Annotated in this window: 55 protein-coding genes and 1 riboswitch (2 of these 56 only partly in view); of the genes, 30 read left to right on the top strand and 25 right to left on the bottom strand. The window is 66.8% G+C overall.

The features are described from left to right. The 3 genes in view from DWA33_RS04965 to DWA33_RS04955 are tightly spaced (at most 7 nt apart) and all read left to right on the top strand, a layout consistent with a single transcriptional unit that may run on beyond the window. Nucleotides 1-474, top strand: the final stretch of a protein-coding gene (locus tag DWA33_RS04965; RefSeq protein ID WP_114356980.1) for a HoxN/HupN/NixA family nickel/cobalt transporter. The gene continues 585 nt to the left of window position 1, outside the view; only the last 474 of its 1059 coding nucleotides appear in the window; the start codon falls outside the window, past its left edge; its stop codon occupies nt 472-474. Nucleotides 475-481: 7 nt separating this feature from the next. Next, nucleotides 482-1507 (top strand): FecCD family ABC transporter permease, encoded by a 1026-nt coding sequence (locus tag DWA33_RS04960; RefSeq protein WP_114356979.1) that lies wholly within the window; start codon nt 482-484, stop codon nt 1505-1507. Further along, nucleotides 1504-2283, top strand: coding sequence for an ABC transporter ATP-binding protein (locus DWA33_RS04955; RefSeq protein ID WP_114356978.1), 780 nt, complete (start codon nt 1504-1506; stop codon nt 2281-2283). Before DWA33_RS04960 ends, DWA33_RS04955 begins: the two co-directional genes overlap by 4 nt. 11 nt (nt 2284-2294) lie before the next feature. On the opposite strand, the gene cobD is transcribed toward DWA33_RS04955, so the two are convergent. Continuing rightward, nucleotides 2295-3284: a threonine-phosphate decarboxylase CobD gene (cobD, locus tag DWA33_RS04950; protein ID WP_114356977.1), complete on the bottom strand. Its 990-nt coding sequence runs from the start codon at nt 3282-3284 to the stop codon at nt 2295-2297. A gap of 63 nt (nt 3285-3347) precedes the next feature. On the opposite strand from cobD, the gene DWA33_RS04945 reads away from it, so the two are divergent. Together DWA33_RS04945 and cbiB are read left to right on the top strand one after the other, a co-directional pair. Next, the gene (locus DWA33_RS04945; RefSeq protein ID WP_114356976.1) at nt 3348-4160 is read left to right on the top strand and encodes an ABC transporter substrate-binding protein; all 813 of its coding nucleotides are present in this window, start codon (nt 3348-3350) and stop codon (nt 4158-4160) included. Between the two features lies 1 nt (nt 4161). Then, a complete protein-coding gene (gene cbiB, locus DWA33_RS04940; RefSeq protein WP_114356975.1) occupies nt 4162-5133 on the top strand; it encodes an adenosylcobinamide-phosphate synthase CbiB in 972 nt (323 codons plus the stop codon). Here the strand turns inward: cbiB and DWA33_RS04935 are convergent. The 6 genes from DWA33_RS04935 to DWA33_RS04910 form a co-directional block, all read right to left on the bottom strand. Further along, complete coding sequence (locus DWA33_RS04935) at nt 5106-6590, bottom strand: cobyric acid synthase (RefSeq protein ID WP_114356974.1); 1485 nt, start codon at nt 6588-6590, stop codon at nt 5106-5108. The two genes, cbiB and DWA33_RS04935, sit on opposite strands and share 28 nt — an antisense overlap. Nucleotides 6591-6734: 144 nt before the next feature. Then, the gene (gene cobO, locus DWA33_RS04930; RefSeq protein WP_114356973.1) at nt 6735-7361 is read right to left on the bottom strand and encodes a cob(I)yrinic acid a,c-diamide adenosyltransferase; all 627 of its coding nucleotides are present in this window, start codon (nt 7359-7361) and stop codon (nt 6735-6737) included. Next, a complete protein-coding gene (cobN, locus tag DWA33_RS04925; protein ID WP_114356972.1) occupies nt 7358-11071 on the bottom strand; it encodes a cobaltochelatase subunit CobN in 3714 nt (1237 codons plus the stop codon). Before cobN ends, cobO begins: the two co-directional genes overlap by 4 nt. 128 nt (nt 11072-11199) lie before the next feature. After that, entirely contained in the window at nt 11200-12204 is a 1005-nt protein-coding gene (cobW, locus tag DWA33_RS04920) for a cobalamin biosynthesis protein CobW (protein WP_114356971.1), read from the bottom strand. Nucleotides 12205-12207: 3 nt separating this feature from the next. After that, a complete protein-coding gene (gene cobU / locus DWA33_RS04915) occupies nt 12208-12738 on the bottom strand; it encodes a bifunctional adenosylcobinamide kinase/adenosylcobinamide-phosphate guanylyltransferase (RefSeq protein ID WP_114356970.1) in 531 nt (176 codons plus the stop codon). Next, nucleotides 12735-13166: a DUF1636 domain-containing protein gene (locus DWA33_RS04910; RefSeq protein WP_114356969.1), complete on the bottom strand. Its 432-nt coding sequence runs from the start codon at nt 13164-13166 to the stop codon at nt 12735-12737. Before DWA33_RS04910 ends, cobU begins: the two co-directional genes overlap by 4 nt. A gap of 107 nt (nt 13167-13273) precedes the next feature. Further along, nucleotides 13274-13471, bottom strand: a riboswitch (cobalamin riboswitch). A gap of 96 nt (nt 13472-13567) precedes the next feature. Between DWA33_RS04910 and cobT the strand changes: the two genes are divergently transcribed. Continuing rightward, nucleotides 13568-14623, top strand: a complete 1056-nt coding sequence (gene cobT, locus DWA33_RS04905; protein WP_114356968.1) for a nicotinate-nucleotide--dimethylbenzimidazole phosphoribosyltransferase — start codon at nt 13568-13570, stop codon at nt 14621-14623. A 26-nt stretch (nt 14624-14649) separates the two neighbouring features. After that, entirely contained in the window at nt 14650-15321 is a 672-nt protein-coding gene (gene bluB / locus DWA33_RS04900; protein WP_430707861.1) for a 5,6-dimethylbenzimidazole synthase, read from the top strand. 515 nt (nt 15322-15836) lie between these two features. Here bluB and DWA33_RS04895 read toward each other — a convergent pair. The 3 genes from DWA33_RS04895 to DWA33_RS04885 all read right to left on the bottom strand — a co-directional run bounded on the left by DWA33_RS04895 (nt 15837) and on the right by DWA33_RS04885 (nt 17317). Then, entirely contained in the window at nt 15837-16325 is a 489-nt protein-coding gene (locus DWA33_RS04895; RefSeq protein ID WP_114357072.1) for a YbhB/YbcL family Raf kinase inhibitor-like protein, read from the bottom strand. A gap of 170 nt (nt 16326-16495) precedes the next feature. After that, nucleotides 16496-16996 carry a hypothetical protein gene (locus DWA33_RS04890; protein WP_114356966.1) on the bottom strand — a complete coding sequence of 167 codons (501 nt, stop codon included), beginning with the start codon at nt 16994-16996 and terminating at the stop codon, nt 16496-16498. Nucleotides 16997-17101: 105 nt separating this feature from the next. Beyond that, a complete protein-coding gene (locus tag DWA33_RS04885) occupies nt 17102-17317 on the bottom strand; it encodes an FmdB family zinc ribbon protein (protein ID WP_114356965.1) in 216 nt (71 codons plus the stop codon). A gap of 98 nt (nt 17318-17415) precedes the next feature. On the opposite strand from DWA33_RS04885, the gene cutA reads away from it, so the two are divergent. Then, a complete protein-coding gene (gene cutA, locus DWA33_RS04880) occupies nt 17416-17745 on the top strand; it encodes a divalent-cation tolerance protein CutA (protein ID WP_114356964.1) in 330 nt (109 codons plus the stop codon). Here the strand turns inward: cutA and DWA33_RS04875 are convergent. Both DWA33_RS04875 and DWA33_RS04870 read right to left on the bottom strand, forming a co-directional pair. After that, on the bottom strand, nt 17717-18190 hold the full coding sequence (locus DWA33_RS04875; RefSeq protein ID WP_114356963.1) for a GIY-YIG nuclease family protein: 474 nt from the start codon (nt 18188-18190) through the stop codon (nt 17717-17719). The genes cutA and DWA33_RS04875 overlap by 29 nt on opposite strands. A 58-nt stretch (nt 18191-18248) precedes the next feature. Then, nucleotides 18249-18443 (bottom strand): hypothetical protein, encoded by a 195-nt coding sequence (locus tag DWA33_RS04870; RefSeq protein ID WP_114356962.1) that lies wholly within the window; start codon nt 18441-18443, stop codon nt 18249-18251. 247 nt (nt 18444-18690) lie between these two features. Here DWA33_RS04870 and DWA33_RS04865 point away from each other — a divergent pair, with 247 nt between their 5' ends. Beyond that, the gene (locus tag DWA33_RS04865; RefSeq protein WP_114356961.1) at nt 18691-19671 is read left to right on the top strand and encodes a YheT family hydrolase; all 981 of its coding nucleotides are present in this window, start codon (nt 18691-18693) and stop codon (nt 19669-19671) included. Here DWA33_RS04865 and DWA33_RS04860 read toward each other — a convergent pair. Genes DWA33_RS04860 through DWA33_RS04850 form a run of 3 tightly spaced genes read right to left on the bottom strand, consistent with a single transcriptional unit; the run spans nt 19668 to nt 22265 of the window. Beyond that, nucleotides 19668-20372: a DUF1045 domain-containing protein gene (locus DWA33_RS04860; RefSeq protein WP_114356960.1), complete on the bottom strand. Its 705-nt coding sequence runs from the start codon at nt 20370-20372 to the stop codon at nt 19668-19670. The two genes, DWA33_RS04865 and DWA33_RS04860, sit on opposite strands and share 4 nt — an antisense overlap. A gap of 22 nt (nt 20373-20394) precedes the next feature. Continuing rightward, nucleotides 20395-21588 carry an alpha-D-ribose 1-methylphosphonate 5-triphosphate diphosphatase gene (locus DWA33_RS04855; RefSeq protein WP_114356959.1) on the bottom strand — a complete coding sequence of 398 codons (1194 nt, stop codon included), beginning with the start codon at nt 21586-21588 and terminating at the stop codon, nt 20395-20397. Next, nucleotides 21585-22265 carry a transferase hexapeptide repeat family protein gene (locus DWA33_RS04850; protein WP_114356958.1) on the bottom strand — a complete coding sequence of 227 codons (681 nt, stop codon included), beginning with the start codon at nt 22263-22265 and terminating at the stop codon, nt 21585-21587. Before DWA33_RS04850 ends, DWA33_RS04855 begins: the two co-directional genes overlap by 4 nt. Nucleotides 22266-22444: 179 nt before the next feature. Between DWA33_RS04850 and phnC the strand changes: the two genes are divergently transcribed. From phnC to phnE (DWA33_RS04830), 4 genes are all read left to right on the top strand, one after another. Next, nucleotides 22445-23257 (top strand): phosphonate ABC transporter ATP-binding protein, encoded by an 813-nt coding sequence (gene phnC / locus DWA33_RS04845; RefSeq protein ID WP_114356957.1) that lies wholly within the window; start codon nt 22445-22447, stop codon nt 23255-23257. 109 nt (nt 23258-23366) lie between these two features. Then, nucleotides 23367-24275 (top strand): phosphonate ABC transporter substrate-binding protein, encoded by a 909-nt coding sequence (gene phnD / locus DWA33_RS04840; RefSeq protein ID WP_114357071.1) that lies wholly within the window; start codon nt 23367-23369, stop codon nt 24273-24275. A 68-nt stretch (nt 24276-24343) separates the two neighbouring features. Then, nucleotides 24344-25225: a phosphonate ABC transporter, permease protein PhnE gene (phnE, locus tag DWA33_RS04835; RefSeq protein ID WP_114357070.1), complete on the top strand. Its 882-nt coding sequence runs from the start codon at nt 24344-24346 to the stop codon at nt 25223-25225. Next, nucleotides 25222-26088 carry a phosphonate ABC transporter, permease protein PhnE gene (phnE, locus tag DWA33_RS04830; RefSeq protein WP_114356956.1) on the top strand — a complete coding sequence of 289 codons (867 nt, stop codon included), beginning with the start codon at nt 25222-25224 and terminating at the stop codon, nt 26086-26088. The genes phnE (DWA33_RS04835) and phnE (DWA33_RS04830) overlap by 4 nt, the downstream gene beginning before the upstream one ends. Nucleotides 26089-26257: 169 nt before the next feature. On the opposite strand, the gene phnF is transcribed toward phnE (DWA33_RS04830), so the two are convergent. Then, nucleotides 26258-26986 (bottom strand): phosphonate metabolism transcriptional regulator PhnF, encoded by a 729-nt coding sequence (gene phnF, locus DWA33_RS04825; protein WP_114356955.1) that lies wholly within the window; start codon nt 26984-26986, stop codon nt 26258-26260. Nucleotides 26987-27101: 115 nt separating this feature from the next. On the opposite strand from phnF, the gene phnG reads away from it, so the two are divergent. From phnG to DWA33_RS04780, 9 genes are read left to right on the top strand one after another with little or no spacing between them, the layout of a single operon-like run. Further along, nucleotides 27102-27575: a phosphonate C-P lyase system protein PhnG gene (gene phnG / locus DWA33_RS04820; RefSeq protein ID WP_114357069.1), complete on the top strand. Its 474-nt coding sequence runs from the start codon at nt 27102-27104 to the stop codon at nt 27573-27575. Between the two features lie 2 nt (nt 27576-27577). After that, the gene (phnH, locus tag DWA33_RS04815; protein WP_114356954.1) at nt 27578-28180 is read left to right on the top strand and encodes a phosphonate C-P lyase system protein PhnH; all 603 of its coding nucleotides are present in this window, start codon (nt 27578-27580) and stop codon (nt 28178-28180) included. Between the two features lie 3 nt (nt 28181-28183). Next, nucleotides 28184-29281: a carbon-phosphorus lyase complex subunit gene (locus DWA33_RS04810; protein ID WP_114356953.1), complete on the top strand. Its 1098-nt coding sequence runs from the start codon at nt 28184-28186 to the stop codon at nt 29279-29281. Further along, nucleotides 29278-30156, top strand: coding sequence for an alpha-D-ribose 1-methylphosphonate 5-phosphate C-P-lyase PhnJ (locus tag DWA33_RS04805; protein WP_114356952.1), 879 nt, complete (start codon nt 29278-29280; stop codon nt 30154-30156). The genes DWA33_RS04810 and DWA33_RS04805 overlap by 4 nt, the downstream gene beginning before the upstream one ends. Further along, nucleotides 30149-30967 carry a phosphonate C-P lyase system protein PhnK gene (phnK, locus tag DWA33_RS04800; RefSeq protein WP_114356951.1) on the top strand — a complete coding sequence of 273 codons (819 nt, stop codon included), beginning with the start codon at nt 30149-30151 and terminating at the stop codon, nt 30965-30967. Before DWA33_RS04805 ends, phnK begins: the two co-directional genes overlap by 8 nt. After that, entirely contained in the window at nt 30967-31677 is a 711-nt protein-coding gene (gene phnL, locus DWA33_RS04795) for a phosphonate C-P lyase system protein PhnL (RefSeq protein WP_114356950.1), read from the top strand. The genes phnK and phnL overlap by 1 nt, the downstream gene beginning before the upstream one ends. Before the next feature lie 8 nt (nt 31678-31685). Then, nucleotides 31686-32852: an alpha-D-ribose 1-methylphosphonate 5-triphosphate diphosphatase gene (locus DWA33_RS04790; RefSeq protein ID WP_430707860.1), complete on the top strand. Its 1167-nt coding sequence runs from the start codon at nt 31686-31688 to the stop codon at nt 32850-32852. Then, nucleotides 32849-33433 (top strand): phosphonate metabolism protein/1,5-bisphosphokinase (PRPP-forming) PhnN, encoded by a 585-nt coding sequence (phnN, locus tag DWA33_RS04785; protein WP_114356949.1) that lies wholly within the window; start codon nt 32849-32851, stop codon nt 33431-33433. The genes DWA33_RS04790 and phnN overlap by 4 nt, the downstream gene beginning before the upstream one ends. Next, entirely contained in the window at nt 33414-34061 is a 648-nt protein-coding gene (locus DWA33_RS04780; protein ID WP_114356948.1) for a pyridoxamine 5'-phosphate oxidase family protein, read from the top strand. Before phnN ends, DWA33_RS04780 begins: the two co-directional genes overlap by 20 nt. Nucleotides 34062-34214: 153 nt before the next feature. Here the strand turns inward: DWA33_RS04780 and DWA33_RS04775 are convergent, their stop codons facing one another. From DWA33_RS04775 to DWA33_RS04765, 3 genes are all read right to left on the bottom strand, one after another. Then, nucleotides 34215-35435 (bottom strand): ABC transporter substrate-binding protein, encoded by a 1221-nt coding sequence (locus tag DWA33_RS04775; RefSeq protein ID WP_167443121.1) that lies wholly within the window; start codon nt 35433-35435, stop codon nt 34215-34217. 55 nt (nt 35436-35490) lie between these two features. Continuing rightward, on the bottom strand, nt 35491-36465 hold the full coding sequence (locus tag DWA33_RS04770; protein WP_114356946.1) for a Bug family tripartite tricarboxylate transporter substrate binding protein: 975 nt from the start codon (nt 36463-36465) through the stop codon (nt 35491-35493). Nucleotides 36466-36622: 157 nt separating this feature from the next. Beyond that, nucleotides 36623-37498 (bottom strand): IclR family transcriptional regulator, encoded by an 876-nt coding sequence (locus tag DWA33_RS04765; protein WP_114356945.1) that lies wholly within the window; start codon nt 37496-37498, stop codon nt 36623-36625. A gap of 149 nt (nt 37499-37647) precedes the next feature. Here DWA33_RS04765 and DWA33_RS04760 point away from each other — a divergent pair, with 149 nt between their 5' ends. After that, the gene (locus DWA33_RS04760) at nt 37648-37830 is read left to right on the top strand and encodes a hypothetical protein (RefSeq protein ID WP_114357067.1); all 183 of its coding nucleotides are present in this window, start codon (nt 37648-37650) and stop codon (nt 37828-37830) included. Between the two features lie 174 nt (nt 37831-38004). Beyond that, nucleotides 38005-39294 carry a PepSY-associated TM helix domain-containing protein gene (locus tag DWA33_RS04755; RefSeq protein ID WP_114356944.1) on the top strand — a complete coding sequence of 430 codons (1290 nt, stop codon included), beginning with the start codon at nt 38005-38007 and terminating at the stop codon, nt 39292-39294. A 6-nt stretch (nt 39295-39300) separates the two neighbouring features. On the opposite strand, the gene DWA33_RS04750 is transcribed toward DWA33_RS04755, so the two are convergent. The 3 genes from DWA33_RS04750 to DWA33_RS04740 are packed head-to-tail and all read right to left on the bottom strand — an operon-like array spanning nt 39301 to nt 44176. Then, nucleotides 39301-40431: an ABC transporter permease gene (locus tag DWA33_RS04750; RefSeq protein ID WP_114356943.1), complete on the bottom strand. Its 1131-nt coding sequence runs from the start codon at nt 40429-40431 to the stop codon at nt 39301-39303. A 2-nt stretch (nt 40432-40433) separates the two neighbouring features. Then, nucleotides 40434-43148: a ribosome-associated ATPase/putative transporter RbbA gene (gene rbbA / locus DWA33_RS04745; RefSeq protein WP_114356942.1), complete on the bottom strand. Its 2715-nt coding sequence runs from the start codon at nt 43146-43148 to the stop codon at nt 40434-40436. Continuing rightward, nucleotides 43145-44176 carry an HlyD family secretion protein gene (locus DWA33_RS04740; protein WP_114357066.1) on the bottom strand — a complete coding sequence of 344 codons (1032 nt, stop codon included), beginning with the start codon at nt 44174-44176 and terminating at the stop codon, nt 43145-43147. The genes rbbA and DWA33_RS04740 overlap by 4 nt, the downstream gene beginning before the upstream one ends. 159 nt (nt 44177-44335) lie before the next feature. Here DWA33_RS04740 and DWA33_RS04735 point away from each other — a divergent pair, with 159 nt between their 5' ends. Beyond that, a complete protein-coding gene (locus DWA33_RS04735) occupies nt 44336-44938 on the top strand; it encodes a TetR/AcrR family transcriptional regulator (RefSeq protein ID WP_244601200.1) in 603 nt (200 codons plus the stop codon). A gap of 66 nt (nt 44939-45004) precedes the next feature. Further along, complete coding sequence (locus DWA33_RS04730; protein WP_114356941.1) at nt 45005-47038, top strand: YgiQ family radical SAM protein; 2034 nt, start codon at nt 45005-45007, stop codon at nt 47036-47038. 23 nt (nt 47039-47061) lie between these two features. Here the strand turns inward: DWA33_RS04730 and gltA are convergent, their stop codons facing one another. Both gltA and DWA33_RS04720 read right to left on the bottom strand, forming a co-directional pair. Beyond that, on the bottom strand, nt 47062-50046 hold the full coding sequence (gene gltA / locus DWA33_RS04725) for an NADPH-dependent glutamate synthase (protein ID WP_114356940.1): 2985 nt from the start codon (nt 50044-50046) through the stop codon (nt 47062-47064). Nucleotides 50047-50363: 317 nt separating this feature from the next. Beyond that, nucleotides 50364-50834, bottom strand: coding sequence for a PaaI family thioesterase (locus DWA33_RS04720; protein ID WP_114356939.1), 471 nt, complete (start codon nt 50832-50834; stop codon nt 50364-50366). A 213-nt stretch (nt 50835-51047) separates the two neighbouring features. Between DWA33_RS04720 and DWA33_RS04715 the strand changes: the two genes are divergently transcribed. From DWA33_RS04715 to DWA33_RS04705, 3 genes are read left to right on the top strand one after another with little or no spacing between them, the layout of a single operon-like run. Continuing rightward, a complete protein-coding gene (locus DWA33_RS04715) occupies nt 51048-51641 on the top strand; it encodes a LysE family translocator (RefSeq protein ID WP_114356938.1) in 594 nt (197 codons plus the stop codon). Beyond that, on the top strand, nt 51638-52030 hold the full coding sequence (locus tag DWA33_RS04710; RefSeq protein ID WP_114356937.1) for a nuclear transport factor 2 family protein: 393 nt from the start codon (nt 51638-51640) through the stop codon (nt 52028-52030). Before DWA33_RS04715 ends, DWA33_RS04710 begins: the two co-directional genes overlap by 4 nt. A gap of 52 nt (nt 52031-52082) precedes the next feature. Next, entirely contained in the window at nt 52083-52373 is a 291-nt protein-coding gene (locus tag DWA33_RS04705; protein ID WP_114357064.1) for a DUF1330 domain-containing protein, read from the top strand. A gap of 31 nt (nt 52374-52404) precedes the next feature. Here the strand turns inward: DWA33_RS04705 and DWA33_RS04700 are convergent, their stop codons facing one another. Beyond that, nucleotides 52405-53319, bottom strand: coding sequence for a LysR family transcriptional regulator (locus DWA33_RS04700; protein ID WP_114357063.1), 915 nt, complete (start codon nt 53317-53319; stop codon nt 52405-52407). Nucleotides 53320-53625: 306 nt separating this feature from the next. On the opposite strand from DWA33_RS04700, the gene DWA33_RS04695 reads away from it, so the two are divergent. Beyond that, nucleotides 53626-54751: the 5' portion of an aminotransferase-like domain-containing protein gene (locus tag DWA33_RS04695; protein WP_114356936.1), read on the top strand. The gene runs 248 nt beyond the window's last position; the window shows 1126 of its 1374 coding nt (coding positions 1-1126); the start codon lies at nt 53626-53628; the stop codon falls past the right edge of the window.

Raw genomic sequence — 54751 nt, 5'->3', positions numbered from 1 at the left:
CCGATCGGGCTGCTGTTCGCGCTCGGCTTCGAGACCGCGAGCGAGATCAGCCTGTTTGGACTCGCCGCCAACGCTTCCGGCAGCATTTCGCACTGGACGATCCTGGTTTTTCCGGCGCTGTTCGCCGCCGGCATGACCCTGGTCGACACCCTCGATGGCGTCTTGATGCTCGGCGCCTATGGCTGGGCGTATCGCAACCCGGTCCGCAAGCTGTATTACAACATGACCATCACCACGGTGTCGGTGCTGGTGGCGCTGCTGATCGGCGGCATCGAGACGCTCGGGCTGCTCGCCGGACGCTTCCATCTCGAAGGCGCGTTCTGGGAATGGATCGCCGAGCTCAACTCCAATTTCGGCGCGCTCGGCTACGGCATCGTGGCGCTGTTCGTGGCGAGCTGGATCGTCTCCACCATCATCTATCGCCTCAACGGCTATCACCGGCTCGACCAGGCCGCCGCGGCCGTGCAGAAATGAGCGCGGCATGACCCGACGTTCCGGACCGAATGCGCTCGCGGCGACCGTGACCGCTGCGCTCGCGGTGCTTGTGGCCCTGCTGGCGATCGGATCGCTCGCCGTAGGACCGGTCAAGCTGTCGCCGCTCACCGTGGTGCAAGCGCTGGCCGGGTTCGGCGGCGAGGTGCAGCAGATCATCGTGCAGCAGATCCGGCTGCCGCGCACCATTCTGGCGCTGGCGATCGGCGGCATTCTGGGGCTGTCCGGCGCGGCGCTGCAGGGCCTGCTGCGCAACCCGCTGGCGTCGCCGTCGCTGTTCGGCGCGCCGCAATCGGCCGCGTTCGGCGCGGTGCTGATCATCGCACTCGGGCTCGCCGACGTGCGCTCGTTCGCGCTGCCGGCCGCGGCGATCACGATGGCGTTCGTCTCGGTGTTCGTGCTGCTCGCGGTGGCCGGCCGCAACGCCAGCCTGCTGCTGCTGATCCTCGCCGGCCTCGCGATCTCCGCCCTCGCCGGCGCCGCCACCGCGCTGGTGATGAACCTGTCGGCCAATCCGTTCGCGAGCCTCGAGATCGCGTTCTGGCTGCTCGGCTCGCTGGAGGACCGCAGCTTCCGTCACGTGATGCTGGCACTGCCGTTCATCGTCGCCGGCGGCGTGCTGCTGTTCAGCCAGCGTGCCGCGTTCCGCGCCCTCAGCCTCGGCGAAGAAACCGCGCAGAGCCTCGGCATCGATGTCGGCCGGCTGCGGCTGATCGTGATCGCCGGCACCGCGCTCGGCGTCGGCGGCGCCGTCTCGGTGTCGGGCACGATCGGATTCATCGGCCTGGTCGCGCCGCATCTGGTGCGGCCTCTGATCGGCCACGATCCCGCCCGTGTGCTGCTGCCGAGCGCGCTCGCCGGCGCGGCGCTGCTGCTCGCCGCAGACATCGCGGTGCGGCTGATCCCGGCCAACACCGACATCAAGGTCGGGGTACTGACCTCGATCATCGGCGTGCCGTTCTTCCTGTATCTGATCGTGCGCGAACGCCGCGCGCTCGGCGGAGGCATCGCATGAGTGCCGCCTTCCTCACCGCGCGCGATCTCGCCGTCTCGCTGTCGGGGCGCGAGGTGCTGCGCGGGGTGTCGCTGTCGCTGACCCGCGGGCATCTGGTGGCGCTGGTCGGCCCGAACGGCGCCGGCAAGACCACGCTGCTGCGCGCCCTCGCCGGGCTGGTCGAGGCGCAAGGCGAGATCACCATCGGCGGCGAGGCGCTGGCGACGCTGCCGCTGCGCGAGCGCGCCAAACGGTTCGGCTATCTGCCGCAGGGCCATCTGGTGCATTGGCCGCTGCCGGTGCGCGACGTCGTCGCGCTCGGCCGGTTTCCGCACGGCGCCACCGATCCGGCCTGGCTGTCGCCGCATGACGCCGAGGCGGTCGCACGGGCGATGGCAGTCACCGACGTCGCGCAGTTCGCGGACCGCACCGTCACCGAACTGTCTGGCGGCGAACGCAGCCGCGTCGCGCTCGCCCGCGTGCTGGCGGTCGAGGCGCCGGTGGTGCTCGCCGACGAGCCGACCGCCTCGCTCGACCCGCGCTATCAGCTCGACGTGATGCAGACCTTGCGCACCACCGCCGACGCCGGCACGCTGGTGATCGTCGTCACCCACGACCTCGGCCTCGCTGCGCGCTTTGCCGATACCGTGCTGGTGATGCAGCATGGCGGGCTGGCCGCCCATGGCGCGCCCGCCGAGGCGCTGTCGGACGAGATCATGCAGCAGGTGTTTCGCGTCAGCGCCTACCGAGCGCAGTATCAGGACAGCGGCGTGATCCTGCCGTGGTCTGGAACCTGACGGTGCCGCCGCTACAGCGGCGCGGCCAGTGCGGCGGCGAGCCGATCGAGCCCGGCGGCTTCGCCGGGCAGGCCGAACCTGAGCAGATCGTCCGCCCAGTCGAACCTGCGACACCAAATCCGCTGCCTCGCCAGCATCTCGTGCAACCGATACGCCTCGGGATGACGCGCGAGCCGGAACAGCGGCGTCCCGCCGACGATGTCGAGCCCGCCGCCGCACAGCACCTCGTCGAGCCGCGTGGCCTGTTCGCGCAATTCGTCGCGGGTTTCCACTGCCCAGGCCCGATCGCGCAGCGCCGCAGCGCCGATCCGCAGCGCCGGCCCGGAGCAACTCCACGGCCCGAGCGCCAGCGCGATCCGCCTCGCAATCACCTCACCTGCGATAGCAAACCCGAGACGGACGCCGGCCAAGCCATAGAACTTGCCGAACGAGCGCAGCACGACGATCGGCAGCTCGGGTGTCAGCACGGCCGCAGTAAAAGACGGATCGACATCGGCAAAGGCTTCGTCGATCACCAGCCAACCGCCACGCCGGCGCAGCTGCGCGGCGGCACGGCGCAAGGTCTCGGGTTCGACGATGCGGCCGTCTGGATTGTTCGGACTCACCACCAACGCGTGGCGGGCCTGCTCGGGAATGTCGTCGAGCGAAGCGATACCGACCAGCTCGCGGCCGGCGTTACGCCAGGCCAGCGCGTGCTCCGCATAAGTTGGCCCGACGATCGCAACGCCGCCAGGTGCGGCGAGATGCGGCAGCCATTGGATCAGCGCCTGGGTGCCGGCGGCGGCGACGATGCCGGACTCATCGGGCACCTCGTAGGCTTGGCGGGCTGCGTCGTACAGCGCAGTCTCGTCCGCCTGCGACGGCAGACGCTGCCAAGCAGCCGGGGCGATGTCCGGAATCGGCCAAGGCCGCGGATTGATGCCAGTGGAAAGATCGAGCCAGTCGGCGGCATCGCCGCCGTGCCGTGCCATCGCCGCCGTAAGATCGCCGCCGTGCTTCATCACCGTGTCTTGCCACCATCGCGACCAAAGCGCGAGAGGCTCGGCGGTGTTTTAGCCGGATTGATGATGCTGTTAGTTGCGACTCTCGCAACTGACGCGAGCGCAGCCGCGGCGCCCAAGGTGGTATCGATCAATGCCTGCACCGATCAGTTGCTGCTGACGCTCGCCGATCCCGATCAGATTCTCGGGCTCAGCCCCTATGCACGCGATGCCGATCGATCGTTCCTTGCCGCACAGGCGGCACGATTTCCGCAATTGTCCGGCGAAGCCGAAGACGTACTCATGCTGAAGCCGGACTTCGTGGTCGGCGGCCGTTACACCAAACGCGCGACGCGCGAGCTCCTGAAGCAGATGGGCCAACGCATCGTCGAGTTCGAATCGGTGAAGACGATCGACGAGTCCAAAGCGCAGATCCGGCAGATGGCCGATCTTCTGGGCCATCCTGAGCGAGCCGACGCGTCGATCGCCCGCATTGACGCTGTGATGGCGCGCGCCAAGCAGGCCGCGTCGCGAACGCAGCTCACCGTGCTGCCGCTGGCGCGGCGCGGTTGGGTGTCGGGCCGCGACAGCCTGATCAGTACGCTGCTCGACACCGTCGGACTGCACAATGCTGCGAGCAGCCTTGGCCTGCAACGCGGCGGCTTCGCCTCGCTGGAGGCCGTGGTGGCGCTACGGCCGGACTTCCTGCTGATCTCGGAAGACAGCGATTTCGCCGAGGACGAAGGCCGCGCCTTTGTGTTGCATCCGGCGCTGCAGCGCTTCTATCCGCCGTCGAAGCGGATTACGGTGCCGGAACGGCTGACGGTGTGCGGCGGGCCGATGCTCGCCGATGCGCTCGACCGGCTGACCGAAGAACTCGCCCGCGTGGAGCGATGACATGCTGTTGGATTCCCACGCGCTGCTGATCGTCGTGGTCGCGCTCGTGCTCGATGCACTGATCGGCGATCCCGATTGGCTGTGGAAGCGGCTGGCGCATCCGGTCGTCCTGATCGGCACGATGATCGGCTGGCTCGACCGCACGCTCAACCGCGACGACTGGTCGGAGCGGATCAAGAAGATCGCCGGCATCGTCGCAGCGCTGTTCCTGATCGCGGTCGCCGGGCTGGTCGGCCTGTTGCTCGAGGCGCCGCTGCGGCAATTGCCCGGCGGCTGGATCATCGCGGCCGTGCTGGCCGCGACGCTGATCGCGCAGCGCAGCCTGTACGATCACGTCGCGCAGGTGCGCGACGCTTTCGCGACCGGCGGCCTCACGGAAGCACGCGAGAAAGTGTCGCTGATCGTCGGCCGTGATCCGCAGACGCTGGATGAAGCCGGTGTCTGCCGCGCGGCGATCGAATCCAGTGCCGAGAATTTTTCCGACGGTGTGGTCGCGCCGGTGTTCTGGCTGGCGCTGCTCGGGCTGCCGGGCCTTTTGATCTACAAGACGATCAACACCGCGGATTCGATGATCGGTCATCTGACGCCGCTGCATCGCTCGTTCGGCTGGGCCGCGGCGCGGCTCGACGACGTCCTGAACCTCGTTCCGGCACGGCTGTCGGGTCTGCTGATCGCGCTGGCGGCACCGATCGTCCGCGGCTCGGTCAAGACCGCCATCACGGTGATGCGGCGCGATGCCGGCAAGCACCGCTCGCCCAATGCCGGCTGGCCGGAATCGGCGATGGCGGCGGCGATCGGCGTCGCGCTCGCAGGCCCGCGCAGCTACAGCGGCAAGATCACCGACGATCCTTATCTCAACGCCGAGGCGCGCAGCGAGGCGACCCCGGCCGACATCGGCCGCGCACTGCGGGTGATGATTGCGGCTTGCGCGCTGCAGGCCGCAATCTACGCGGCGCTGGCGTTGGTGCTCTGACGACTGCGCGCGATCGCAATCATCCGCTCGACGTCGAGATGCGCTTCGAGGTGATCGGCCAGCGCATCGAGCGCGGTTTCAACTTGCGCCTCGTAGGCGAGCTGCGACGCGATGCCGAGCCCGGCGAGCCAGGCACGGCGGAAGTCGTCGTTGGTAAACAGGCCGTGCAGATAGGTGCCCTGCACCCGGCCGCCTCGTGAGATCGCGCCGTCGGGCCGACCGTCGATCGTCACCACCGGCCGAGCGCAATCGGGGCCCTCGGTGCGGCCGAGATGGATCTCATAGCCTTCGACCGGCGCTCCGGTCGCCACATGGGTGCCGTGGACCAGCGTGGTCGACTTGTCGCCCTGCATGATCGTGACCGTGTCGAGCAGGCCGAGCCCATCGACCGTGCCGGGCGCGCCATCGACACCGTCCGGATCGGCGATGCTGCGCCCGAGCATCTGATAGCCGCCGCACAGCCCGAGCAGGTGTCCGCCGCGGCGGACATGGGCGGCGATGTCGATGTCCCAACCCTGCGCGCGCATAAACGCGAGATCGCCGAGCGTCGACTTGCTGCCGGGAATGATCACCACATCGGCCTCGGCCGGAATCGGCGTGCCGGGCGGCACGAACACCAGCTTGACGCCGGGCTCCATGCCGAGCGGATCGAGATCGTCGAAATTCGCGATCCGCGCCAGCATCGGCACGGCGATGATGCGCTTGGCGGTCGATGCCTGCGCCCGATCGAGATCGACCGCGTCCTCGGCAGGAAGCAATGCGGCAGACGGCAGCCACGGCACCACGCCGAGCGACGGCCAGCCGGTCAGCTCGGTAATCGACGTCAGTCCATGATCGAACAGCCGCACGTCGCCGCGGAATTTGTTGATCAGATACCCCTTCACCAGCGCCCGCTCGGCCTCGTCGAGGACGAGATGCGTGCCGGCGAGGCTCGCGATCACGCCGCCGCGCTCGATATCGCCGGCGATCACCACCGGCACGTTCGCGGCCTGCGCGAAGCCCATATTGGCGATGTCGCCGGCACGTAGATTGATCTCGGCCGGCGAGCCGGCGCCTTCGACCAGCACGATGTCGGCCTCGCGTGCGAGGCGCGCGAAGCTGTCGAGCACATGCGGCAGCAGCGCCGCTTTCTTGTCGAGGAAGTGCTGCGCGCCGAGCCGGCCGAAGCGTTTGCCCTGCACGATCACCTGCGCGCCGGTGTCGGTCTCCGGCTTCAGCAGCACCGGGTTCATATGCACGGTCGGCGGCAGTTTCGCGGCGCGCGCCTGCACCGCCTGCGCCCGGCCGATCTCCCCGCCGTCCACCGTCACCGCAGCATTGTTCGACATGTTCTGCGGCTTGAACGGCGCCACCTTGAGTCCCCGCCGCACCAGCGCCCGGCACAGCCCCGCCACCAGCGTCGATTTGCCGGCATTGGAGCAGGTGCCCTGGATCATGAGGGCGGGGGTGATAGTCATCGCAGCTTTCTCATCACGTGGCCGTCATTCCGGGGCGCGCCGACAGGCGCGGACCCGGAATCTTGAGGAGTTCTGCACTTCTGGATTCCGGGTTCGCCGCTACGCGGCGCCCCGGAATGACATATTTGGGGCTCTGCCGCCCGCTCAAAACTCCACGCCCTTCTGCGCCTTCACGCCGGCGCGGAACGGGTGCTTCACCAGGGTCATGTCGGTCACCAGGTCAGCGATCTCGATCAGCGCCGGGTGGGCGTTGCGGCCGGTGATCACCACGTGCTTGTCGGCCGGCTTCTCGTCGAGCAGCACCGCGACGATCTCCTCGATCGGCAGGTAGTCGTAGCGCAGCACGATGTTGAGTTCGTCGAGCAGCACCATGCGATGACGGTCGTCGCGGATCAACTCCCTGGCGCGGTCCCAGCCGGCGCGTGCCGCGGCGATGTCGCGTTCGCGGTCCTGAGTCTCCCAGGTGAAGCCTTCGCCCATGATGTGCAGCGTCGCGAGCTCGGGAAATTGCGCCAGCAGCTTGGCCTCGCCGGTATTCCACTTCTCCGATTTGGTGAAATGCACCACGCCGACCGGCATGCCGTGGCCGATGTGACGGAACACCATGCCGAGCGCCGCCGAGGTCTTGCCCTTGCCGGTGCCGGTGTGAACGATAATCAGGCCCTTGCTATCTGTCATGCCTGACAGCTTCTTGTCGTGCGCGGCCTTCCGCTTCTTCGCCTTCTCGGCGTGGCGGGCGTTGTCGTCGCGATCGGGCAACGGGTCGGTCATGCAGCTTCCTTCGGAGTGAGAAATTCGGCGAGCAGGTCGGCGGCGCGGTTGGAGCGCGGCGTCCACAGCCCGCGCCGGATCGCCTCGTCGAACCGCGCCACGATGTCGCGCAGCGCCGCCGGATTGGCATCCTGCAGAAACTGGCGCACGGCATCGTCTTCGAGATAGGCGGCGAACAGCAAATCGAAATGGCGGTTGCCGACGGCGTCGGTCGAGGCCGCGAAGCCGAACAGATAGTCCACCGTGGCGGCAATCTCGGAGGCGCCCTTGTAGCCGTGGCGCATCACGCCCTGAATCCACTTGGGATTAGCGGCGCGGCCCCGCACCACGCGCGAAATCTCGTGCGCCAGCGTCCGCGGCAGCGGCGCTTCGGGCCGCGACGTGTCGACATGAGCGATCCGCGGCGCCTGTCCACGCAGACTTTCAACCGCTGCGGCGAGGCCGCCGATGAACTGGTAGTAATCGTCGGAGTCGAGAATATCGTGCTCTCGATTATCCTGCGCCTGCGCGACCAGATCGACCGCCTGCAGCCGCGTTGCGAACGCATCGGCCGCCTCGGCTCCGTCCTGCCCTGCCCCATAGGCATAGCCGCCCCAGGCGAGGTAAGCGCCAGCGAGATCATTGCGGCTGTCCCAGCCGCCGTCGTCGATCATCGCCTGCAGCCCGGCTCCGTAACTGCCGGGCCTCGCGCCGAACACCCGCGCGCCGGCTTGTCTTTTCGCCAAATCGGGATCGACGCCGCTCTGAACTAATTGCTCGCTGCGGAGGCGGACCTGGGCGGCGATCGGATTGGCGTCATCCGGTTCGTCGAGCGCCGCGACTGCCGCGACCGCGCTGGCGATCAGATCCATCTGCACCGGGAAGGCGTCGCGGAACAGCCCTGAGACGCGGAACGTGACGTCGACGCGCGGCCGCCGCAGCTCCGACAGCGGCACAATCGCAAAACCGGTGACGCGGCCGGTGGCGTCCTCCCAGGTCGGCCTCGCGCCGATCAGCGCCAGCGCCTGCGCCACGTCGTCGCCGCCGGTGCGCATATTGGCGGTGCCCCACGCCGACAGCGCGATCGAACGCGGCCACTCGCCGGCTTCCTGCCAATAGGATTCGATCAGCCGCTCGGCGGCGAGCTGCCCGATCCGCCACGCCGACGGCGTCGGCACCGCGCGGACATCGACTGCGAAGAAATTGCGTCCCGTGGGTAGCACGTCGGGACGGCCGCGGGTCGGCGCGCCGGACGGCCCCGGCCGAATGAACCGTCCGTCGAGCCCGCGGAGCAGCGCCTCGCGCTCGGCACCGCCGGACACCTCGATCGCCGGGCGGAGTGACGTCGCGATCCATTCGAGCACCGGGCCCGCTTGGGGCCATTCGGGGGACGCAGAGGCGCCCGCCACCAGCCGCAACGCGAGCGCTTCGAGGCGCTCGATAGTGTCGCCACTCGTCCGCCACGGCCGATCGCTCAGCGCCGCGAGAATCGGTGGGCGCGGGCCGGTGTAGGGCGTCACCAGATCGCGGGTCAGCGGATCGAACGCAGCACCGTCCGCATCCGTCAGGCCGAGGTCGCGGGCCATCGCACGATGCAGCGAGGCATCCTGCAGCTTCAGCTCCGAGCGCGGCAGCCGTGCGATCGACACCAACAGCTCGTCGCACTGCGATGCCTGCGGCGTACGGCCGAATACGTGCAGCCCGTCGCGGATCTGCATCTCTTTCAGATCGCACAGATGCGCGTCGATCGCCCGCAGCGCATCCAGCGTCGCGGTATCGCGATCGATCGCGACATCTTCGTCGAGACGTGTCGCCCGCGCCAGCGAGATGATGTCCTCGGCGATCGCGTCCGCGCGCGTCGGATCGAGATCGGCCGCCATCGCATATTCGTCGACCAGCGCTTCCAGCTGCGCCATCTCGTCGTGCAGCTCGGCGCGGGTCATCGGCGGCGTCAGGTGATCGACGATCACCGCGGCGGTCCGCCGCTTGGCCTGGATGCCCTCGCCGGGGTCGTTGACGATGAACGGGTAGAGATGCGGCAGCGGCCCAAGCAGCGCGGTCGGAAAACAGTCGCGCGACAATCCGGCACTCTTGCCCGGCAGCCACTCGAGATTGCCGTGCTTGCCGAGATGGATCACCGCATCGGCACCGAACGCCTGTCGCAGCCACAGATAGAACGCCACATAGTGATGCGGCGGCGGCAGTTCCGGATCGTGAAAGCTCGATTTCGGATCGATCGCGTAGCCGCGGGCCGGCTGCACGCCGACCAGGATGTTGCCGAAGCGGTGCAGGCCGAGACGGAAGTCGCCGCCCGCGACATGCGGATCGTGCTCCGGCGCGCCCCACCGTGTCGTCACCGCCTCGCGCACCGCCTGCGGCAGCTCCGCGAACGCCGCCGCGTAGTCCGCCATCGGCCAGCTCACGCCGCCGTCCCGATCGGATCGACCCTGCAGTTCGTTGGTTGGGCCGCGCTGCAGCTGCTCCATCAGCGCCGCTGTGTCGGCCGGCAGCTCGCGGGTGAGATAGCCTTCCGTCCGCAGCGTGAACAGCAGGTCGTGCAGCGATTGTGGGGTGTCGAGGCCGACGCCGTTGCCGAGCCGGCCGTCGCGATTCGGATAGTTGGCAAGCACGATGGCGACGCGGCGTTGGTCGCGCGGCTGATGCCGCAGCCGCACCCAGGCCTGCGCCAGATCCGCCACTGCGTCGATCCGGTCCTGCAGCGGCTGATACACGGTCGGCGCGAATTCGGCATCGCCGCCGCGCTGCTTGAAGGCCACGGCTCCGGCGAAGACACGGCCGTCGACCTCCGGCAGCACGACATGCATGGCGAGGTCGCGCGGATTGAGACCCCGACCGGATTGCTCCCAATGCTCGCGCGTCACCCCGGCCTGCGCCACCTGCAGGATCGGGCAATCCGCCGACGCCAGCACGCCGGAGTCGTCCGTGGCGGTGGCGGTCGCAAACGCGGTGGCGTTGATGATGACGTCCGGCGGCGTCGCGGCAAGCACGCTGCGCAGGAACGCGATCGAACGCGCATCCTTCAAGCTGGTCACGAAGATGCAGGTTGGATCGAAATCACGCGCGGCCAGGGCGTCACGCAGCGCCGCGATCGCCGCGGTATCGCCGCTCGCCGCCAGGGCACGATAGAAGATCACCAGCGCGCGCCTTCCTTGCGAGGACCGCGGCTCGGCCGGCCAAAATCCGGCAGCCGGCATCGGCCGTGGCGGCGGCGGGCAATCGTCGCGCAGGATCATCCAAGCGGCATAGCGCAGCGCCAGGCTGATGTTGTCGGCACCACCCTCGCTGCAGTAGCGCCACAGCGCACGAGCATCGTCGAGATCGGCCGTGCCACGCGCGGCAAGCTCCGCGTTCCACTCCATTTCGCCCGGAATGCAAACGAACTGCGCGCCGCGCGCCAGCGCATCGCGCCGCAGACTGTCGACGCCGTGCGGCCAATAGGCCTCACCGCCGAGCATCCGCAGTATCACCAGCTTGGCTTTTGACAGCGTGCGTTCGACATACAGATCGACCGAGGCCGGATGGCCGAGCGCGAGAAAATTGGTGAGCTGAAGGGTCGGATAGTCGTCCGGCATCCCGGCCCGCGCCGCGCCGAACGCTGCGAGATCGCTATCGGCCGCCGACAGCACCACGATGTCGGCCGTCGCCTGACCAAGATCGCGCGCGACATCGCCGTCGTCGATACTAACGCTGGTATCGAGCTTCAGGTGCATGCGAGGGGCCTTGGTGGCACGAGCACCGCGCTCACCCCGTCATTGCGAGCGAAGCGAAGCAATCCAGCTCCGAACCCGAAGCTCCTGGATTGCTTCGCTTCGCTCGCAATGACGGAGGGCGACATGGGCTACCCCGCGAGTGCGCGCCGGGCGGCGTCGGCGTCGAAGCCCTTGAGGCCTATCACCACCAGATGATCGGGACGCTCTGCGTCGGGACGGGCGAACGCCAGATCGATGCGCGAGCCGACCGCCTGCACCACCACCGGCGCCGGCTTGCCGGCGACACGGGCGTGGCCCTTGACGCGGAGCACGCCGTCGATCCCCAGCGCATCGCCGACACGCGCCTTCATCGCATCGAGCGTTTCCGCCGGCTGCGGAGTGATCACCAGCGAATCGAAATCATCGTGATCGTGCTCCTCGCCTTCGGCGTGATGGCCGGCGCGGGACGCGAGATCGTTCTCGGCTTCGGCATCGAGCCCGATCAGCACCGAGGGCGCCAAGGTGCCGTGCGAGCGCACGATGCGCACGTTCGGCCGTATCCGGCTCGCCAGCTTGGTTTCGAGCGCGGCAAGTTGATCGGGCGCGACCAGATCGCTCTTCGACAACACCACCAGATCGGCGCAGGCGAGCTGGTCCTCGAACACTTCCTCGATCGGATCGTCGTGCGTGGCGTCGCGCTGCGCCTTCACCGCATCGTCGTCGAGCGGCACCCGCCCCTCGCTCAGCGCCAGCGCGTCGACCACCGTGACAACGCCGTCGGCGGTGGCGCGGGTCTTCACCGCCGGCCAGGCGAACGCCTTCAGCAGCGGCTGCGGCAACGCCAGCCCGGAGGTCTCGATCACGATCGCGTCGAGCGGGGTGTCGCGATTCAACAGCTTCTCCATCGTCGGGATGAAGTCGTCGGCGACGGTGCAACAGATACAGCCGTTGGTGAGTTCGACGATGTCGCCGGGCGCGCAGACCGACGCGCCGCAATCCTCGACCAGCGCGCCGTCGAAACCGGCATCGCCGAATTCGTTGACGATCACCGCGATGCGGCGGCCGCTCGACTGATTGAGCAGCGCGCGTAGCAGCGTCGTCTTGCCGGCACCGAGAAAGCCGGTGAGCACCGTGACGGGAACGCGTGCGGTCATGAACTACTCCCCTGTTTGGCGTTTCAGCCACAGCGGCAGGCCGGCGGCGATGAAGGCGACGTCGGGCACGGCGGCGGCGACGGTCTGATTGAGGCGGCCTTGGGCGTCACGGAACGCACGCCCGAGTGGCGTCTCCGGCACCAGGCCGAGGCCGACTTCATTGGAGACGAGAACGATCGGACCCGCGGCGACGCCGAGATAGCGCGCCAGCCGCTTGGCCTCGACCTCGGGATCGCGGCCGGCTTCCATCAGGTTGAACAACCACAGCGTCAGGCAATCGACCAGCACCGCGCGGCCACGGCCGGCGTGCTGGGTCAGCGCATCGACCAGCCCGAGCGGCTCCTCGATCGTGGTCCAGCCATCGCCGCGGCGGGCGCGGTGATGCGCGATACGATCGGACATTTCGTCGTCGCTGGCGGTCGCGGTGGCGAGATAGATCTTGGCGAGACCGCTGCCTGTGACCAGCCGTTCGCCGAACACCGATTTGCCGGAGCGCGCGCCGCCGAGCACGAGGGTGGAGATCAGCGCACTCATGCCGGCGCCCGTCCATCGTCCGGGGACCATTGCGGCGGCGGCAGGCGGACGACGGTGCCCTTGCGCAGGACTTCAGGTCGCTGCCGCCACGGCACCAAACCGTAGTGACTGTCCTGATAGGAGGCGACGAACGCCGCAACCGCATCGGCACCGCTGGCGCCGTCGAGATCGCTGAACACGAAGGTGTAGCCGCCTTCGCTCGACACTGCGACGGTGGCGGCGCGCTTGCATGCGGACAGGCACTGCACGGCGCGCACCTGCACCGCGCCGGCGCCGGCCAGCGCGGCGCGGACGGCTTCCAGCATCGGCGCACCGACGGCGACGCCGTCGATCGTCTTGCAGGTGGTGCAGACGCTGACCATCACCGGCGCGCCAGGCAGCACGCGCGGCGGGTCGGCGCTCACATCGGCAGGGGGCTCGGAATCCATCGGGCTCGAATCATCGCGTCAGCTATCGAGCTTTGTCGGAACGCGCGGGAGAGGCCTTTGCCGTCCGCACTGCTTCCGTCCGGTGCACCCCGCCCCGACGACCCTTCAAAGCACAATACGCGATGGCAGGTCTCCTGGCTCGCGAGTCGCCGCCATTCGCCGCCTTCCCAGGAATTCCCAGTGGCCTCGGCGATGGCTCGTCGCTTACAGTTGCGGGGGCAGCTCCGGGATCGAGACGCACCGCGTCTCCCACCGGCTTCCCTTTTCACCTTCCTTGCGGAAGGACCATCGTCCTGCACGCTAGCTGCGACGCTGTTGCGGGTCAACAACGCGAAGGTGGTGTTGACCGGGCTTGCGCGGTTACGTCAGTTGCGCGCCTTGCCGAACCAAAGGACCATCCGATGCCGACCGAAACCCTCGTCACCTGGCAGCCGCAGTCGATCACCCCGGTCGACCCGTCGCTGAAAGCAACCTTGCGGGCGCGGGTGGACGGCAAGGCGAAGCCGCTCGGCTCGCTCGGGCGGATCGAAGACCTCGCGATCGAGCTCGCCTTGATGCGGCATCCGCAGCCGCCGCGTGCCGACAACGCGGTGCTGATGGTGTTCGCCGGCGATCACGGCCTCACCGCAGAAGGCGTGTCGCAATATCCGTCCGCCGTGACGGTGGCGATGGTGATGACCTATCTGGCCGGCAAGGCCACCGCCAATGCATTCGCCGCAGCCAATCATGTCGATGTCCGGGTGATCGACGCCGGCGTCGCCGCCGAGCTGCCGAAGCATCCCGATCTGATCGACGCCAAAGTGCGGATGGGAACCGCCAACGCGGCGCGCCAGCCGGCGATGAGCATCGCGGAGTCCTGCCAGGCGCTCGATCGCGGCGCCGAACTGGCGCGCGCCGAGATCGCCGCGGGGGCGGACGTGATCGCGCTCGGCGAAATGGGGATCGGCAACACCGCGTCGTCGTCGCTGCTGCTGCACCGCCTCGGCCCGGCGCCGCTCGACCAGAGCATCGGGATCGGCGCCGGCCAGGATGCCGACGGCATGGTCAAGAAGAAGGCCGCGATCGAAAAGGCGGCGATGCGCAGCGCCGCCACCGCACCGCTCGAGGTGCTGGCCGAATTCGGCGGGCTGGAGATCGCCATGATGGCCGGCGCGGTGCTGGGCGCCGCCGCGCAGCGCCGTCCGGTGATCGTCGACGGCTTCATCGCCACCGCCGCGGCGCTGGTCGCGGTGCGGCTGGCGCCGGAAGCCCGTGACTATTGCGTATTCGCCCACCGCTCCGCCGAGCGCGGCCACGATCTCGCGCTGCAGGCGATGGATGCCGCGCCGCTGCTCGATCTGCGGCTGCGGCTCGGCGAAGGCACCGGCGCGATCCTTGCGGTGCCGCTGCTGCGCGCCGCTTCGCGGCTGCTCACCGACGTCGCCGATCTCTCCGACGTGCTCGCAGGCAAACTATGAGCTCGACGCTGAACAGACTGGTGGCGATGACCGATCCGGCCGAGATCGCCGCCGCCAACGCCAATCCGCCGGTGTTCGATGAAGCGTTTCGCGACAAATTCGCCGAACTGATCGCGTGGCGCCGCGACGTCCGCCGCTTCAAGACCGATTCCGTGGCGCCGGAGCTGATCGAACAACTGCTCGATCTGGCCCAGCTTGCCCCCTCGGTCGGCAACAGCCAGCCGTGGCGCTGGATCAGCGTCGACTCGGCCGAGACGCGGGCGCGGATCCGCGCCAACTTCCTGCGCTGCAACGAGGTGGCAGCGAGCGCGTATCAGGGCGACCGCGCGGCGCTGTACGCTAAACTCAAACTCGAAGGCATCGACGTCGCGCCGCGGCAGTTCGCGCTGTTCTGCGATCGCGCGACCGCACAGGGCCTCGGCGTCGGCCGCCAGACCATGCCGGAAGCGCTGGATTATTCCGTTGTGGCGATGATCGAGACCTTCTGGCTCGCCGCGCGGACGCTCGGGCTCGGGGTGGGCTGGGTGTCGATCCTCGATCCGCAGTCGATCTGCACCGATCTCGAAGTTCCATCGGACTGGAAGTTCATCGCCTATCTGTGCGTCGGCTGGCCGGTCGAGCAACACGTCGATCCGGAACTGGTTCGGCATCACTGGCAGGACCGCACCGCAGCGGGCCGGATCGTGTTGTCGCGCTGAAATCCTGCATCAATGTGCGTGAGCGTACTCACGATGACGCCGTTTGCGGATCGTTGAGGCAAGATCGCGGCAACAGCCACAATTTGCAAGAAATCGTCACATTCGCCCGTCAGGACTCCGTCCGCGTTTCCGAAAATGGAGGACCGGACATGCGAATGACCAACTCTTTGACGACTGCTGTGGTTGCCGGTGCGTTGATCGCGTCGAGCTTCGCTGCCGCACCGGCACTGGCTCGCGGCCAGCAGGACCAGCGTAACGCCAGCCAAACCGCAGCCAGCTCGGGATGCACGTCGTATGAGCGCGCGCCCGATGGCTCGTGGCGCCCGATCCCTTGCGTCTCGGCGGGCGCTGCATCAATGCCGGCGCGGCGTGCGCCGCAGAGCGCCGAAGCCAGCAACTAATCACAACGTCAGCGCCGCCGGGTACGATCCCCGACCACGTCCGCCGCGACAGATGGCAGACCGAATCGGCCATCTTCGCGACGGGGGCGAGATCCCGGGCTGAACGTCCGGGACTCAGCGTCCGAACAGACCGGTGATCGTCGCCTTTGCCAAGGTGTGGAAATTGAGATCGAAACCGACCAGCGCCGGCATCGCGGTCGCGCCTGCGTTCGGCAGCTTTTCGACGTCGACCGCAAACACGGTGATCTGATAGCGATGCGGCTTGTCGCCCGGCGGCGGGCATGGACCACCGTAACCGGGCACGCCGAAATCCGTCAGCCCCTGGATCGCGCCTTCGGGCATCAACCCCTTCGCGACATCGCCCGCGCCTTTCGGCAGCGACGTCGTCGTGGCCGGAATATTGAAAACCACCCAGTGCCACCAGCCGCTGCCGGTCGGTGCATCGGGATCGTACATCGTCACCGCGAAGCTCTTGGTGCCGGCGGGCGCGTCGCTCCAGCTCAGGGCCGGCGACACGTTGGCGCCGGTGCAGCCGAAGCTGTTGAACAATTGCTCGTGCGCAATGATGGCGCCTTCGGCGATCTCGGGACTGGTGAGCTTCATGGCCTGCACTCCTGCCGCATGCGCGCGCCGCACGCCGGCTGGCGCGCAGGGCACGTCATCGGGTCGCTGATGTCGTGGTCCCCCGCCGGTCGGCGAGGCGACGCGATGCTAGCAAGCCGGACGGATCGACGAAAGCGTCCGCGCCGCCGCATGCGGTGACACGTCCGCCGTCACTCGGACTTCGCGGCCGGCGCCTTTCGGGACGGCCGCAGCAGCAGCGGGAAACCGGAAAAGTAGGTATTGGAATCGATCAGCACCGGGATGCCGAGCCATTCCGACAGTGTGCTCGGGCCGCTGCGCAGCTCCTGCCGCCGCTCTTGTGGCGCCGCGGTGCGTGGCGCAGCGGTCTTCGCCGGCGAAGGGGCCTGCTTGGCTCCGCCAGACAGCGGCTGAGTATCCGCCTTTGCCGGCTGCTGCAGCGGCGAGGCTGCCGGCTCCGGATTCGCTGCACCAGGCGCCGATTCCTTGCCGCCATGGCGGTCCAGAATCGCCGTGGCGGCAAGCGCTGATCCGAACGGCGGCTCGACCCGGACAACCGCACCGCCGCCGTTCGGGCCGCGGCGGTCTGGTAACTCGATCAGCTCGACCTGATGGAAGCCGCGCTGCTTCAGTTCAGCGAGTGCGGTCTTGGCCTGTGCGGCACTGTCGAAAGTGCGGGTAATCTGGGTCATGTCTCGCCTGCCTCGGAGGAATGCTCGTCGGCGTGCAAACGACGCGAAACGCGCGATCGTTCCGTTCGGGACGGTCGCAGTAACCGGGTAAGGCCGTTCGGACTGCTAGGCGCAGACGTCCGGCATGCAGCAGCCGCCGCAGCCGCCCTTGCCGTCGCACATCGGCGCCTCCGGCCCGCCTTTGGCTGGCTTGGCGATCAGCGACAATTGTTGCTCGAGGCTGGTGCTTTCGCAGGACGGGCACACCGCAGTGTCACCCGAGAACAGCAGGGTTTCGAACTGGTGACCGCATTTGTTGCAGACGAAGCCGTAAATCGGCATGACGGATCTTCCGAAGCTGACTGGGAACGGCTTGCCGCTAGCAAACAACCGGCGCGGCCCGCAACGCGGCGGATCAAATCCGCCGGAGGAACCAAGCGATGGATGAGGGCGAAGCCTGCGTGGTGATGGTGACGGCGCCGAGCAAGGAGGAGGCAGAACGATTGGCAGTCGCAACGCTCGAGGCCCGGCTCGCCGCCTGCGTCCAGATCCAGGCGATCACCAGCCATTATTGGTGGGACGGCAAGATCACCAGCGACGCCGAGCAGTTGCTGCTGTTCAAGACCCTGCCGATGAAATTCGCTGCCTTGCGCGACCTGATCACCTCGCTGCACTCCTACGATACCCCGGAGATCATCCAGCTTCCGGTGACCGCGGGTGCCGAGAAATACCTCGGCTGGATCAGGCGCGAGACCGGGGCGTCGCGCTGACCCGCAGCCACACCGGCGGTTCGTCGTCTCCGGCGAGCGCCGCGCGGACTGTACGGGCCGCGACGCGCGATGGCCAGCGCAACAGATGGCTGCGGCAGTGGGCGCAATCAGTGGCGCCGAAGCCTTCGATCGGCACCGGCAGAAATCCGAGGCGTTCCACCAGAACGCATTCGTTGCCACGCGCGATCGCCCAGGCGCCTTTGACCTCGCCGGCAGTGGTCAATTGATCGACATGCCAGCGGATCGATTTGTCCTTACGAAAATGCCGCGCGAGCCGGGCCTGCAGTCCGCCCGGACCATAGGCCGAACCGCAATACAGATAGCGCCCAGGCCGAAGCCGCGCCGACAGGCCGCCGAGCCGGACCGTAAGCGGCGCCGCGATTGCGATCGCCACCACATAGGCGCCGGGACCTGACGGGCAGGCAGGATGCGGTGCGGAGGTCATCACGACCGGTGTGCGTCCGCCGTCTCCAGATGGTCAAGCCCGCAGACGACGGCGACGGCTAATGCTTGGTCGGGACCTGGCTGAGGAGGATGCGTTTGAGCTTGGCGCGCGCATGCATCTCGGTGGCGGACTGCATCACGAGACCCTTTGGCGCATCGCTGAGGGATTCGGCCTGCGCCCATTCGGCGGCGGCGAGCCATTCCAGCTCGTCGGGCGACAGGTGGCGGAAGGGAGCTGGGTCGGCGACCTTCATGGCGATTTCCTCATAGGGGCGATCCCGGCTGCTTCGGCACCGATCGCTTGTCACTATGAAGATCAGCTTAGGGCGGTGCCGGCCCGACAACAACAGCGACCTGTGCGGCCATCGCAAAACGTTAGTTGCAAATGCAAAGCTAATGCGATGTTGACGCAGTCGGTTGCAGTGACCCACCATCCGGGTGGATAGCTGCATCTCGCTCGCCCCTCTTTTTGTGTTTGTCCCTCCTTCGCTTCTGCTCGACATGACTGACCTGCGATCCTATCGCGCGCCGTGGTGGTTGCCCGGCGCCCATCTGCAAACCATCTGGCCGACGCTGTTCGCGCAGCCGCGGGCCTCGCAAGCCATCAAGCTCATCCGCGAACGCTGGCGGGCGCCGGACGGCGATTTCATCGACATCGATCATCTGCCCGGGCGGGACCATGCGCCGTGGCTGGTGCTGTTTCACGGACTCGAAGGATCGTCGGCGAGCCGCTACGCGATCGCGTTTGCGCAGGGCGCGCTGGCGCGCGGCTGGCGGCTGTCGATCCCGCATTTCCGCGGCTGCTCGGGCGAACTCAATCTGGCGCCGCGCTCCTATCACTCCGGCGACTTCCAGGAGGTCGGCTGGCTGCTGGCGCGAATTCGCGACCGTGCCGATGCGCCGGTGCTGGCCGCCGGCGTCTCGCTCGGCGGCAACGCGCTGTTGCGCTGGGCGGAGGAGGCCGGAAGTGGCGCCGCGGAGATTGCGCGCGCAGTGGCGGCGGTCTCCGCCCCGCTCGATCTGGTCGCCGCCGGCGCCGCGATCGACAGCGGGATCAACCGCCCGCTCTACACTCGGCATTTCCTGCGTACGATGATTCCGAACGCGCTCGCCAAATGGCAGCAGCATCCGGGGTTGTTCGACCGCGAGCGCGTTCAGCGTGCGACGACCTTGCGCGACTTCGACGACGCCTTCACGGCGCCGCTGCACGGCTTTGCGGGTGTCGACGACTACTGGACCCGAGCATCGTCCAAACCGCATCTGCGCAAGATCAAGATCCCCGCTTTGGTCGTGAACGCGCGCAACGATCCGTTCGTGCCGGCCGCCTCGCTGCCGACACCGGACGAGGCCGGCGCGATGGTGACGCTCTGGCAACCCGAGCAAGGCGGCCATGTCGGCTTCGCCACCGGTCCGTGGCCGGGCCGGGTCACCGCCATGCCCGAGGCGGTCAGCGACTGGCTCGGCTCGATTCTCGACCGCTAATAGTCGGCGCTGCGCAGTTCGAATTGCGCGATGCTCTTGAAGCGTTCGCCACGCGCGTCCTGGCGCAGCACCGCGATCCGATCGATTGCTACCCGATCGATGCCGGTCGCCGCGAACGTTCCGCGCAGCAGCGCCAACAGTTCGTCATGGCGGGCGGTGTCGAGCGAGCCGGTCAGTGTCATATGAAACCGGAACTCGTCCATCACATAGGGATAGCCCCAGCGGTCGAGATGCTCGATCTGCTGCGGCGTCAGCTGCTCCGGCCTGCGACGGGCCCGATCCTCTGCCGACAGCTGGGCGCGAAACCCATCGAAGTCGCGGACGCAGTCGGCGGCGAGCTGCTGCAGCGGCTCCGAGGGAACATCGGGCACCAGCGCAATGAACCTGCCGATCGGCCGGATCACCGGCACGATCCGCGGAATCGCCCGGGGCGTTTCGGCAAAGGTTGCGCAGGCCCACAACAGCTCGCTATCGCGGCGGCCGTCGGCCAATGTGAACGGCGCCTTCAGCGTGGCGTGAAAGCCGTAACCACGCGGATCGGCGGTGATCTCGCGCCAATCCGCCACCGCCGCAGTCGGCGGTGCAAACGCCACATCAGCGCCGGTCACGACATCGTAACCGAGCATCACCGCGCCGAACTGCGCCAGAGCGCTTCCGACGGCGGGTAGATAGTAAATCGCGTAACGCGGAAAATTCGACATCACTGACAATGATAGCGTCAGATCAGGCGGCAACGCCAGCCGGGTGCGGCAGTCTGCGCGTGATCACGAAGCGCTCCGGATCGTCGACATGCACCAGCCGGCCGCCCGCGATCACCGCCACAATCCGCGGCCGCAGCGCGACGCGGTCGTCGACCAGCAGCACGTCGGCACGCTGGCCGGTCGCGAGCCTGCCGCGCTCGCCGAGCCCGGCAGCGCGTGCCGGATTCTCCGAGATCAGCTTCCAGGCCTGTTCCAGCGGCAGGATGCCGTCGTGCACCAGGCGGAACGCGGCGAGCAGCGGCGCCGGATAGTAGTAGTCGGAGGCCAGCACCGAACACAGCCCCTTGGCGATCATATCGGCTGCCCTGGTCCATCCGGTGTGGCTGCCGCCGCGCACCACGTTCGGCGCGCCGAACACGATGAAGTCGCCGTGCAGCGCCGCGTCACGCGCGGTCTCTTCGGTGGTCGGGAATTCGGCGATGCCGACGCCGAGATCGCGGAAGCCCTGCCGCATCGCCGGAGTGTCGTCGTCATGCGACAGCATCGGCATCGACACCTCGCGCGCGATCGCCGCGAGCCGGCGGTTCGCCTGTGGCACTTCGTCGCCACGCGCCGCGATGCGCTCGACCAGCCGGTCGAATGAATCGTCGCTGAGGCCGGTGCGCTCGACCATCCGGTTGCGCTTGTGCGGCTTGTCGAGGTTCGCCAGCGTCGAGTCCATGTGATCGTTGAACGCGAACAGATCGACGCGACGGTCGCCGATCCATTGCGCGATCTCGTCGACCGCATCGAGATTGAAGGTTTCGTGGCGGAGATGGATGCGGGTGTCGGCCGACAGCCGCGGCTTGGTCAGGTCGATCGCGTCGAGCATCCGGCGGGCATTGTCGGCGCTACGCAGGCCGGGCTCCCACGACCAGGTGACGGCGTGGAACACCGTGGTCAGGCCGTTGGCGATCGCCTGACGGTCGCTGTCGATCAGCGCGACGTCGATCGGGAAGTCGACGCCCGGCCGCGGCATCATCTGCCGCTCGAACGCATCGCCGTGCAGATCGACGATGCCGGGCAGCACCAGCAGGCCGCGCGCATCGATCCGGATCGCGGCGTTGCCGCTGGTGGAGCCGACCGCCGCGATGGCGCCGCCGGCGATCTGCAGCGAGGCCTCGGCGATCTCGTCACCGATCAGCGTCCGGCCGCCTTCGATCGCGATCTCGCTCATCCCGTCACCTGCTGTTCCGTTGCAGGCTCCCGGCCCGCCGCCTGCCGGGTCATGGCCGCAGCTTCGTGTCTGTCGAGGAATTCCTCGACTGACAGTTTCCGGAAGTCCGGCAGCGCCTTGCGCAGCGCCTCGTGGCTCCAGTCCCACCACGCCAGCGCGACCAGCCGCTCGGCCACCACCTCGGAGAAGCGGCGGCGGACCGGCCGCGCCGGATTGCCGGCCACGATCGTGTAGGCCGGCACGTCACGTGTGACGATGGCGCCCGCCGCCACCACAGCCCCGGTGCCGATGTTACGGCCGGGCAGCACGATGGCGCCGTGACCGATCCAGACGTCGTGGCCGATCTCGACGTGATGCGATCGCCGCCAGGCGAAAAATTCGGCGTCGTCGCTCTCGCCCTCGAAATACGTGCTGGCACGATAGGTGAAATGCGCCTGGGTGGCGCGCTGCATCGGGTGATTGCCGGGGTTGATCCGGGTCATCGCCGCGATCGAGCAGAATTTGCCGATACCGGTGTAGGTGATCTGCGAGTCGTTGACGACGTAGGAATAGTCACCCATCGCCACTTCATTCAGGATGGTGCGGGCGCCGACTTCGCAATAGGCGCCGAGCGTAACGTCGTGCAGCTTGGCGGTCGGATCGACGGTCGGCGCGACCGATAGCAGTTTCGCGGCCATGGACTTCTCGTGCGCGATGATTGGGGTTGAGACCTGTCATCGACGCCGTTCATGACATCGTCGTGACGCATCGATGACGGAGCGAACACCTTGATGTGGCGGCAGAACTACACGCTCTGTCACACGGCTGCAAAACAACGGCGGTAGCGATTCCCCCGAACCTGTTTCGGGAGCAGCGCATGCTGGTAGTCGAGGGTCTGACCTGCCGCTTCGGCAGCAAAGCCGCCGTGGATGGCGCATCGTTTTCGGTGGAGCGCGGCAGCTTCGTCGGGGTGATCGGCCGATCCGGGGCAGGTAAGTCGACCCTGCTGCGCATGCTGAACCGGCTGGCGGAGCCGTCCGAAGGACGCATCCTGTTCGAAGGCGTCGACGTCACCGCGCTGCAGGGCCGCGAACTGCGGCAGTGGCGCGCGCGCTCCGCGATGATCTTTCAGCAGTTCAACCTGATCGGCAGGCTCGACGTGCTGACCAACGTCCTGATGGGGCGGCTGTCGGAAGTCCCGTCGTGGCGCTCGCTGGTGCAGATGTGGCCCGAGCAGGACCGCGCCCTGGCGATCTCGGCGCTCGATCAGTTCGATATGGCGTCCTATGCGGCGCAGCGCGCAGATCAGCTTTCGGGCGGTCAGCAGCAACGCGTCGCGATCGCCCGGGCGCTGGTGCAGCAGCCCGACATCGTGCTCGCCGACGAACCGATCGCCTCGCTCGATCCGCGCAACACCAAGATCGTGATGGATGCGCTGCTGCGCATCAACAAGCACTTCGGCATCACCGTGCTGTGCAATCTGCACTCGCTCGATCTTGCCCGCAGCTATTGCGATCGGCTGATCGGCATGGCTTCGGGGCGCGTGGTGTTCGACGGCGCCCCGGCGATGCTCACCGACCAGATCGCGCGCGAACTCTACGATCTCGAAGCCGACGAGGTGCTGGGCGCTGCGTCGCACGTTCCGCACGGCCTTCCCGCCCCCGCATTGGCCGGCGTCGCCGTGGCCTGATCCCGGCGGCGATCGGTTCGCCGTCCCCCCATCCGGCACCGCCGCGGCGCGCCCGCGTGCGGTTGCCGTGTTTCGACCGTTCATCGAACTCGAAGAGACAGGAATCGTGATGATCAAGCTCCGTACTCTCGTCGCCGCCGCTGCGGCGCTGGCGTTCACCGCGCAGGCCGCGCCGGCGCAGGACTGGAAGGCGAAATATCCCGAGCTGGTGTTCGGCAAGATTCCGGACGAGAACGCTTCGGGCACCACCACGCGCTGGACGCCGCTGACCGACTACCTCACCAAGCAGCTCGGCGTGCCGGTGAAGCTCCGCATCGCCAACGACTACGCCGCGGTGATCGAAGGCCAGCGCGCCGGCAACATCCACATCGGCATGTATGGACCGGCCTCCTACGCCCGCGCCTATCTGGTCGGCGCCAAGGTCGAGCCGTTCGCGATCGAGGTCAATGGTGACGGCTCCAAGGGCTATCACTCGGTGCTGTATGTGAAGAAGGATTCGCCCTACCAGAAGATCCAGGACCTGCAGGGTAAGAATCTGTGCCTGGTCGATCCGAATTCGACGTCCGGCAACAACGTGCCGCGCTTCATGATGAACAAGATGTCGATCGATCCCGACAAGTTCTTCGCCAAGGTGATCTACGCCGGCAGCCACGAGAACGCGGTGATCGGCGTCGCCCAGGGCACCTGCGATGCGGCGTTCAACTGGTGGAATACCGAGGACGAATCCAACCTGCTGCGGATGGACCGCAAGGGCATGGCCAAGGCTGCTGACTTCCGCATCATTCTGAAGTCGGACCTGATCGTGAACTCGCCGATGGCCTATCTGTCGGACATGCCGGAAGACCTCAAGGCGGCGATCCGCAAGGCAGTGCTCGACCTCGCCACCAACGATCCGGAAACCTTCAACAAGATCTATGAAGGCAAGGCCAAGCCCTATGCGGCGACCAGCCACAAGGACTACGAGCCGGTGGTCGAGCTGATCAAGTTCGTCGACAGCCTGCGCAAGTCGAAGTCCTGACGAATCCCCGCACCTCATCGGACGTGGGCGGCCCACCAGCCGCCCACGTCGTCATGTCGGACAACCGAATGCAGGCCGCCGTTACAGAACTTCCCGAGCCCCAGCTTCGCGCCCTGGCCGATCAATACGACGCGGCCGTGGCGGCGAAGCGGCGGCGGCTGGCGCTCGGCGGCGCGATCCTGATCGTCGCGATCGCCGCGGCGGCCTGGATGGGTGAAGTCGATCTGGTCAAGCTCGCCGAAAACTTCTGGCGGTTTCCGTCGTATTTCATCTCGATCGCGCCGAAGCTGGCGCTCGCCACGCTGTGGACCGACCTGAACGAGTGGTTTTGGGGCATCAAACGCTGGACCGGTCTGCTGCTCGACACCATCCTGATCGCCTATGTGGGCACGCTGCTCGGGGCGCTCACCGGCTTCGCGCTGTGCTTTCTCGCCTCGGCCAATCTGGTGCGGTCGCGGACGCTGGTGTTCGTCACCCGCCGCTTCCTCGAATTCTGCCGCACCGTGCCGGAGATCGTATTCGCGCTGCTGTTCGTGCTGGCGTTCGGTCTCGGCCCGCTGCCTGGCGTGCTGGCGATCGCGATCCACACCACCGGCGCGCTCGGCAAGCTGTTCGCCGAAGTGGTCGAAAACATCGACGACAAGCCGCTGGAAGGCGTGGTGTCGTCCGGCGGCGACTGGTTCGAGATGGTGCGGTTCGCCGTAGTGCCGCAGGTGTTGTCGAATTTCGTCAGTTACGCACTGCTGCGGTTCGAGATTAACGTCCGCGGCGCCGCGGTGATGGGCTTCGTCGGTGCCGGCGGCATCGGCCAGGACCTGATCGAGGCGGTGCGCAAGTTCTATTACAGCGATGTCAGCGCCATCCTGCTGCTGATCATCGTCACCGTGATGGTCATCGACTATTTCACCGAAGGCGTGCGCCGCCGCCTGATCGGTCAGGAGCGACGATGAACACCGCCCGCCGCACCCTCAGCTTCGGCGACGAAGCCGGCATCGCCGCGCGGTTTCCTGAACAGTTCCGGCCCGACTGGATCAAGCGCGCCAAACTCGTCGGTGGCTTGACGTTGGCCGCAGCCGTGTTCGTGTTCGGCTTGATCCGGCTCGAAATCCCGTTCGATCGGCTGTTCAGCGGCACTGGCCGACTGATCGAGTTTCTCGGTCTGATGCTGCCGCCCGATCCCGGTTCGTGGCAGCTCGCGCAAGTCTATCTGCAAGCGATGGGTGAGACGCTGGCGATCGCGCTTCTCGGTACCCTCGGCGGGGCACTGCTGGCGTTCCCGATTTCGTTCCTGGCGGCGCGCAACGTGCTGCGCATCCGTCCGCTGCAATTGCTGACCCGTCGGCTGCTCGACATGGTGCGTGGCGTCGACACGCTGATCTGGGCGCTGATCTGGGTCGGCGTCGTCGGACTCGGCCCATTCGCCGGTATCCTCGCGGTGATGTGCTCGGACCTCGGCAATTTCGGCAAGCTGTTCTCCGAAGCCTTCGAGGCCGCCGACGACAAGCCGAGCGAAGGCGTCAAGGCGACCGGCGGCTCGCATCTGCACAGCGTCCGCTTCGGCATGTTGCCGCAGGTGGTCCCAATCCTGGCCAGCCAGGTGCTGTACTTCTTCGAGTCCAACACTCGCTCCGCTACCATCATCGGCATCGTCGGTGCCGGCGGCATCGGATTGCAGCTCGCCGAGCAGATCCGCGTGCTGGAGTGGCAGAAGGTGTCGTTCCTGATCCTGATGATCCTTGTCACCGTGGCGGCGATCGACTGGATCTCCAGCAAGCTGCGCTTCGCGATCATCGGCCGGAAGGCGGTCGCTTAAAAGCGACGCAACGCGTCGCTCACCGTTACCGCCACCGTCCAACTCCCAGCCGTCATCCTCCGCGTATGCGGAGGATCCAGTATCCCAGAGCTCCCGTGCTCTGCCGCGAACTCTCTGCAATACTGGTTCGCCCGCCTGCGCGGGCGATGACATGAGCGCAGGGCGCGCGCTAATCCGGCTCGATCACGAACTCGACCCGCTCTGCCGCAAAGCGGGCGCGGGAGGTGAGCAGCGGGGTGCCATCGGCGGCGACGTCGATACTCTCGACCACCAGCACCGGCCGCCCGGCCGCCAGATCGAGCCGCGCCGCATCGGCGGCATCGACCACCGAGGCGGTGATCCGGGTCGACAGCCGGCGATAATCGCTGATGCCGTAATGCGCCAGCACCTTGGTCATCGAGCGTTTCGCCGCGAACACCTTGGGAGCGTCGGGAAATCGCACCGCCGACAGCCAGGTGGTGCCGCGGCTGATCGGCACGCCGTCCGCCGATCGCAGAGCCTCGATCCGGAACAGCGGAGCGCCGATCGCGAGATCGAGCTGCCCAGCCAGAGCGCCGCTTGCCGGCTCGCGCTCCGCGGCAATCAACTGTCCGCGCGGTTCGCGGCCGCCCGCATTGATGATCTCGGAAAACCGCGTCCGGGTGCGCAGCGGGTAGGCGATCCGGCGGCTGCGGACGAAGGTGCCGCTGCCACGTTCGGCGCGCACCAGCCCACGCTCCGCCAGCGCCGCGAGCGCGCGGCGCACGGTATGGCGGTTGACCCCATAATTCTCGGCGATCTCGGTCTCGCCCGGCAGCTTGCCGCCCGGCAGATAGCGGCCGTCGGCGATCGCCTGTTCGATGCCGTCGGCGACCTGGCGCCACAACGCCACGCCGGCTGACAGCGCCTCGGCACTCATGACAGGAACGCTTTCGTGATCATGGCCCACCACGGAATTCGGCGTCATCGAGTTTTCACATTGTGCCTCTATCAAGTTGTCTATTAACATAGACAACTTCATCTGGGCAATGGCGATGACGGCCGAAACCACGAACTTCTCCGAACCAGCCGCGATCCCGGTCCGCCGCGCCGCCATGGCGGTGCTGGCCGCCTCGCCGACCGCCGCGATCGACACCCGCCTCGGCGCGCTGGCGCCGCCCGCATTCACGCTGCTCCGCGAGCCGGAACAGGGGCTGGTGATGCTGCGCGGACGGATCGGCGGCGACGGCGCCGCCTTCAATCTCGGCGAGGCGACGGTGTCGCGCGCCGCGGTGCGGCTCGCCAGCGGCGAGGTCGGGTTCGGCTACACGCTGGGCCGCGACCGCAGCAAAGCGAAGCTGATCGCGCTGTGCGACGCCCTGCTGCAATCGCCGGACTATGCGGACGCAGTCGAAGCCGAGGTAATCGCGCCGCTGCGGACTCAAATGGAAGCCGCACGCGCCGAAAAGGCCGCCCAGACCGCGGCCACCAAGGTCGATTTCTACACACTGGTGCGCGGAGAGGGCTGACCATGACCACCACCGAACTCGCCACCGGCTTTGCCGACAAGGTGCTCGGCGCGCAATCGACCTTCCGCGCCGTGATGGAAGCGATGGCAAGGCCCGGCCGCATCCAACGCATCTCAACCTCCGCCGGCACGCCGGCGCCGCTGATGCACGCCAGCGCCGCCCTGGCGCTGACGCTGCTCGACCACGACACCCCGATCTGGCTTGACGATGCGATCGTGGCGGACGGCACGGTCGCGCGCTGGCTGAAGTTTCACACCGGCGCGCCGCTGACCGACGATCCTTCGGCCGCGGCGTTCGCGCTGATCGGGAACGGCGCCGCGCTCCTTCCGCTCGAGCGGTTCGCGCTCGGCACGCCCGAATATCCGGACCGGTCGACGACACTCATTGTTCAAGTGCAGGCGCTCGGCACCGGCGACAGCTTCCGGCTGCATGGTCCGGGTATCGACGGCGAGACGCTGCTGCAGGCAGTGCTGCAGCCGGCCGATCTGTTTGGTCGCCTGAATATCAACGCGGCGCTGTTTCCGCGCGGCATCGATGTGGTGCTGGTGAGCGGCGATCAGATGGTGGCGATCCCGCGCACCACGCGCCTCAGCCAAGGGAGCTGACCGATGTATGTCGCAGTCAAAGGCGGTGAACGCGCCATCGACAATGCCCACCGGCTGCTCGCCGACGCCCGCCGCGGCGACCGCGCGGTGCCGGAGCTGACGCTCGACCAGATCTCCGGTCAGCTCGCGCTCGGCGTCGACCGGGTGATGAGCGAAGGCTCGCTGTACGATCGCGAGCTCGCGGCGCTGGCGATCAAGCAGGCACGCGGCGATCTGATCGAAGCGATCTTCCTGGTGCGGGCATTCCGCGCCACGCTGCCGCGGTTCGGCTCGTCCGAGCCGGTCGACACCGGCGCAATGGCGGTGCGGCGGCGGATTTCTTCGACCTTCAAGGACATTCCCGGCGGCCAGATCCTCGGCCCGACCTTCGACTACACCCATCGGCTGCTCGATCCGCAGCTCGCCGAAGGCGGTGATCCGACCGAGCCGGCAACGGCGGAAGCCAGTGACGCGCCGACGCCGCGGGTCACCGACATCCTGCGCCAGGACGGCTTGATCGAAGAGTCGCCGGTTGCCGAGGACGACAGCGCGGTCGGCGATCTCACCCGCGAACCGCTGAACTTTCCAGCCGGACGCGATCTGCGGCTGCAGAACCTCGCCCGCGCCGACGAGGGTTTTCTGCTGGCGCTCGGCTATTCCACTCAGCGCGGCTATGGCCGCAACCATCCGTTCGCCGGCGAAATCCGGTTCGGCGAAGTCGAAGTGTTCTTCGAGGCCGAGGACACCGGCTTCGCGGTGCCGCTCGGCAGCGTGGCGCTGACCGAGTGCCAGATGGTCAATCAGTTCAAAGGCTCGGCGACCGAAGCACCGCGCTTCACCCGAGGCTATGGACTCGCCTTCGGCCAGAGCGAGCGCAAGGCGATGTCGATGGCGCTGGTCGATCGCGCGCTGCGCGCGCAAGAACTCGGCGAGGACGTCAAGGCGCCGGCGCAGGACGAGGAGTTCGTGCTGTCGCATTCCGACAACGTCCAGGCGACCGGCTTCGTCGAACATCTGAAGCTGCCGCACTACGTCGATTTCCAGTCCGAGCTCGGCCTGCTGCGCAAGCTGCGCGCCGAATTCAACCAGGACCAACCCGAGCTGCGCGAGGCTGCGGAATGACCGAGGCGACTTACAATTTCGCTTATCTCGACGAGCAGACCAAGCGGATGATCCGCCGCGCGATCCTGAAAGCGATCGCGATCCCCGGCTATCAGGTGCCGTTCGCCAGCCGCGAGATGCCGATGCCGTATGGCTGGGGCACCGGCGGCGTGCAGGTGACCGCGTCGATCCTCGGTCCCGACGATACGCTGAAGGTGATCGACCAGGGCAGCGACGACACCACCAACGCGATCTCGATCCGTCAGTTCTTCGCCAAGACCGCCGGCGTCGCCACCACCACGTCGACGCCGGACGCGAGCGTGATCCAGACCCGGCACCGGATTCCCGAGACGCCGCTGCATGAAGGCCAGGTGCTGGTGTATCAGGTGCCGATTCCCGAGCCGCTGCGCTATCTCGAACCGCGCGAGACCGAGACCCGGCGCATGCATGCGCTCGCCGAATACGGGCTGATGCACGTCAAGCTGTACGAGGACATCGCCAAGTTCGGCCACATCGCCACCGCCTATGCCTATCCGGTGAAGGTCGCCGGCCGCTACGTAATGGATCCGTCGCCGACGCCGAAATTCGACAATCCGAAGATGGACAGCTGCCCGGCGCTGCAACTGTTCGGTGCCGGCCGCGAGAAGCGGATCTACGCGATCCCGCCCTACACCCAGGTTGTGTCGCTGGATTTCGAAGACCATCCGTTCACGCGCTATCGCCAGAACGGCTGCTGTGCGCTGTGCGGTGCCGACGATTCCTATCTCGACGAGATCGTCACCGATAACGCGGGCACGCGGATGTTCGTGTGCTCCGACACCGATTATTGCGAAGGCCGCCGCGCGCAAGGGCACACCGGCAGCGAAACGGCACCGATGGAGAGCGCCCATGCTTGATCGCGTCTCATCCGCAGCACCGGGCGCCTTCACCGCGGCCGATCAGCCGCTGCTGATCGCCGATGGCCTGTCGAAACGCTACGGCCGGATCGATGCCTGCCGCGGTGTGTCGTTCGAGCTCTTCCCCGGCGAAGTGCTGGCGATCGTCGGCGAATCCGGTTCCGGCAAATCGACCCTGCTGCAGATGCTGTCGGGACAGATGACGCCGAGCGCCGGCCGCGTGTCCTATCGGATGCGCGACGGCATCTTGCGCGATCTCGCCGAACTCGGCGAAGCCGAACGTCGGCTGCTGCTGCGCACCGATTGGGGCTTCGTTCATCAGGATCCCGCGCAGGGCCTGCGCATGGCGGTCTCGGCCGGCGCCAATGTCGGCGAGCGGCTGATGGCGATCGGCTGGAATCACTACGGCAAGATCCGCAGCGTCGCGAGCGACTGGCTGGAGCGGGTCGAGATCGACACCGGCCGCATCGACGACGCGCCGCGCACCTATTCGGGCGGCATGCGGCAGCGGCTGCAGATCGCCCGCAACCTGGTCACCGATCCACGCCTCGTCTTCATGGACGAGCCGACCGGGGGGCTCGACGTTTCGGTGCAGGCGCGGCTACTCGATCTGGTCCGCAGCCTGGTGGCCGAACTCGGGCTGGCCGCGATCGTCGTCACCCACGATCTCGCGGTGGCACGGCTGCTGTCGCATCGCATCCTGGTGATGAAATCCGGCCGCGTCATCGAGACCGGACTGACCGACCAGGTGCTCGACGATCCGCGCGAACCCTACACCCAACTGCTCGTCTCCTCGATCCTGCCGGCGTGATGACCATGACCCAAGCTCCCGCTCTCGTCGTCGACAACGCCCAGAAGAGTTTCGTCATGCATCTGCAGGGCGGCGTCACGCTGCCGGTGGTGCGCGGCGTCAGCTTCCAGGTTCAGCCCGGCGAATGCGTCGTGCTGTCCGGCCCTTCGGGCGCGGGCAAATCGTCGATCCTGAAGATGATCTTCGGCAATTATCGCTGCGATACCGGCGCGATCCGGATCGCCCATGACGGCGCGACGCTCGACATCGCCACCGCGCAGCCACGCCAGATCCTCGCCGCGCGCCGCGGCAGCATCGGCTATGTCAGCCAGTTCCTGCGCGCCGTCCCCCGTGTCGCTGCGCTCGATGTCGTCGCCGAACCGTTGATCGTGCAGGGCACCGCTCGCGAGGCGGCGCGCGAACAGGCCGGCGTGCTGCTGCGCCGGCTCAATATCCCGGAGCGGCTGTGGACGCTGCCGCCGGCGACATTCTCGGGCGGCGAGCAGCAGCGCGTCAACATCGCCCGCGGGTTCATTTCGCACACGCCGATCCTGCTGCTCGACGAACCGACCGCATCGCTCGATGCCAAGAATCGCGCCGTGGTGGTCGAACTGATCGGACAGACCAAGGCGCAGGGCGCCGCGATCATCGCCATCGTGCACGACGACGAGATCCGTGAGATCATCGCGGACCGCATCGTCGACGTGACCTCGTTTGCCGCCGCCGCATGACCAATGGAATGAACGAGACCATGAACAATTCGCAGGAGATGGTGCTGGGCAATGCCCGGCTGGTGCTGGCCGACCGGGTGATCGAGCACGGCTGGGTCGCGATCGCCGAAGGTGTGATCGCGGAAATCGGCGAAGGCGCCGCGCCCAAGGGCGCCAAGGACATGCAGGGCGATCTGGTAATGCCGGGGCTGGTCGAGCTGCACACCGATCATCTCGAAGCGCACTACACGCCGCGGCCGAAGGTGCAGTGGAATCCGGTCGCCGCCGTGGTGTCGTACGACGGCCAGCTCGCCACCTGCGGCATCACCACGGTGCTGGACTCGCTGCGGGTGTGGCGCGAGGAAGGCGCCGAGGAAGTCGACGGTCAGGCGATCGTGCTGGCCGGCGCGATCTCGACGGCGCGCGATGCGCAGCTGCTGCGCGCCGATCACTTCCTGCATCTGCGCTGCGAAATCCCGATGCCGAACGTGGTGGCCGAGGCCAAGGAGCTGATCGACCGCCCCGACATCCGGCTGATGTCGCTGATGGACCACACCCCGGGCCAGCGCCAGTTCCGCGACGAGGAGAAGCTGCGCGACTACTACCGCGGCAAGGGCGCCGGCATGACCGACGCCGAACTGGACGCCATGTTCGCACGCCGGGTATTCTGCAAGGAGACCTACGCCGACGCCAATATGCGGGCGATCGTCGAGCTGGCACATCGCTACGAAATTCCGCTGGCGAGCCACGACGACACCACGCCCGAGAACGTCGCCGACGCGATCCGCGACCGGGTCGCGGTCGCCGAATTCCCGACCACGCTGGAGGCGGCGCGCGAGCTGCACCAGGCCGGCATCGACATCCTGATGGGCGCCCCCAACGTGGTGCGCGGCGGCTCGCATTCCGGCAACATCGCCGCGATCGATCTGGCGCACGAGGGCCTGCTCGACATTCTGTCGTCGGACTACATCCCGTCGAGCCTGCTGATCGCGGCGCTGCAATTGCCGATGCGCGCGCCGGCGATCGACCTCGCCGCCGCGATCCGCACCGTCACCAAGGCGCCGGCCGAAGCGGTCGGCCTCAACGATCGCGGCGAAATCTCCAAGGGCAAGCGCGCCGACCTGATCCGCGTTCACGTCGCGCACGACGTGCCGGCGGTGCGCAGCGTCTGGCGCGAGGGACAGCGCGTGGCATGACGGATATCGCGGTGGCGGAGCAGGCGACGAAACTGATCGGCCCGGGTCGGCTGGTGCTGGTGGTCGGCCCATCCGGCGCCGGCAAGGACACGCTGATCAACGCCGCCCGCTCGCTCTGTGTCGACGATCCGGCGATCGTGTTTGCGCGACGCGTCGTCACCCGCGAAGCCTCCGCGGCCGAGGACAATCTGCAGGTCGCGCCGGACCAATTCAGCCGCCTCGAAGCGGCCGGCGATTTCGCACTGCATTGGCGCGCCCACGGCCACGCCTACGGACTGCCGCTCAGTCTCGACGACGACATCCGCGTCGGACGCACCGTGGTGGCAAACGTATCGCGGATGGTGATCGAGCCAGCACGCAGCGCTTACGCCGATGTCGTCGTCGTGCTGATCACCGCGCCGGCCGAGGTTCTGGCGGCGCGGATCGCGGCGCGCGCCCGCGCCAGCGACGGCAGCATCGCCGACCGCGTCGGGCGCAGCGTCGACGCAACTCCGAACTTCACCATCAGCAATGTCGGCGACCCGATCGCCCACGCCCGAGACTTGTTGGAGATGATCCGCCATGGACGCCCGCAGCCCTGACGACCCCCGCACCGCCTTCCCCGCGCTCGACACGGTCGAGGCGCTGGAGGCGATCTACGGCGTGCCGAACGACGCCTCCACCGAAAAGGTGGCGCACTGGATCACGCCGCCCTATAGCACGCTGATCGAAAAATCGCCGTTTGCAGCGCTTGCCACCGTGGGGCCGGAGGGGCTCGACTGCTCGCCGCGCGGCGACGTGCCTGGGTTCATCCGGGTCCATGACGACACCACGCTGCTGATCCCCGACCGCCGCGGCAACAACCGGATCGACTCCTTGCGCAACGTGGTGCGCGATCCGCGCATCGCGCTGATGCTGCTGATTCCCGGCTCGATCAATGCCTTGCGTATCAATGGTCGCGGCTACGTCACCGCCGACGAAGCCTTGCGGATGTCGTTCGACGTCGAAGGCAAGGCGCCGCGCACCGTGATTGTGATGACGGTCGAGGAAATCTATTTCCAATGCGGCCGCGCACTGATCCGCTCCGGCCTGTGGGACCCGAGCAAGCAGATCGCGCAGGACACGCTGCCGACGCCCGGCGAAATCCTCGCTTCGATGACCGCAGGCCGCGTCGGCGGCGAAGCCTACGACCGCGCCTGGCCGGAACGCGCCAAGGCGTCGATGTGGTAGCTACGCCCCCGCTCGTCCACAGTCATTGCGAGGAGCGAAGCGACGAAGCAATCCAGCTTGGTACGCGAGGTTCTGGATTGCTTCGCTCGCAAGGACCGGGCGGAAGTTCGTTGCACCGATCGAAGGGCGGTCTGCCCGCTCGCTGACGCGGGCCTACTCCTTGGCCTGATCGGCGATGATGTCGCCGAACCGCTCCCACTTTTCGCCGTCGAACGTCGCCATCTGGAACTGCTTGTTGACGCGATAGTCGGTCGGCGTGGTGGTGACGCTGATGCCGGGGAGCAGCATGTCGAGCGGCACCTTGGTCATGTGCGTCGCCTGATGCATCACGTTGTCGCGGGTGAGATTGTCGCCGCAGGCCTTCAAGACGTGAACCAGAAGCTGCGCGGTGATGTAGCCGTAGACGTTGAAGCTCGAATTGCGATCGCCGTCCGGGTAATACTTCGCCATGAAGTCGAGATAACGCTTATTGCCCGGATCGCTCGCCCACTGCGGATCGTCGGGCTCCTTGACGTAGCCGACGCTGATCACGCCTTTGGACGCGTCCAATCCGGCCGGCTTCAGCACCGCGCCGATCGAGCCGGCGTTGATGTCGATGATGTGCACCGGATGCCAGCCGATCTCGTACAGCTTCTTGATCGCCTGGGCGGCCTGCTTCGGCGTCGCGGCGCTGAACAAGAGGTCGGCGCCGGAATCCCTGATCTTGAGGAGCTGGGAATCGATCGTCGGCTCGGACAATTCGTAAGACGCCTCGGCCACGATCATCTTCGCCGCTTTGTCACCGAGCCCGGCCTTGATGCCGGCGAGATAGTCCTTGCCGAGGTCGTCGTTCTGATACAGCACGCCGACCTTGGCGTTCGGATGCTGCTTCAGGATAAACTGGCCGTAGATCCGCCCTTCGACGAAGTAGCTGGGATTGAATCCCATGGTCCACGGATAGTTTTTCGGATCGGTGAAGCGCGCCGCGCCTGTGGCGGCGAACAGTTGCGGCACTTTCTTGACGTTGAGATATTTCTGCACCGCGGCGTTCGGTGCGGTGCCGATGATCTGGAACGTCAGCAGCACCTCGTCGCTCTCGACCAGCTTCCGCACCTGCTCCACGGTCTTCGGCGGCGAATAGGCGTCGTCGTACTGGATCAGATTGATCTTGCGGCCGTTGATGCCGCCCTGCTCGTTCACCATCCGCATGTAGGCAGCCTGGGTCTTGGCGATCGAGGAGTAGGCCGAAGCCGGACCCGACAGCGGCGCTGTCTGGCCCACCTTGATTTCGCTGTCGCTGGCGCCGGTATCGTATTTCTTCTGCGCCAGCGCGGCCGATACCGACAATGCGATCGCCAGCGCCGAGACGGCGAAGCTCGCTGCGACTCTCCTCATGACGTTCCTCCCTTTGATACTGTTATTCTTGACGTCGGCGGCCCGCCGACGGCCGTCATTTCTCTCTCAATCCGGCGTCTTCGATCACCCTGCTCCACTTCGCAGTTTCGGCGTCGATGAAGGCCGCAAATTCCGCTCCCTTCAGCCCGTGGGCGTCCAGTCCCTGGGCGAGCAGCTTGTTCTTCACATCGGGATCGCCGAGTGCGCGCAGCACGAGATCCTGCAGCCGTTCGACGATCGGCGACGGCGTCGCGGCCGGCGCCAGGAAGCCGTACCAGCCGGTGGCGACGACCTGCGGATAGCCGAGTTCGGTCAGCGTCGGCGCCTCGGGATAGATCGCGCTACGCTCGGCCGAGCCGGAGCCGAGGACGCGGAAATTCCCCGCCTTGATGTGCGGCAGCGCCGAGCTGATTGCGGTGAAAGTGGCGTCGACCCGGCCGGCGAGCAGTTCGGTGTAGGCGGCGGCGTCGCCGCGCAGCGGCACGTTCAGCCCCTTGACGCCGGCGGTCTTGAACAGCAATTCGGCGGCAAGATGCGGCTGCGAGCCAGGCCCGGGCGAGCCGAACGTCAGCCCTTCCGGTTTCGCCTTGCCGTAAGCGATCAGCTCCGGCAGCGTCTTGAACTCGGACTTGGCGTTCACGATCAGGAAGATCGGCGCGAACGCCGCCATCGCCACCGGCCGCAATTCGCTGCGCTGATAGTTGAGTTTGCCGAACAGCGCTTCTGCCGTGGCGTAGGGCGCCGCGGCATACAGGAAGGTGTAGCCGTCAGGCTGGCTGTGCGCGACCATTTCGTTGGCGAGACGGGTTCCGGCCCCGGGTTTGTTCTCGACTATGAACTGCTGTTTCAGCTCGCGCTCGAAGAAGTCGTTGAGGATCCGCAGCGAGATGTCGTTGGCGCCGCCCGCCCCATAGGGTGATACGGTTTTGACCACTCGGGCCGGCCAATCGCCGGCTGCGACCGCGGTCGATATCGGCGTGGCGAAGGTGGCAGCGGCGCTGGCGAGCAGCATGCGGCGGGTAATCGGCATGGCGTCCTCCCTGCTTCGGCGCTGCACCGTGCAACTCGGTGCGAGCGCGAACGTGGCCGGATGCGATCACCCGGCGACGCTCTGGTTTCTCTCCCGTGCGAAGCGATGTCCGCTGTTCCCGCCGACGCTGCGAAGGCAACGCGGCGGTCGCAGCGTCTCACCTCGTATTTGTCTTGGCTCCGCGCGATCGCGGTGCCGCAGGTTCTGTGTGCGCGACCAGCGCCCGAATGCTCTCCGCCAGCGCGCGAAGCCGGGGGCCGATCTCGCCCTCGAGCTGGCCCGGCTGCAATCGAAACGCCGGGATGCCGCAATTGATGGCGAACGACCGATCGCGCAGCCGGAACAGCGGCGCCGCAATGGCGTGGATGGCCGGCATGTAGTCGCCGAAGCAGGTGCAGAACTGGCGCTCGGCGCATTGCCGCAGCCCGTCGCGATACAGTTCGTGGTAGCTCGCCCACATTGCGGCATCGGCGGATTCGAGCTGCCGTTCAAGCCGTGCGGCCTCGGCCTCCGGCAGCGTCGCCGCCGCCGCGCGCCCCATGGCGGTGCGAACCACCGGGATCGGCATGCCGATATCCGGGGTGTGCGGACCGACGTCGCCTGACCTTGCGGTTTCGACATATACCACCGACGGTCCGTCGAGCAGACCGATCGAAACTGTGCCGCGGACGCTGTAGGCGAGATCCTGCATCAACGGCCGGGCGAGCTGGCGGAACGGCATGCCCGCAAGCAGCGGGTGCAGCATCCGCAGCGCCCTGGCGCCGACCGCGTATTTGGCGATGCGGGCGTCGTAACTCAGGTAGCCGAGTTCCGCGAGCGTATGGGTGAGCCGGGCCACCGTCGGCCGCGGAATCCCGGTGCGCACCGAGATTTCCATGTTGCCGAGCGGGGTTGCGCCCTCGAACGCTTCGAGCACCACAAGCCCCTTGGCGAGCGTGGTGGCGAACGCCGCATCGCCGGCGCTGTCGGCCAGAACGGCTTCGGCAGACGGGCTCGACATGAAGGTCGGTCGGATCCGAGTGGCATCGGTCATATGATTAGTATGATGAAGAGAGATGCTCATGTCCAATAAATTGCAATTGATTGGCTTTACCGTCCATTATGTGGACGGAGACTGAGATCCTGCGGCAGGCAACCGCCAGCGGTGTTCGCGCGTTGACTTGGCATCTGGAGGATTTCGCCATGTCTGACCGTGACGACACACTGCAGCCGGACGACTTTCCGATCGAAGCCGAACGATCGGCGCTGAAGACGACCGACGGAAAGACCATCGCCGAGGCAAAGACCAAGCAGCTCGCCGATGAGATTGCTGATCGCCTCAACGAACAGGCGTATCGCGAAGAGCAGGATTGCTGGTCGGCTTGAATCCAGGCTGCAGCGGATCACCGTTGTGGAACCGCGCCCGCGCGGGACGGATTGCCGCAGCGTGGCGTTTCACGCGCGTGTAAGGCCATGCGCGCGCAAGGCAATGCTGCAGTTTGAAATTATTCCAAACTCGCCCCACTGGCGTCGCCTGCCTGACGCGGTACAGCGATAGGCATGAGATCGATATTCGGGCGGCTGCACCGCTGGGCGGGCCTCATCACCGCAGCGTTTTTGTTTTTCTCCGGCGTCACCGGCGCGGTGATCTCATGGGATCACGAGATCGACGAGAGCATCAACACCAGACTGTTCGACGTCTCCAGCTCGGGCCCGGCGATGGCCTCGACCGAGCTTGCCAAGCAGATCGAGCAGCGCGATCCGCGCGCCCGGGTGGTGTACTTCCCGATGGCGGCGGAGCCTGGACACTCGCTGGCGTTCTTCGTGATGCCGCGGATCGATCCGGCCTCGGGCAAACGCTACGCACTCGACTACAATCAGATCTTTCTCGATCCGCATACCGGGGCGGAGCTCGGCCGACGCTATTGGGGCGCGGTATGGCCGATCACGCGTGAGAACGTCGTCTCGTTTCTCTACAAGCTGCACTACACCATGCACGTGCCCGAGTTCTGGGGCAGCGATCGCTGGGGTGCGCGGCTGCTCGGTATCATTGCGATCGTCTGGACGATCGATTGCTTCGTCGGCTTCTATCTGACGCTGCCGGCCCGCAAGCTGCTGAGCGCCGGCCAAGCACCGGCGGTACGCCGCGAGATCGGCAAGGGGTTGTGGGCGCGGTGGGCGCCGGCCTGGAAGATCAAGACGTCGGGCAGCGCCTACCGCATCAACTTCGACATTCACCGCGCCTTCAGCCTGTGGACCTGGGGGGTGCTGTTCATCGTCGCGTTCACAGCGTTCTCGCTGAATCTGTATTTCGAGGTGTTCTCGCCGCTGATGAAGACGGTGTCGAACTACACGCCGACACCTTACGAACAGCGCCCCTATCGCGACCTCGACCACCCGATCGAACCGAAGATGACCTTTGCCGAGATCGCGGCGCGGGCCACCGCCGACGGCAGAGCGCGCGGTTTCACCGAACCGCTCGGTTCACTGTTCTACGGGCCGGCGCACGGGGTGTTCGCGGCGGCGTTCTTCAAGCCGGGTGAAGAGCACGGCGCCGCTGGCGTCGGACCGGCACAGCTGTATTACGACAGCGAGGACGGCCGCTATCTCGGCGACCGGCTGCCGTGGACCGGCACGGCGGCCGACGTGTTCGTGCAGATGCAGCTTCCACTGCACTCCGGCCGCATTCTCGGCCTGCCCGGCCGCATCCTGATCTCGGCGATGGGCCTGGTGGTTGCGGCGCTGTCGGTCACCGGCGTGGTGATCTGGGCGCGCAAGCGCCGCGCGCGGCTGGCGACGAAGCGCAGCCGGCAGGCCGCCTCCGGTGCGCGGCTGGCGCCGGCGGAGTGATTGCGCTCAGTCCTGTGCGGAAATCGTCTTGGCGAAGCGAACACGGCAGATGCCGAGCGTTACACCGCCGATCGCCAGCAAAGCCAGCATTTGCGGCCACACCAGATCGAATCCGGCGCCGCGATACAGCACGGCCTGAGAGAACGAAACGAACTGGGTGTTCGGCGTGAACTGCATCAGGAATTGCAGCCAGGCCGGCATCGTCTCGACCGGCGTGGTGGCGCCCGACAGCAGATACAGGATCACGATCACCGGGATCGCCAGCAGGCCGAACTGCGGCATGGTGCGGGCATAGGTCGCCAGCAGCAGGCCGAGCGCGGTGACCGAGAACATGAACAGCACCATCCCGAGCGTGAACAGCGGCACCGAGCCGGCGATCGGCACGCCGAGCACGCCTTTGACCATGAACTGCAGCGACAGCAGCGCGGCGGCGACGATCACCGCGCCATTGGCGATGATCTTCGACAGCATGATTTCGAGCGGGTTCACCGGCATCACCAGAAGATGCTCGATGGTGCCGCGCTCGCGCTCCCGGATCAGCGCCGCGCCGGTGAGGATGATCGACAACGTCGCGATGTTGTTGATCACCTGCATCACAGAGGTGAACCAGGCCGAGTTCAGGTTCGGATTGAATTTGGTGTGCATCACCAGATTGACCGGCGTCGCACTGGTTCCGGAATCCTTGCGCAAGTAAGCGGCGGTCTCGCGCAACACGATGTTCTGGATGTCGACCGCGCCGTTGCCGGCGATCGCCATCGCGGTGGCGTCGACGTCGATCTGCACCGTGGGGGTCTTGCCCGACAGCGCGTCGGACTCGAACTTCGGCGGAATCTCGAGCACGAAGACATAGCGGCCGTTGTCCATCGCCGTGTCGATCCCGGCCGGCGTGATCTGCTCGGCGGTGCGGAACAGCGGGGGCAGCAACGCCGCGGCGATCCGCCGCGACAGCTCGGAATGATCCTCGTCGACCACCGCAACCCGCGCCGCCTCGACCTCGAACTTGGCCCCGGTCGCGATCGTATAGACGGCGGCGCTGAACACATAGACGATGAAGCCGAGCAGAATCGGGTCGGCCCACAGGCTGCGCAGCTCCTTGCCGGTGAGCCGATAGATGTGTCGCAACATCGAGAAGCCCATCGTCACGCCTCCTGCTTGCGCAGCGCGAAGATCGCGCAAACCAGATAGAGCAGGCCGAAGCCGAGCAGCACCAAAAGGTTCGGCGCCAACATCGCGAGACTCATGCCCTTGGTGAAGGCGCCGATGCTGACCTCCTGAAACCAAGCGGCCGGAAACGCCAGGCCGAACAGCCGCCCGGTCTGCGACAGCGACGACACCGGCACCAGCAGGCCGGAAAAATTCACCGCCGGGATGATCGAAATGATCGCGACTACGAAGATCGCCGCGATCTGGGTGCGCAGGAACGACGAGAACAGGATGCCGAGCGCGGTGGTGGAGAACACGTACAGCAGTGCGCCGCCGACCAAGGCGGCGACCGAACCACGCACCGGAAGCCCGAACACCAGCATCGCACCGGTCATCAGGAGGACGAAGCTGAAGAACGACAGCAGCGCGTAGGGCACCTGCTTGCCGAGCAGGAATTCGGTCGCGGTGACGGGCGTCGAGCGGAAATTGGCGATCGAGCCGACTTCCTTCTCGCGCACCACGCCGACCGCGGTCAGCATCGCCGGGATCAGCATCAGGATCAGCGTGATCACGCCCGGAATGATCGAATACACGCTCTTGAACGCCTGATTGTAGCGGAAGCGGGTCTCGATATTGATCGGCGCAGTCGGCGACGCCATCCCATGCCGCCGATACTGCTCGGCCAGATAGGCCTGCGACAGACCGGTGACGTAGGAGCGCACGGTCTCGGCCCGGAACGGCATCGAGCCGTCGATCCAGACCGCCACCTCCGGCGATTTGCCGGTGAGCAGATCGCGTCCGAACCCGGACGGCACTTCGATCGCCAGCTTCAATTCGCCGCTGGCGAGGCGGCGGTCGATCTCGGCGGCCGAGGTGATGTCCGGCGCCTGCTTGAAGTAGCGCGAGCCGGAGAAGCTCTCCAGCAGTTCGCGGCTCTCCAGCGTATTGTCCTGGTCGTACACCGCGTAGGTGAGATTTTCGACGTCGAACGAAATACCGAAACCGAAGGTCAGCATCAGCACCAGCGGGCCGAGAATCGCGAACGCCAGCCTCAGCCGGTCGCGCAGGATCTCCATGGTCTCGCGGCGGGCGTAGGCCCACAGCCGCGACGGATCGAACCGCCGCTGCGGGGCGGCGGCCTCGCGCGGCGCCGCGAAGCTGGTTTCCTCGCCGTCGCGCGACGCGCCGGTCGCCTCTTCGAGATAGGCGATGAAGGTCTGTTCGAGATCGGCGGCGCCGCGACGCTCGACCAGCTCGTGCGGGGCACCGACCGCCAGCACCTTGCCGGCGTGCATCAGCGAGATCCGATCGCAGCGCTCGGCCTCGTTCATGAAATGGGTCGAGATGAAGATGGTGACGCCGTCGTCGCGCGACAGCGCGATCAGCATCCGCCAGAACGAATCCCGCGCCACCGGATCGACGCCGGAGGTCGGCTCGTCGAGAATCAGCACCTCGGGGCGATGGATCACCGCGACCGCGAGCTGCAACCGCTGGCGCAGACCGAGCGGCAGGCTGTCGGGCCGCGAATCGGCGACGTCGGCGAGATCGAACCGCGCCAGCATCTCGGCGACGCGGTCCGGAATCTGCGTGCGCGGCAGCTCGAACAATTGCGCGTGCAGCAGCAGGTTCTGCCGCACCGTCAATTCGGAATACAGCGAAAAGCTCTGCGACATGTAGCCGACCCGCTTGCGCGTCGCCATGTCGGAGGCGTCGAGCACCTCGCCGAACAGCCGCGCCTCGCCTTCGGTCGGCGTCAGCAGGCCGGTCAACATCTTCATCGTGGTCGACTTGCCGCAGCCGTTGGAGCCGAGAAAGCCGAAGATCTCGCCGCGCTTGATCTGGAAGTTGACGTGATCGACCGCGGTGAAATCGCCGAACCGGCAGGTCAGGCTCTCGGCTTCGATCGCGTAACCGTCACCGCTGTCCGGCAGCGGCGGCAGCACCACGTCGGCGTAGTCCGCGCGCATCTCCGGCGGCAGCAGCGCGATGAAGGCGGCGTCGAGCGTGGACTGCTTGGTCTCGGCCCGCAGCTCGGCAGGTGTGCCGGCGCCGATGATCTTGCCGTCATTGAGAGCGGCGAGCCAGTCGAACCGCTCGGCCTCTTCCATATAGGCGGTTGCGACCAGCACGCTCATCTGCGGACGGCGCAACCTGATGCGGTCGATCAGCTCCCAGAACTGACGGCGCGACAGCGGATCGACGCCGGTGGTCGGCTCGTCGAGGATCAACAGGTCCGGATCGTGGATCAGCGCGCAGCACAGCGACAGCTTCTGCTTCATGCCGCCGGACAGTTTGCCGGCCGGCCGATCGCCGAACGGCGACAGCCCGGTGGCACGCAGCAGTTCGGCAATGCGCGCATTGCGTTCGGCCGTGCCCTGGCCGAACAGCCGCCCGAAGAAATCCAGATTCTCGAACACCGACAGCGTCGGGTACAGATTGCGGCCGAGCCCCTGCGGCATATAGGCGATCCGCGCCGCGCTGGCGGCGCGATGATGGGCGTCGCCCATGTCGCCGTCCAGCGCCAACACCTCGCCGCTCTGGATCCGGCGCACACCGGCAATCAGCGCCAGCAGCGTCGACTTGCCGACGCCGTCCGGGCCGATCAGGCCGACCATCTTCCCGGCGGGCAATTCCAGCGTGACGTCGTCCAGCGCATGTGTCTTGCCATAGGCGTGAGTGACATGCGTCAGACGCGCGGCGAAGCTGGTCATTGCGGCAGCTTCACCTGCAGATTGTTCGGCCAAGGCTTGTCGCGGAGCGTGCGTAAGTAAGCCATGCCGCGCACGCCGGTCTTCACCTCGCGCTCGTATTTGCGCAGCAGGTCCGGCGGCAGCGTCAGCTTGACCCGGAACATCAGCTTCTCGCGCTCGTCCTTGGTCTCGACGGCCTTCGGGGTGAACTGCGCTTCGCTGGCGACGAACGTGACCTTGGCGGGCACGACATATTGCGGAATGGCGTCGAGGATCAGCCGGGCGTCGTCGCCATAGGCGAGATAGGTGGCGACCTTGGCGGGGACGAACACCGTCATGTAGACATCGGTGAGGTCGACCAGAGTCAGCACGCGAGAGCCGGCGCCGAGCACTTCGCCGGCCTGCGCCAGCTTGTATTGGATGCGGCCGCGCCGCGGCGCCTTCAGCTCCATGTCGTCGAGCACGGTCTTGATCCGCGCCACCTCGGCCCGCGCCGCGTCGATCGCCGCCGCCGCGTCGTTGAGATTGGCCTTCGCCGCGATCAGCGCGGCATCGGCGACGTTCTGCGTCGCCTGACGCTGATCGCGGACTTCTGCGGTCGAGAAGCCCTTTTCAAACAGCGCTTCGGCACGGCCGAGCTGCTGCGCGGCCAGTTTCTGTTCGCTCTCCCGCTGCAGCAGCATCGCCTCGGCGACGGCCTTGCTCTGCACCGCGCGTCGTTCCTGCGCCTCCGCGGCGCGAAGCTGGGCCTGGATGTCGGAGACGTCCATCTTCACCAGAAGCTGGCCCTTCTCGACCTCGTCGCCCTCCTTCGCCAGCACTTCGGCGATCCGGCCCGCCAGCTTGGTGGCGATCTCGACCTGCTCGGATTCCAGCCGGCCGTTGGCCGAGGCAAAGCCCTCGGGCAATCGCTTCGGCATCAGCTTCTGGATCAGCTTGTCGAATTTATCGTCGGCGTGTGCCGGAAGCGGACCGGCCAAAATGCCGGCTCCGAGACACAGGGCGCTGAACAGCCGGACACCACGGCGGGTCGGGCGGAAGATCGTCATCATACGGCTCCGGAATCACGGACTGAACAGTGAGCGCCCCCGCCTCAGCTATCCCTCCGCTTGTTAAAGGCCAATTCCGCGTTGAAACGGATTGTCCGCGAAGCTCGTTCGCGGTATTGAACACAATTGTTCAAATCAGATCAAGTGTGTCCAAAGATCGTGTCCAGCCCGGCGCAACGGCAGATCTATCTGGCGGCGATGCAATTGTTCGCTGAGCGCGGCCTGACGCAGATCAGCGTAACCGATCTGGCCCAGGCGGCCGGTGTCGCGCGGGGCACAGTTTACAATAACCTCGGCGACCTCACCGGCCTGTTCGACCTGGTGGTTACCAATTTGGCCACCGAACTGAATCCACGGCTGACCGTGGCGCTGGCGGATTGTCACGAGCCGGTGCGGCGGCTCGCCACTTGGATGCGGCTATTGATCCGTCAGGCGCATGAGGAACCGCGGCTCGGGCGGTTCGTCTGCCGGTTCGGCATGAGCCCGACCACGCTGCGGGTGGTGTGGGACGGACGGCCGCTCGACGACCTCGCAACCGGGCTGCTGGAGCGCGGCCACAGCCTCGCTCCCGCGCAAATCGCCTCGGCTGCTAATTTCATCTCGGGCGCGATACTGGGGGCGATTTTCACGAGTCTCGACGGCCACCGCACTTGGTCCGATGCGGCGGCAGAAACGGTGGAATGGGTCCTGGTCGGCCTCGGGGTGTCGCGCGAGGAAGCACGGAACCTGGCGGTTGGCGATCTGCCGCCGCTGCCCGAGTGATCACAGCGCCGAGACGACGCGGCCCGCGGCGTTGAACTTACCGCCTCCCGGTCTTATGGCTGGGCGATGCAGACCTCCATCGATACCATCCCGCCGCTGATGACCCGGTTCCGCCCCGCTGCGGCGCCGCGCAAGCCTGCGCCGTTCCTGCCGATGAGCCGCGCCGAGATGGACAAGCTCGGCTGGGATGCCTGCGACGTCGTGCTGGTGACCGGCGACGCTTACGTCGACCATCCGAGCTTCGGCATGGCGATCATCGGCCGCCTCTTGGAGTCGCAGGGCTTTCGCGTTGGTATCATCTCGCAGCCGGATTGGCAGTCGGCCGAGCCGTTCCGTGAGCTCGGCAAGCCGCGCGTGTTCTTCGGCGTCACCGGCGGCAACATGGACTCGATGGTCAACCGCTACACGGCGGACCGAAGGCTGCGCCATGACGACGCCTACACGCCGAACGGCGAAGGCGGCCGGCGGCCGGACCGCTGCACGCTGGTTTATGCGCAGCGCTGCCGCGAAGCGTTCAAGGACGTGCCGATCATCCTCGGCGGCATCGAAGCCTCGCTGCGGCGGATCGCGCACTACGATTACTGGTCCGACAAGGTCCGCCGCTCGGTGCTGGCCGACGCCAAAGCCGACCTCCTGCTCTATGGCAATGCCGAGCGGGCCGTGGTCGAGGTCGCGCATCGCTTGGCTGCCGGCGAGGCACCGCGAGAACTCGACGACATTCGCGGTGTCGCGCTGTTCCGCCGCGTCCCGGACAACTACACCGAGCTGCACGCCGACGATCTCGACGCCGCCGACGAAGGCGCGCGCCAGGTGGCAGGCGACGTGGTGATCCGGCTGCCGAGCTGCGAGCAGGTCGAGCAGGACAAGGAAGCCTATGCCCGCGCCTCGCGCGTGCTGCACCGGGAGAGCAATCCCGGCAATGCACGCGCGCTGGTGCAGCGCCACGGCGACCGCGACCTGTGGCTCAATCCGCCGCAGATCCCGCTCACCACCGAAGAGATGGATTCGGTCTACGATCTTCCCTACGCCCGTGCGCCGCATCCGTCCTACGGCGACGCCAAGATCCCGGCGTGGGACATGATCAAGACCTCGGTGACGATCATGCGCGGCTGCTTCGGCGGCTGCACCTTCTGCTCGATCACCGAGCACGAGGGCCGCATCATCCAGAGCCGGTCGGAAGCCTCGATCCTGCAGGAGATCGAGAAGATCCGCGACAAGACGCCGGGCTTCACCGGCGTGATCTCCGACATCGGCGGGCCGACCGCCAACATGTACCGGATGGCCTGCAAGGACCCGAACATCGAGTCCTCGTGCCGCAAGCCGTCCTGCGTGTTTCCCGACATCTGCCCGAACCTGAATACGTCGCACGACGACCTGATCCGGCTGTATCGCAAGGTGCGCGAGGTCAAGGGCATCAAGAAGGTGATGGTGGCGTCGGGCGTGCGCTACGACCTCGCGGTGAAGAGCCCGGCCTATATCAAGGAGCTGGTGAGCCACCACGTCGGCGGTTACTTGAAGATCGCGCCGGAGCACACCGAGCGCGGTCCGCTCGACAAGATGATGAAGCCGGGCATCGGCACCTATCACCGCTTCAAGCAGATGTTCGAGGCCGCCGCCAAGCAGGCCGGCAAGCAGTACTACCTGATCCCGTATTTCATCGCCGCGCACCCCGGCACGTCCGACGAAGACATGATGAATCTTGCGCTGTGGCTGAAGCGCAATCGCTACCGCGCCGACCAGGTGCAGACCTTCCTGCCCTCACCGATGGCGACCGCGACCGCGATGTATCACAGCGGCGTCAATCCGCTGCGCGGCGTGCGCCACGGCGCCAGCGAGCCGGTCGAGGCGATCAAGGGTCTGCGCCAGCGCCGGCTGCACAAGGCGTTCCTGCGCTATCACGATCCGGACAACTGGCCGGTGCTGCGCGAGGCGTTGAAAGCGATGGGCCGCGCCGATCTGATCGGCTCACGCCCCGATCAGCTCGTGCCGGCGCATCAGCCGCCCGGCACCGGCAAGGCCGCGGGCACCCGCCGCCCCGTTCGCGGCGACGGGCCGAAGCCGCAGCGCTTCACCACCAAGGGCGTGCGGCTGGTCAAGTAACCGCGCCCTTCGCGACCGCGGGCTTACGTCAGCAGCCCGCGCTTGCCTTCCTTCCAGCGCGCGAATTCGGTCTGCAGCACCGAGACGTGCTCGTCTTCTTCGGCGGCGAGTTCGCGATACAGCTGGCGCTCGACCGAGCCGTCCGGCGTCTCGCCGACCCGGGTCTTGAAGAACGAGGCGGCGCGCCGTTCGAACTCGATCGCGGCTTCGAACAGCGTGGTCGGATCGCCGATCTGGCCTTTGACGCCGGCCATGATCGCCGCGGTGCCGAGGTGGAAACCTTCGGTCGCCTGTGGAATCGCCACGTGATAGCGATTGGCCAGCGTGGTCATGTGCTCCTCTTCCATCTCGGCGAAGCTGAGGAACAGCTCCTGCAACGTGGAATCGGAGGTTTCCTTGGCGGCGCGCGCATAGAACGCGCGGCCACCGAGCTCGATCTCGAACGCGGTGCGGATCGCCGCCAGCCCTGCCTCGTCGCTGACGCCGGCGCGGTCGAGCGGCTGCAGCTTGCCGCCGCAATGCGGGCACATGCCGTAAGGGAAGGCGAAGCCTTCGCTGACCTTGGCGCAGTCGTCGCAGCGCCATTGCAGCTCCGAGCCGGCGCAGCAGATGTACTCCTCAGGGCCTTCCAGCGGCTGGTGACACTTCGGGCAATGCGCCACGCCATCCTCCTCGATCGGCGGCGCCAGCTTGCCGGCGACGAAGTCGTCGGCATCCTGCGCCGTAATGGGCCACTTGGTCTTGTTCAGTCGCAGCCAGGCGGCTATCGATTTCGCGGCGCGGCGGCCCGCGCTCATCGCCAGGATCACGGTCGCACCGCCGGTGACGATGTCGCCGCCGGCGAACACGCCCGGCATGTTGGTCGACTGGGTGTCGTCGTCGGCTGCGATGTTGCCCCACTTGTTGAGCTCGAGACCGGGCGTCGCCTGACCGATGATCGGATTTGGCTTGGTGCCGAGCGCGTAGATCACCGTGTCGCATTCCAGCTCGATGAACTCGTCGAGCGGCACCGGCTTGCGGCGGCCGCGCTCGTCGGCCTCGCCGAGCTCCATCTTCTGCAGCCGCACCGCGCGGACGTCGCCGCTCTCGGTGACCAGAATCTCCACCGGGGAGTGCAGGAAGAAGAAGTCGACGCCTTCCTCCTTGGCGTGGCGGATTTCCTCGATGCGGGCCGGCGCCTCGGCTTCCGAACGGCGATACACGCAGCGCACGGTCTCGGCACCAACGCGGCGGGCGACGCGCAGGCAGTCCATCGCGGTGTTGCCGGCGCCGATCACGATCACGCTGTTGCCGACGCTGACCGGCGTGTCGAGATACGGGAAGCGATCGCCGCCCATCAGGTTGATGCGGGTGAGGAATTCGTTGGCCGAATAGACCCGGCCGGCGAACTCGCCGGGAATGCCCAGGAAGGTCGGCGCACCGGCGCCCGCCGCGACGAACACCGCATCGAAGCCGCGGCCATTCATCAACTGCTCGATCGTGAAGGTCTTGCCGACGACCTTGTTGGTCTCGAACTTGACGCCGATGTCCTTCAGTCGCTGAATTTCGCGATCGATGATATCGCGCGGCAGCCGGAACGACGGAATGCCGTATTGCAGCACGCCGCCGAGCACGTGCAGCGCCTCATAGACCGTCGTCTCGACATTGTAGCGGGTGAGATCGGCTGCAGCGGCAAGACCGGCGGGGCCCGAGCCGACGATCGCGACCTTGCCGATCACCTTGCTGAGATCGATCGGCTTGCTCTTCGGCGCCCGCGCATTGTCGCCGACGAAGCGCTCGAGGCGTCCGATCGCGACCGGCTCGTGCTTCTTGTACTTGCGGATGATGCACTGCGCTTCGCACTGCGTCTCCTGCGGGCAGACGCGGCCGCAGATCGAGGGGAAGATGCTCGACTGATAGATCGTCTCCAGCGCCGCATCGAAATCGCGGAACAGGATGTTGCGGATGAACACCGGAATGTCGATCCCGACCGGGCAGCCGGCCACGCAGGTCGGCGTGATGCACTGGATGCAGCGCTCGGCCTCCTGCAGCGCCTCCTCGACCGAATAGCCGAGGTTGACCTCCTTGAAATTGGTAGCGCGCTCGTGCGCGTCGCGCTCCGGCATCGGCGTCTGATGCGGCGGCAGCGTCGCCAGCTTCTTGTAGTTGCGCTTGCCCTCGACGATGAGCTGCTTTTCGAGATTGCAGACATGGGCGAAATGTTCGTTCGCCTTGTCTTCCTCGGTCTTGAAACGCTTCTGGCGGGCGTGCAGCTCGTGGAAGTCGACCTTGTGGCCGTCGAAATCCGGGCCGTCGACACAGGCGAACTTCACTTCGCCACCGACGGTGACGCGGCACGAACCGCACATGCCGGTGCCGTCGACCATGATCGTGTTCAGCGACACCATGGTCTTGACGCCGTGCGGGCGCGTGGTCTCGACACAGGCGTGCATCATCGGCATCGGGCCGATCGCCACCACCTTGTCGGGCTTATCCTGGGTGATCACCCGCTCCAGCGCCGCAGTCACGAAACCCGGTTCGCCGTAGCTGCCGTCGTCGGTGCAGATGATCAGCTCGTCGGCGTATTCGCGGAACTTGTCTTCCCAGAACACCAGATCCTTGGTGCGGAAGCCCATGATCGCGGTGGTCCGCGCGCCGGACTGCTTGAACGCGCGGAGCTGCGGGAAGATCGGCGCGACACCGAGGCCGCCGCCGACGAACACGACGTGACCGGCCTTGTCGATGTGCTGCGGCAGGCCGAGCGGACCGACGAAATCCTCGAACGTCTCGCCTTCCTTGAACTTGTCGCGCATCTCGCGCGTGGTCTTGCCCAGCGCCTGGACCACGATGGTCACCAGCCCCTTGTCGCGATCGAAATCGGCGACGGTGAGCGGGATGCGCTCGGCGCCGTCGTAAAGGCGGAGCATCACGAAATGGCCGGGCTCGGCCGAAGCGGCGATGTCCGGCGCCTCGACGTCCCACAGGAATGTCGCGTCCGAGAACTGCTCGCGTCGCACAATACGATACATGTTGACAGCACAGATTGGTTCGAGGCCGGCGAACGGCGTCGTCAGGTGACGGGAAAGCGGCTCAAAATAGCCAAGCAGCGGCAAATTGATTTGACCTCGGTCATGTCCGGTCCGGCGTCGCGCGCCAGCTTGCGGCGTGATCACGCAGAAATGTCCACGCGGGGGCCGCCTGCGAGGCGCGCGCATGACCGGCATGCGAAGGTCGCCCGGCTTGCGGCGGGCGATCTTCGACAAAGGTCTAATAAGTCGCGTAGCAAGGAACTAATCGGGGGCGGCCGCCGGTCGTTGACGGGGCGACTCGCGGCATCGACCGACAGTCAGCGTGCGCTCTCCGGCGTATCGGGTCGGCCCGCCATGCAGATCAGCGTCGCCTGACCGATCGCGACCAGCGAGCGGCCTTCCGCGGCGTCGGCGAATACTTCGAGCTGACAGATCGTCAGCGTCCTGCCTGATTTCACTACCTTGCCGACCGCTTCCAGCGCGTCGCCGCGCGCCGGATTCAACAGGTTGATCTTGAACTCCACGGTGAGAACCGAACTGTCCTCCGGAAACATCGTATAGGCGGCGTAGCCACCGGCCGAATCCGCGATCGCCGACGTGCCACCGGCGTGGAAGTAACCGTGCTGCTGCGACAGCTCCGGCCGGAACGGCATCCGGATCGTCACCAGTCCGAGCCGCACCTCGTCGATCGCAGCACCGAGATGCTGCATCAGTCCCTGACGGCCGAAGCTGTCGCGGATCCGCCGCTCGAGCGCCGGTTCGACCGCCGTTCCGATCTTGCCCTTCATCGTCTCCCCCTGACTCGTCGTTGCTGTTCGCGCTGCCGCCGAGTCTAGCGGGAGCAGGCTCCGCGGCCGGAGTGAAAAGCTGCCGCACCATCTTGAGAATTTCTCGTCCTGAGCCGTGTCGCGCTCATCCTCGCCTGATGAAATCTCAGCAGCGCCTCTGCGGTCTCCGTGCCATGTCTGGCGTGGGGTGCGGCCAGAGAGGGCGCGAGGGAGATGGAAACCACGTCGCTGGCGGCGCTCGCGCTCTACACCTTCGTGATGTGCATCACGCCGGGGCCGAACAATCTGATGCTGACCACCTCCGGGCTGATCTTCGGCATGGCGCGGACCTGCCCCCACATCCTCGGCATTGCGTTCGGCGCCGCGACGCAACTGATCGCGGTCGGAGCCGGCCTCGGCGCCGTGTTCGCAGTCGAGCCACGATTGCAGATCGGACTCAAGCTGATCGGCTCGCTGTATTTACTCTGGCTCGCCGGCAAACTATGGCGCGCAGCGGAGCTGCGCGGTGCAGCTTTGGTTGCGCCGGTCACGTTCTTTCAGGCTGCGGCGTTCCAGTTCGTCAACCCGAAAGCGTGGCTGATCGCCGTCACGGTGATCGCCGCTTTCGTATCGCCCGGCGACGGCTATGCGCTGCGGATCGCGCTTGTCTGCGCGGTGTTCGCGATTGTCGGCACGCCCTGCCTTGCGGTGTGGGCGGCGTTCGGCGCCGGCCTGCGCCGGATCCTCCACGATCCGGCGAAACTACTCTTCATCAACCGAACCATGGCCGCCCTTTCGGCCATCACAGCAGGAATGTTCTGGCTATGACACGTCTGTCCCGCAGCGACCTCGAGCATCACGCGACGACCTGGATCGAGGCCTGGAATCGTCACGACGTCGGCGCGGTGATCGAGCCGTTCGCCGCGGACGCGGTGTTCGTCAGTCCGCGCGCCGCGACCGTGACCGGAGACGCCACCGTGCGCGGCCGCGACGCGCTTCACGCCTATTGGATCAAGGCGCTCGACGCGGTACCGGACCTCGTCTTCAAGCTCGAATCCGCGGTCTGCGACGAAGCCGCGCAGACCGTGCTGGTGCACTACGTGTCGCACGCCGGCGGGCGGACGCTGCGCGCCTGCGAACTGATGCGGTTCGAAAACGGCCGGCAGATCTACGGCGAGGCGTTTTACGGCGCCGACCTAACGCAGGCCTCGGTATGAGCGCGGTCGAAGCAGCGACCATGCGCACCGCCGACTGCAGAGGAGCTGCATGATGACCGTCTACGCCATTGCCCAGATCACGATCCACGATCGCCCCCGTTACGAGCGTTACGCCGCGCGGTTCCTGCCGACGCTGCAGCCCCATGGCGGACGGCTGCTCGCCGCCGACGAGAAGCCGCAGCCGGTGGAAGGATCGCCGACCTGCCAGAAGGTGATCGTGCTGGCGTTTCCCGACGAGGCGGCGTTTCGGGCGTGGGAGACCTCGCCCGACTACGAGACCATCGCGGTCGACCGCCGCGCCGCGACCACCGGCAACGTCGTGCTGGTCCGCGGCCTCGGCTGAGGCGAGACTCCGCGCAATGCGGATCGGGCCATTACCGCCGCGCGGCCGGCACCGGTTCGAGCGGCTTGGCCGCCTCGCTCATCATCCAGCCACGAACATTCCTGATCCTGCGGTCGCGCTCCAGTGCCGGCGGATAGCACAGATAGTAGCCCGCATTGGCCGGGACGTGATGATCGAGGATCGGTACCAGCCGGTCCGACGCGATGTCGCATGCCGCGACTTCGATTCCGGCAAAGGTGATGCCTGCGCCGTCGATCGCCGCCTTGAGACCGAGCCCGGACGTATCGACGATCGTGATCGCCGCCGGCTTGATCGGACCGCCGGGGAGGCTGCCGTTCCAGCGATGGAAATTCTCCTGCCGGTGCTGCGACAGAAACAGGTTGGCGCGCCCGATCGCGTTGCGCTTCTCGGCCTCGTCGCCCGATCGCCAATCCGCCGCCCGCCCGAGCAGGGCGACGTTCTCGTCGAACAGCAGTTCCGAGCGAACGCCCGGCCACGATCCGCCGCCCTGGCGGACCGCTGCGTCGGCCACGCCGGCGCCGAGGTCGACCACCGACTGGGTGGTCGAGATCAAGAGCTCGAATCCCGCCCGCGCGAACGGATAGGAGATCAGGCGCGGCGACAGCCAATGCACCGCGAAGGTCGGCAGCATCGACAGCCGCAGCGGACCGAGCTTGCGATCGTTCTTCAGCCGCCCGACCGCGCCGGTGATCCGGGCAAAGCCGGCGGTCAATTCCGGCGACAGCAGCCTGCCGGTTTCCGTCAGCTCGAGCCGCGGCCCGATTCGGCGCATCAGTTCGACACCCAGCAGCTCTTCCAGGATGCGCAGCTGATGACTGACCGCCGACGGCGTCACGCCGATTTCGCCCGCCGCCTCCTTGATCGACATGTGGCGCGCCGCCGCTTCGAACGCCCGCAGAGCGTTGAGCGGAACGCCAAGCCGCATCACGTCTGCGACGCCAACCGCTTCACGATCGGCAGTGATCGGTTCGACCCGATCCGGGCGAAGCGATTTCAGGGAGGCCTGACGATTGCTCAATCGCGCTGCGCCGCGATTTGGCGACGATACGGCAGGGACCGAGCGCGATGCGGTCGGCATCACCGCGACGGTGCTCTCGTCGATGCACCCGAAAGCTGATCGATTGTCGTCCATGCCCACCATCGAAACCAAGTGCCTTCCCGGCTCCGATCCTAGTGGACGTGACACTTTAGGCAAAATATAAAGCGTCACATTACACTTCGAGGCGAACGCATGCGTCTGCAGTCTCCCTGGCACCCGCGACTGGCCGATGGCGCCGAGTCGCCGTGCGACCGGCTGGTTTCGGCGTTGTCGGAAGACATCGGGATCAGAAGGCTGGAGGTCGGCGCCCGGCTGCCGGCGCATCGCGACCTCGCCTGGAAGCTCGGCATCGGTCTCGGCACGGTCACCAAGGCTTACGGCATCCTCGAGCGGCGCGGGCTGGTCCGCTCGGTCACCGGACGCGGCACCTTCGTGGCTGTCACCGGGTCCCGCACCGGCGACGTCATCGACCTGTCGCGCAACGCCCCGCCGTCGGCGGTGAGCGAACGGCTGATCGCGCGGTCGCTGACCGCCGTGGCCAAACGCGTCGACGCCGACGTGTTCAATGCCTATCCGCCGGTGATCGGCCACATCCGGTTTCGCAGCGAGCTGGCGCGATGGTTTCGCCGGCTCGGGATGGACGCCGACCCGGCGCATCTGCTGCTGACCAACGGTGCCCAGCATGCGCTCGCTGTCAGCCTGTCGACGCTGTGCGGCCCGGCCGGCACGCTGTTCGTCGAGCAGCAGACCTATCCGGGGATCATCGGCCTCGCCCGGCATCTCGGCGTGACCCTCATCCCCGTCGCAATGGACCAGGAGGGCATGCTGCCGGAGGCGCTCGACCGCGAGCTGACGACGCAGCTGCTCCGCCCCGCCGCGGTCTACCTGACGCCGACGATGCAGAACCCCACCACCGGCTCGATGAGCAGGAGCCGGCGCGAGGCGATCGCCACGGTCTGCCGCCGCCACGACATCGTGGTGATCGAAGACGACGTCTATGCGCTGCGTCCCGACCCGGACTATCCGCCGATCGCGACTCTGGCGCCCGATCGGGTGTTCTACATCAACAGCCTGTCGAAGACGCTGAACCCGGCGCTACGGATCGGCGGCCTGGTGGTGCCGGCCGCCTGGTTCGCCCGCGCCGAGGCGGCGCTGCATGCCAGCGGGCTGATGATCAGTCCGCTGAGCTGCTCGGTGATGGAGCAATGGCTGCTCGACGGCACCGCCGACGCGGTGAGCGTCGCGATCCAGGAAGAGGCCCAGCGGCGTCGCATCGTCGCGACCGAGCTGCTCGGCGCCGCGATGCATCACCCCGCGC

Source organism: Rhodopseudomonas pentothenatexigens (assembly GCF_900218015.1).
GTDB lineage: Bacteria > Pseudomonadota > Alphaproteobacteria > Rhizobiales > Xanthobacteraceae > Rhodopseudomonas > Rhodopseudomonas pentothenatexigens.
This window is presented reverse-complemented; position numbering and strand designations above follow the sequence as displayed.

What these genes read in the sequence shown, in the direction of transcription:
- DWA33_RS04790 (WP_430707860.1), top strand. Translation starts at nt 31,686, where the DNA reads ATGAACGAGACCATGAACAATTCGCAGGAGATGGTGCTGGGCAATGCC.
- DWA33_RS04700 (WP_114357063.1), bottom strand. Translation starts at nt 53,319, where the DNA reads ATGCGGCTTGGCGTTCCGCTCAACGCTCTGCGGGCGTTCGAAGCGGCG.
- cobT (WP_114356968.1), top strand. Translation starts at nt 13,568, where the DNA reads ATGCCGACCGAAACCCTCGTCACCTGGCAGCCGCAGTCGATCACCCCG.
- DWA33_RS04780 (WP_114356948.1), top strand. Translation starts at nt 33,414, where the DNA reads ATGGACGCCCGCAGCCCTGACGACCCCCGCACCGCCTTCCCCGCGCTC.
- DWA33_RS04875 (WP_114356963.1), bottom strand. Translation starts at nt 18,190, where the DNA reads ATGACCTCCGCACCGCATCCTGCCTGCCCGTCAGGTCCCGGCGCCTAT.
- DWA33_RS04960 (WP_114356979.1), top strand. Translation starts at nt 482, where the DNA reads ATGACCCGACGTTCCGGACCGAATGCGCTCGCGGCGACCGTGACCGCT.
- DWA33_RS04730 (WP_114356941.1), top strand. Translation starts at nt 45,005, where the DNA reads ATGCAGACCTCCATCGATACCATCCCGCCGCTGATGACCCGGTTCCGC.
- DWA33_RS04890 (WP_114356966.1), bottom strand. Translation starts at nt 16,996, where the DNA reads ATGACCCAGATTACCCGCACTTTCGACAGTGCCGCACAGGCCAAGACC.
- phnF (WP_114356955.1), bottom strand. Translation starts at nt 26,986, where the DNA reads ATGAGTGCCGAGGCGCTGTCAGCCGGCGTGGCGTTGTGGCGCCAGGTC.
- phnG (WP_114357069.1), top strand. Translation starts at nt 27,102, where the DNA reads ATGACGGCCGAAACCACGAACTTCTCCGAACCAGCCGCGATCCCGGTC.
- DWA33_RS04865 (WP_114356961.1), top strand. Translation starts at nt 18,691, where the DNA reads ATGACTGACCTGCGATCCTATCGCGCGCCGTGGTGGTTGCCCGGCGCC.
- DWA33_RS04775 (WP_167443121.1), bottom strand. Translation starts at nt 35,435, where the DNA reads ATGAGGAGAGTCGCAGCGAGCTTCGCCGTCTCGGCGCTGGCGATCGCA.
- rbbA (WP_114356942.1), bottom strand. Translation starts at nt 43,148, where the DNA reads ATGACCAGCTTCGCCGCGCGTCTGACGCATGTCACTCACGCCTATGGC.
- DWA33_RS04935 (WP_114356974.1), bottom strand. Translation starts at nt 6,590, where the DNA reads ATGACTATCACCCCCGCCCTCATGATCCAGGGCACCTGCTCCAATGCC.
- DWA33_RS04750 (WP_114356943.1), bottom strand. Translation starts at nt 40,431, where the DNA reads ATGGGCTTCTCGATGTTGCGACACATCTATCGGCTCACCGGCAAGGAG.
- DWA33_RS04705 (WP_114357064.1), top strand. Translation starts at nt 52,083, where the DNA reads ATGACCGTCTACGCCATTGCCCAGATCACGATCCACGATCGCCCCCGT.
- phnC (WP_114356957.1), top strand. Translation starts at nt 22,445, where the DNA reads ATGCTGGTAGTCGAGGGTCTGACCTGCCGCTTCGGCAGCAAAGCCGCC.
- DWA33_RS04870 (WP_114356962.1), bottom strand. Translation starts at nt 18,443, where the DNA reads ATGAAGGTCGCCGACCCAGCTCCCTTCCGCCACCTGTCGCCCGACGAG.
- phnN (WP_114356949.1), top strand. Translation starts at nt 32,849, where the DNA reads ATGACGGATATCGCGGTGGCGGAGCAGGCGACGAAACTGATCGGCCCG.
- cbiB (WP_114356975.1), top strand. Translation starts at nt 4,162, where the DNA reads ATGCTGTTGGATTCCCACGCGCTGCTGATCGTCGTGGTCGCGCTCGTG.
- DWA33_RS04760 (WP_114357067.1), top strand. Translation starts at nt 37,648, where the DNA reads ATGTCTGACCGTGACGACACACTGCAGCCGGACGACTTTCCGATCGAA.
- cobN (WP_114356972.1), bottom strand. Translation starts at nt 11,071, where the DNA reads ATGCACCTGAAGCTCGATACCAGCGTTAGTATCGACGACGGCGATGTC.
- DWA33_RS04755 (WP_114356944.1), top strand. Translation starts at nt 38,005, where the DNA reads ATGAGATCGATATTCGGGCGGCTGCACCGCTGGGCGGGCCTCATCACC.
- DWA33_RS04770 (WP_114356946.1), bottom strand. Translation starts at nt 36,465, where the DNA reads ATGCCGATTACCCGCCGCATGCTGCTCGCCAGCGCCGCTGCCACCTTC.
- phnE (WP_114357070.1), top strand. Translation starts at nt 24,344, where the DNA reads ATGCAGGCCGCCGTTACAGAACTTCCCGAGCCCCAGCTTCGCGCCCTG.
- DWA33_RS04810 (WP_114356953.1), top strand. Translation starts at nt 28,184, where the DNA reads ATGTATGTCGCAGTCAAAGGCGGTGAACGCGCCATCGACAATGCCCAC.
- DWA33_RS04720 (WP_114356939.1), bottom strand. Translation starts at nt 50,834, where the DNA reads ATGAAGGGCAAGATCGGAACGGCGGTCGAACCGGCGCTCGAGCGGCGG.
- DWA33_RS04850 (WP_114356958.1), bottom strand. Translation starts at nt 22,265, where the DNA reads ATGGCCGCGAAACTGCTATCGGTCGCGCCGACCGTCGATCCGACCGCC.
- cobO (WP_114356973.1), bottom strand. Translation starts at nt 7,361, where the DNA reads ATGACCGACCCGTTGCCCGATCGCGACGACAACGCCCGCCACGCCGAG.
- cutA (WP_114356964.1), top strand. Translation starts at nt 17,416, where the DNA reads ATGGATGAGGGCGAAGCCTGCGTGGTGATGGTGACGGCGCCGAGCAAG.
- cobU (WP_114356970.1), bottom strand. Translation starts at nt 12,738, where the DNA reads ATGAGTGCGCTGATCTCCACCCTCGTGCTCGGCGGCGCGCGCTCCGGC.
- phnH (WP_114356954.1), top strand. Translation starts at nt 27,578, where the DNA reads ATGACCACCACCGAACTCGCCACCGGCTTTGCCGACAAGGTGCTCGGC.
- gltA (WP_114356940.1), bottom strand. Translation starts at nt 50,046, where the DNA reads ATGTATCGTATTGTGCGACGCGAGCAGTTCTCGGACGCGACATTCCTG.
- cobW (WP_114356971.1), bottom strand. Translation starts at nt 12,204, where the DNA reads ATGACCGCACGCGTTCCCGTCACGGTGCTCACCGGCTTTCTCGGTGCC.
- phnD (WP_114357071.1), top strand. Translation starts at nt 23,367, where the DNA reads ATGATCAAGCTCCGTACTCTCGTCGCCGCCGCTGCGGCGCTGGCGTTC.
- DWA33_RS04910 (WP_114356969.1), bottom strand. Translation starts at nt 13,166, where the DNA reads ATGGATTCCGAGCCCCCTGCCGATGTGAGCGCCGACCCGCCGCGCGTG.
- DWA33_RS04955 (WP_114356978.1), top strand. Translation starts at nt 1,504, where the DNA reads ATGAGTGCCGCCTTCCTCACCGCGCGCGATCTCGCCGTCTCGCTGTCG.
- DWA33_RS04740 (WP_114357066.1), bottom strand. Translation starts at nt 44,176, where the DNA reads ATGACGATCTTCCGCCCGACCCGCCGTGGTGTCCGGCTGTTCAGCGCC.
- DWA33_RS04805 (WP_114356952.1), top strand. Translation starts at nt 29,278, where the DNA reads ATGACCGAGGCGACTTACAATTTCGCTTATCTCGACGAGCAGACCAAG.
- DWA33_RS04895 (WP_114357072.1), bottom strand. Translation starts at nt 16,325, where the DNA reads ATGAAGCTCACCAGTCCCGAGATCGCCGAAGGCGCCATCATTGCGCAC.
- phnK (WP_114356951.1), top strand. Translation starts at nt 30,149, where the DNA reads ATGCTTGATCGCGTCTCATCCGCAGCACCGGGCGCCTTCACCGCGGCC.
- DWA33_RS04860 (WP_114356960.1), bottom strand. Translation starts at nt 20,372, where the DNA reads ATGTCGAATTTTCCGCGTTACGCGATTTACTATCTACCCGCCGTCGGA.
- DWA33_RS04885 (WP_114356965.1), bottom strand. Translation starts at nt 17,317, where the DNA reads ATGCCGATTTACGGCTTCGTCTGCAACAAATGCGGTCACCAGTTCGAA.
- cobD (WP_114356977.1), bottom strand. Translation starts at nt 3,284, where the DNA reads ATGAAGCACGGCGGCGATCTTACGGCGGCGATGGCACGGCACGGCGGC.
- DWA33_RS04945 (WP_114356976.1), top strand. Translation starts at nt 3,348, where the DNA reads ATGATGCTGTTAGTTGCGACTCTCGCAACTGACGCGAGCGCAGCCGCG.
- bluB (WP_430707861.1), top strand. Translation starts at nt 14,650, where the DNA reads ATGACCGATCCGGCCGAGATCGCCGCCGCCAACGCCAATCCGCCGGTG.
- DWA33_RS04855 (WP_114356959.1), bottom strand. Translation starts at nt 21,588, where the DNA reads ATGAGCGAGATCGCGATCGAAGGCGGCCGGACGCTGATCGGTGACGAG.
- DWA33_RS04710 (WP_114356937.1), top strand. Translation starts at nt 51,638, where the DNA reads ATGACACGTCTGTCCCGCAGCGACCTCGAGCATCACGCGACGACCTGG.
- phnE (WP_114356956.1), top strand. Translation starts at nt 25,222, where the DNA reads ATGAACACCGCCCGCCGCACCCTCAGCTTCGGCGACGAAGCCGGCATC.
- phnL (WP_114356950.1), top strand. Translation starts at nt 30,967, where the DNA reads ATGACCATGACCCAAGCTCCCGCTCTCGTCGTCGACAACGCCCAGAAG.
- DWA33_RS04765 (WP_114356945.1), bottom strand. Translation starts at nt 37,498, where the DNA reads ATGACCGATGCCACTCGGATCCGACCGACCTTCATGTCGAGCCCGTCT.
- DWA33_RS04715 (WP_114356938.1), top strand. Translation starts at nt 51,048, where the DNA reads ATGGAAACCACGTCGCTGGCGGCGCTCGCGCTCTACACCTTCGTGATG.